A 57,278-nucleotide genomic window follows, 5' to 3' on the forward strand; every position below is an offset into this window, starting at 1 on the left:
TGAAGTGGATAGAGAATATCCCTTTTTATTTTGTTCTAAATTCGATTTTTGAATGGAATATCAGATGATGAGACAAACCATTTTTGAAAAGAGAAAAAGACAAACGCCAAAAATAACGTTTGTCTTCGTTCTGAAGCAACAATTAGTTGCTTAATCCCTTCCTAAATTTCTTCATCAACACTATTTACCAAAGAGCCCTTTTTTAGTGCTCAAAATAGCACTCAATTTTAAATGGATTTGGTGTTCAAAAAATATAATCAAATGCAACAAACTAATTTCATTTTTAATAGGCACAATTAATTTTAGAAGATAGTACGAAAAAATATTGACTATTTTCTTTAGAATGTGTAAAATTTAGATAGATTATTTAAAGTGAGGTTTTTTTATCTTGTCTATATTAAAGAAGAAAGTTAATATGTTTAGTGTACTATTGAATGTGGTATTAATAGCTATTATAGCTATTGGAGTGCTATTTTTCTTACCTAAGGAACATAAATCAGAAGTCAAATCGTCAATTAATATCGAAAGTATTGAAAAAGTGAATGAAGTTGTATTTTTGAATGCGGGAATTAATGAAATTATTTCTGAAACAAAAACAACTCAAGTTTTTGGGTTTGATGTGCCGTTCTCTAAAAAAGCAGCATTAGTAATTTTAAATTATAAAGCTAAATTTGGAATTAAAAGTAGTGTAAAGGTTGAACAAATAAGCGAAAAAGAATATAAGGTTATTGTTCCAAAATTGGAAGTAATTGGTGTTGAACTTTCAAAAGATAATCCTTATGATTTATATGATAGTCATGGAGAGTTATTAAGTGGAACTACAGAAGATATTGATACTGGGAAATTGGTCGCTAACCAACTTTCTAGTGATAAACAAGCAGAGTATTTAGATAAATTTAAGAGTGAAATTAAAGAATCTGCAATCAATTATTATAAAACAATATTTTCTTCAATGGATTCTGAAGTAAAAGTAACTATAGAATTTACAGAATAATTTTTGAAATACAAAACCCTGGCTATCTCTGGTCAGGGTTTTGTGTGGTTCTATAATTTTTAGGGTTGATGGAAATTTTCCACAACCCTATTTTAGTGTATACAAAAAGGCCAACATCCATTATATTAAAAGCGCTGAAACCTAAAACAAAAGAATGATGACCATATGAACAATATACTAGAAGCTACACTACAAATCAAAGATGCACACAATGAAGGTGTTACATTCCATTTCTTAGAGAATATTAAAGAAGTATTGCGTGATGAGAGTGGGAAAGTAACTGGTGTAAAGGTTATTACAATGGAACTTGGTGAATCAGATGAAAGTGGAAGAAGATCAACGCATGAAGTGGCAGGTAGTGAACATATTATTCCATGTGACCTTGTCGTTGCAGCAATTGAACAAAAGTAGACTTTAGTGTTCTAGATGAAAGGTAAAAATTTGACTTTCGGTCAACATCAGAATACAATAGAAATGAACTAATAACAGGGGATGCATATTTAGGTCCTCAATCTATCGCAACCGCAATTAAAGGCGGGTGAGAAGTTGCGACAGAAGTACATGAATCGTTAAAAGAAAACACATAAATAACTTGTGGTGCCTTTCGTTTTTTTACTGGGAAAATTAAGGAACTATAGTTATAAATTCTTAAAGATATTAATATATTAACGTGCGTATATTTATAGGAAGAAGGTTATGTCATCTATAGTTGTACTTCTGACGATAAGGTTGTTCGTGTACCAAAGGAAATTAAAGGTAAACCTGTTATCGCAATTGGAGAACGTGGTCTTGCGAACTTGAAACATTGTGAGGCAATCGTTTTACCAGATACAGTACGATATATTGGAAAAGGTGCGTTTACGATTGACAATAAGTTAAAGTATGTCCACTTTGGTAAGTCAATAGAAACAGTAGAAGATGATGTTTTCAACTCTGACAGTTCATTAGAATCAGTTGTATTCCCAGAAGGAACAAAGAGTATTGGAACATTAGTATTCTGGGGGACATTATCAATTAAATCTATTACAATTCCAGCAAGTGTAACAGAAATTACAGAATACTTCTATTTTGTGGATAACTGTAACCCAGATGTAGAAATCCATACACCTAAGGGATCAAAGGCAGAAGAAGTAGCTAAAGCAATGCAACTTAAAGTAGTAAATGACTAAAGGGGAATAGTATGAACAAAAAATTACTATCAGGCTTAGGGACTGACCCCAAAAAGTGAGAATTTAATAAAAACACCCTAGGGCTACCGTCTTCGGTATCCAACCGGAGACAGGTAGTCCAATTTTTGTTGGATTCTTTTTTCATTAGGTTCTTCATCAACACTATTTGACAAAGAGCCAAAAGAATCAGGTGATAAACCTGATTCTTTTTTTGTTTGTACATTCTCACCAAGATTACATGATACCGAAGAAACGAGCTGCGATACCTACTGCAAAGAGAGCAAGGATGATTGTGATTGGAGATACTTTTTTCTTAAGCAACCACATGCAAAGGAAAGTAAGGAGAAGTCCCATCAATCCTGGGATCAATGAGTTCAACTGACCTTGAAGGGTTTGTGGTTGAACGCTATCCAAGCTCATGCCACTAAGTGCTTGACCAAGAATACCCTTCAATTCTCCACCTGTAACAGCGCCTTCTGGGAAGTTGATGTAGGCACCTTCTGATAATTGTTTACCTGGAAGGTTAACAGTGAAGTTAATTGATACCCAACGTTGTACAAGGACAGCAAGGATGAACATACCAAGGATAGAAGCTCCTTTAGTGATGTCTTTCAAGATACCACCTGACATATCTTTAGTGATTTCAGATCCAGCCTTGTAACCAAACTCTTGTGTATACCAAAGGAAAGACATACGGATTGCATTCCATCCAAAGAAGAAGAGAAGTGGTCCGACGATATTACCAGTCGCAGCAAGTGATGCACCAAGGGCACCGAGGATAGGACGTACTGTAAACCAGAAGACTGGGTCACCGATACCAGCAAGAGGTCCCATCATACCAATCTTAACACCTTGGATAGCAGCGTCATCGATGTCAGTACCGTTTGCGCGTTCTTCTTCAAGTGCAAGAGTAACCCCCATGATTGGAGCAGCTACGTATGGGTGAGTGTTGAAAAACTCAAGGTGACGCTCAAGAGCAGCAGCTTGGTCTTCTTTTTTAGTGTAAAGTTTCTTGATAGCTGGGATCAAAGAGTAAGCCCAACCCAAGTTTTGCATACGTTCGTAGTTCCAAGAACCTTGAAGGAATTGTGAACGCCACCAAACTTTTTGGCGATCTGATTTTGATAATTGAATTTTTTCAGCCATGATTGTTCCCCTTTCTAGTAGTCTTCTAGGATATCACCGATTGGATCGTTAGAAGTTGCAGCTCCTCCGCCACCGTTTCCACCTTGTTTAGAAAGGTTGAGGTAGATGAAGGCAAGGGCAACACCGATGACACCAAGGGCAATCAAAGTCAATTGAGAGATTGCTGCAAGAGCAAAACCGATTGCGAAGAATGGCCATACTTCACGAGTAGCCATCATGTTGATAACCAAAGCGTAACCAACGGCAACGACCATAGCACCACCGACAGCCATACCACCTTTAAGCCATTCTGGCATAAGGTTCAATACGCTTTGAACGGCTTCAGTTGGCATTGCAAGCAAGAGTGCAGCTGGGATAGCAATACGTAGACCTTGAAGAGCAAGGGCAAAGTAGTGAGCGCGTTCAACAGCAGCAATGTTTCCTTCTTTAGCAGCGTTATCTGCAGTATGAACCAAGGCAACTGAGATGGTACGAACGATCATAGTCAAGAAAAGACCAGCTACGGCAAGAGGGATAGCAGTTGCAGTTGCGACTGCGATACCTTCAGTAGTAAAGTTACCACCCTTAATCATGATGATTGCAGCAGCAACAGAGGCAAGAGCCGCGTCAGGAGCAACGGCAGCACCGATGTTAGCCCAACCAAGGGCGATCATTTGAAGTGATCCACCAAGCATAACCCCTGCTTCGAGGTTACCAGTTACAAGACCGATAAGGGTACATGCTACGATTGGTTGATGGAATTGGAATTGGTCGAGGATACCTTCAAGACCTGCGAAGAAGGCAACAACTACAACCAAGATAGCAGAAATGAATGAAATATCTGACATGGTTTTATTCCTTTTCTATTTAGTTTTAATTATTGAACGTTAGCTTTGCTAATTAAGTCAAACAAATCTTTTTTAGTGTCGTTTGGTACTTTACGTACGTCAAATTCAACACCAAGGTCACGCATTTTTTCAAATGTAGCAACGTCGTCTTTGTCCATTGACAATACGTTGTTGACCATTGTTTTACCAGTTGAGTGAGCCATTGATCCAACGTTAAGAGTTTTGATTGGCACACCACCTTCGATAGCACGAAGGGCATCTTGTGGTGTTTCAAACAAGATAAGGGCATGTGTTTCACCAAAGCGAGGATCTTTAGCAACCTCAATCAATTTTTGGATTGGAACAACGTTAGCCTTCACTCCGTTTGGAGCTGCTTGTTTGATCAATTCTTTACGAAGGTCATCTTTAGCAACGTTATCTGAAGCAACGATGATACGGTCTGCTTTTGAATCTGGTGTCCAAGCAGTTGCGACTTGTCCGTGAAGAAGACGTGTGTCAAGACGAGCAAGATTGATTTTCAATTTACCGTCTCCGATAACAGTTCCTTCTGGGATGGCAGCTTGGGCTACAGGAGCAGCTGCAGCAGTTGCAACTTCCTCAGCTGGATTTAGCTCCTCTGGAAGAGCCTTGATGCCATCTTTGGCCTCTTTAATGATGTTTGCAGCGACTTTATCCACTCCAGCAGCAGCGTCCATAAGGCGCTCTGTGTAAGCTTGGATCAACATCGGTAAATTAAGTCCTGTGATGATGGCAAATTTACGCTCAGGATTTTCTCCCATTACGCGACTAGCTTGGTTAAATGGAGAACCACTCCAAAGGTCAGCCAAGACTAGAACCTCATCTTCTGCGTCAAATGCAGCCACAGCATTGTTGAACTTGGCGTATAAATCATCTGGACCTTCGTTTGGCATAAAGGTTACGACTTGAACCTTTTCTTGTTCACCAAAGATCATAGATCCTGACTGATGAATACCCGCGGCAAATTCACCGTGGCTCGCAATAATGATTCCGATACTCATTATTGTCATTCCTCCTTATAAAATGTTTGACTTGTAGTTTAAGAAAACTTTAAGACTCCTTAAGTATAAATCGTTTTCAGAAAAAATGCAACTAATTATAATAAAGAGTGAAAAAAATCTCAAAGCCTCATTTTTACAAATATTGATATATAAACTTTTTATAAAATCGTCTATAAAATGGTAAAAAAATTTAATATAAAAAAGTGGAGGGACTAGGAAGTTTTCGTCAGTAGTGCTCTTGGGCGTCTAAAAAATGCCTCAAGTCCAATTAATTGTTATGTCAAAATTTTATTACTAAAAAACGAGGTAGGATCTTCTGTCCCTACCTCATTTTGGCATTTATTATTTATCTTAGTGAGTAAAGTCTAGAACCATACGACCTTGGATGGTTCCAGCAGCCATTTCATCAAAGACAGCAATAGCATCTTCCACAGGGCGTTTTTGAACGACTGGAACAACGAGACCTTCAGTACCAAATTGGAAGGCTTCTTCCAAGTCTTTACGTGTTCCAACGAGGGATCCGATGACTTGAATACCGTCAAGAACTGTTTTGACGATGCTTAGATCCATCATTTCTGAAGGGAGTCCGACAGCTACTACACGACCGCCCGCACGAACAGAGTCAACTGCTTGGTTGAAGGCAACTTTTGATACAGCTGTTACGACAGCTGAGTGAGCACCACCGTTTGTTTTTTCTTTGATAAGACCTGGGACATCTTCGACTTCAAGACCATTAATCACGATATCAGCACCAACTTCTTTAGCTAGAGCAAGTTTATCGTTGTTAATATCTACTGCGATAACGTGAGCGTTGAATACTTTTTTAGCGTATTGAACAGCTAAGTTACCAAGTCCTCCAGCACCATAGAGTACAACCCATTGGCCTGGTTCAACTTTTGCTTCTTTGATAGCCTTGTAAGTAGTAACACCGGCACAAGTAATTGAAGAAGCTTGGGCTGGATCGAGCCCTTCTGGAACCTTGACAGCATAATCTGCAGTTACGATACATTGTTCAGCCATACCGCCGTCAACTGAGTAGCCAGCATTTTTTACGGAACGGCAAAGAGTTTCGCGTCCAGTTGTACAATATTCACACATACCACAGCCTTCAAAGAACCAAGCTACGCTGACACGGTCACCAACTTTTAGACTTTTAACATCAGGAGCAACTTCTTTGACGATACCGATCCCTTCGTGACCGAGAACGCGTCCTGGAACTTTACCAAAGTCACCATGGGCAACGTGGAGGTCAGTGTGGCAGACACCACAGTACTCAACTTCTACAAGAGCTTCCCCAGTTTCGAGCGGACGGAGCACTTTTTCTTCAATAGCAACACCAGTGCTTTCTGGATTTACAACAACAGCTTTCATAGCTATCCTCCTTGGTTAGTAGTTGAGGTGCAGAGGAAAATGGGCTTGCCTTGACTCATGATTCAAGTGAAGTCGAATTTGAACTGCCCTCTTTTTTGTTTATATGTGAATTGTATCACTATATTTAATATAGTACAAGGGATTTGATGCAAAAACATATGTAATCGCTTAACCAGTTGATGAGACTGTGAAAATTGAACAATGATATCTGGCGTCTTGTAATAAAATTTCATATAAAGAGGAAGTTATTTGGTCTTAAATCTAGGGAGCGAGCTTGCAAACAGACTTTCTAAGGTCCTTCTCTAGGACTTTTTGATATAATAGAGAGTAATTTGTTTTCTAGTATGAGAAGTTAGAATGAGAGGTATCTATGTCCCCTTCAGTTCAGTTATTAAAAGATCGCTATTTAAAGAATATCAAAGAAAATCCAGAGCTCTACATCGGTATTGAGTTGGAGTTTCCTATCGTTCATACGAAAGGTCAGCCTACAGATATTGAAGTCAGCAAGGAATTGATGCGTTTTTTAGTTGACGCTCTCAGTCTAGAAGTTGAGAAGGAAGACCAGGATGGCGATCCGATTCAACTTGTAGAACCGTTGAGTCAAGACCGTATTTTGTTTGAGGTTTCCTACACAACACTTGAGTTTGCCTTTGGCAGAGCTAGGAATATCAAAGAGGTCGAAGGCCGTTTTGAGACTTATATGACGGTAATCCAAAGAAAACTAGGAGAAAAGGACCATGCTATCCGGGGTTGGGGGATTCACCCGAATTGGGATATCAATGATAATAGGCCTGTCGCCTATCCTCGCTACCAGATGTTAATGGACTATCTGAAGATGGGAAGTCGCCAGGAGAGAGCTGATTTGCATGACTTTCCAGACTATGGTGCATTTATTTGTGGTAGTCAAGTTCAGTTAGATGTCTCAAAGTCAAACTACTTACGAGTTATTAATGCTTTCACACAGATAGAAGCAGCCAAAGCTTACCTGTTTGCCAATTCTCAGTTTTCAGGAGCAGAATGGGATACTTTGATTTCACGAGATATTTTTTGGGAAGATTCCATGCATGGAATTTATCCAGAGAATGTTGGAGTCAATGCAAAACTTTTTAAAGATGAGGATGATTTCTTTGATTATTTAGATCGCTCTGCGATTTTTACAGCAGAACGTGATTGGGAAACCTACTATTTTTCTCCGATTCGGGCTAGAGATTACTTAGATACTGATGAAATTACTGCCTATACTCTAAATGGAAAAGAAACTCTTCTTGTTCCTCAAGAGAAGGATTTCCAAACCCATCGTAGCTATCAATTTCAGGACTTAACAACACGAGGGACAGTTGAATTTCGTAGTGTTTGTACGCAGCCGCTGGACCGAACCTTTGCTTCAGCAGCCTTTCATCTAGGTTTGTTGGTGAATCTAGACAAGCTTGAAACTTACCTAGAAACAGCTTCTTTCTTTGAGAAATTTGGTCGTGACTACAAGTCTTTGAGAAGACAGTTTTCTAAGAAACAACTCACAGATGAGGAAAGAGATGGAATTGTCCAGTTCTCCAAAGACTTAGTCGCTATAGCAGAGCAAGGACTTGAGATGAGAGGTCAGAGAGAAATGACCTATTTAGAGCCTTTGAAAGAAGATTTGAAGCCATAAATTTGCCTATAGGCGAGAATTTTCTGAAAAATCATGTTATAATGAATAGGACTATAGATAAAGGATAGAGATTTATGACGTTAGTTTATCAATCAACGCGTGATGCGAAAAATACAGTAACAGCCAGTCAAGCAATTTTGCAAGGTTTGGCTACAGATGGTGGTTTGTTCACTCCAGTGAGTTATCCAAAGGTAGACTTGGATTTTGACACATTAAAAGATGCTTCTTACCAAGAAGTTGCGAAACTTGTCTTGTCAGCCTTCTTGGATGACTTTACAGCAGAAGAGTTAGACTACTGTATCACCAATGCCTATGACAGCAAGTTTGATACACCAGCTATTGCCCCTCTTGTCAAACTCGATGGCCAATACAACTTGGAACTTTTCCACGGTTCAACCATCGCCTTTAAAGACATGGCCTTGTCGATCTTGCCATACTTTATGACGACAGCTGCCAAGAAACACGGCTTGGAAAACAAGATTGTCATCTTGACAGCGACATCTGGAGATACTGGAAAAGCCGCTATGGCAGGTTTTGCGGATGTTCCAGGTACTGAAATTATTGTCTTTTATCCAAAAGACGGTGTCAGCAAAGTGCAAGAGTTGCAAATGACTACGCAAACTGGGGACAATACGCATGTTATCGCCATTGATGGAAACTTTGACGATGCGCAAACAAACGTGAAACATATGTTCAATGACGTGGCTCTTCGTGAAAAATTGGCTGCTAACAAGCTCCAGTTCTCATCGGCTAACTCTATGAATATCGGCCGTTTGGTGCCACAGATTGTCTATTATGTTTATGCCTATGCTCAACTTGTTAAATCTGGTGAGATTAAGGCTGGTGACAAGGTTAACTTCACTGTACCGACAGGGAACTTCGGAAATATCTTGGCTGCCTTTTACGCTAAACAAATCGGTTTGCCAGTCGGCAAGCTAATCTGTGCTTCAAATGACAACAATGTCTTGACAGACTTCTTTAAAACTCGTGTCTATGACAAGAAGCGTGAGTTTAAAGTAACCACTAGCCCATCTATGGATATCTTAGTGTCTTCAAACTTAGAACGCTTGATTTTCCATCTTTTGGGAAATGATGCAGTTAAGACAGCTGAACTTATGAATGCTTTGAATAACCAAGGTCAGTATGAGTTGACAGATTTTGATACAGAGATTCTTGATCTTTTTGCAGCTGAGTATGCTACTGAAGCAGAAACAGCAGCAGAAATCAAGCGAGTTTACGAGTCAGATTCTTATATCGAGGATCCTCATACAGCAGTTGCCTCAGCAGTTTATAAGAAATACCAAGGGGCTACTGGTGATGTAACTAAGACAGTGATTGCTTCAACAGCGAGTCCATATAAATTCCCAGTAGTTGCAGTAGAAGCTGTAACAGGGAAATCAGGACTTGGCGACTTTGAAGCTTTGGCTCAGTTGCACGAAATTTCAGGTGTTGCCTTGCCACCAGCAGTGGATGGTCTTGAAACGGCTCCAGTTCGTCACAAGACAACGGTTGCAGCAGCAGATATGCAGCTTGCAGTAGAAACTTATCTAGGACTTTAAAAGAGAGGAAGTAAACTCGGTTGGGAAACTAACTGAGTTTCTTTTCATCAGGAGGAAGGATTGTTTAAGAAAAATAAGGATATTCTCAACATTGCTCTGCCAGCCATGGGTGAAAATTTCTTGCAGATGCTCATGGGGATGGTAGATAGCTACTTGGTGGCACACTTGGGTTTAATCGCCATTTCGGGTGTGTCTGTAGCTGGAAATATTATCACCATTTATCAGGCTATTTTTATTGCTCTGGGAGCTGCTATTTCCAGTGTTATTTCAAAAAGTGTGGGGCAGAAGGACCAGTCTAAACTAGCCTACCATGTGACAGAAGCACTTAAGATCACCCTACTATTGAGCTTAGTTTTAGGGGGCTTGTCCATCTTTGCAGGTCAAGAGATGATTGGTCTTTTGGGGACAGAAGCGCCTGTAGCTAAGAGCGGTGGACTTTACCTATCATTGGTGGGTGGTTCAATTGTTCTCTTGGGCTTGATGACTAGTCTAGGAGCCTTGATTCGCGCCACCCATAATCCTCGTCTTCCGCTTTATGTTAGTTTGTTATCAAATGCTTTAAACATCCTTTTTTCAAGTGTCGCCATTTTTGTCTTTGACATGGGGATAGCTGGTGTAGCTTGGGGGACTATTTTGTCTCGTTTGGTCGGGGTTGTGATTTTGTGGTCGCAATTAAAACTTCCATATACGAAACCAAGGTTGGGTTTGGACAAAGACTTGCTGACCCTGGCTTTACCTGCAGCGGGAGAGCGTCTCATGATGAGGGCTGGTGATGTAGTTATTATTGCCTTGGTTGTTTCCTTCGGAACTGAGGTCGTCGCTGGTAATGCTATCGGTGAAGTTTTGACTCAGTTTAACTATATGCCTGCCTTTGGCGTTGCGACAGCAACAGTCATGCAGGTGGCTCGAGCAGTTGGAGAGAATGATTGGGAGAGGGTGGATGACTTAAGTAAGCAAACTTTTTGGCTCTCTCTCCTTCTCATGTTGCCCTTAACTCTTAGTATCTATGCTCTCGGAACACCATTGAGCTATCTCTACACCAGCGATCCTGTGGCAATCAAAGCCAGTGTTTTAGTGACTCTTTTTTCACTTTTAGGGACTCCTATGACAACGGGAACAGTTATTTATACAGCTGTCTGGCAAGGCTTGGGAAATGCCCGACTTCCCTTTTATGCGACAAGTATTGGAATGTGGTGTATCCGTATCGGAACAGGCTACCTGATGGGAATTGTTTTAGGCTGGGGCTTGCCTGGTATCTGGGCAGGAACGCTTTTGGACAATGGTTTTCGCTGGATTTTCCTACGTTATCGTTATAAGCAATATATATCTTTGAAAGGATGAAATATGAAGAAAATTGGATTTATTTGGGATTTAGATGGAACTTTATTGGATTCTTATGAGGCTATTTTAGCAGGAATCGAAGAGACCTTTGCTCAGTTTGACATTCCTTATGATAAGACTGAGGTTCGTGCCTTTATTCTACAAACTTCTGTTCAAGATCTGTTGGAAAAGGTGGGAGAAGAAAGAGGCTTGGATGCAGATATGCTCAATCAGGTTCGTGCTCAGAGTTTGGCTGAGAATAATGCTCAAGTGGTTCTGATGCCAGGGGCGCGTGAAATCTTAGCTTGGGCAGATCAGCAAGGGATTGAGCAGTTTGTTTATACCCATAAAGGGGACAATGCTTTTACAATTTTGGAGAATTTGGGTTTGGCCCACTATTTCATAGAAATTTTAACTAATCAAAGTGGCTTTGCTCGGAAGCCTAGTCCAGAAGCTGCGATTTATCTTTTAGATAAGTATGGATTAAATCCTCAGCAGACTTATTATATCGGCGATCGGACTTTGGATATAGAATTTGCCCAAAATAGTGGGATTCAGAGTATTAATTTTCTTACCTCTCCTGCAACTTGTAATCAACAGATAGAGCATTTAGAGGATATTAGCTCACTTTCCTTCTAGAATTTTCTTCAAGAAGAATGTGTCAGCCTGATGACAAGAAACTAACAAACTATTTCAGGTAATGTGATTTGTTACAAGGAATGTACAGTTCTGTTAAATAGCCCCAAAAGGGCTTTTTTTCTATTTTCTTTGTGTTATGATAGACAGGTACTACATTTGAAAAGGAGTTTGATAGTATGAAGAAAAGAATTATTTTAGCATCAACAGTAGCCTTGTCCTTTGCCCCTGTATTGGCAACTCAAGCAGAAGAACTAGTATGGACAGCACGTAGTGTTGAGCAAATTCAAAACGATGTTACTAAGAATGAGAATAAAACAAGCTATACGATTCAGTATGGTGATACCTTAAGTACCATTGCTGAAGCTTTGGGAGTGGATGTGACCGTTCTTGCTAACTTGAACAAGATCAGCAATATTGATCTGATTTTCCCTGAGACAGTCCTTACAACAACTGTTAATGATGAGGAAGAAGTGACAGAAGTTGAAATTCAAACCCCTGATACAGTTCAAGGTGGCGAAGGAACAACTGCTACAGCAGATTTGACAACCAACCAAGTCACTATAGATGACCAAACTGTACAGGTTGAAGATTTAACTCAACCAGTTGAAGAAACAGAGGCTCAAGTTGAGGCAGTAGCACCACAAGCGACTGAAGAAGCAGTAGCAAAAACTACAACAGAAGCATCAGCACCAGTAGCAGAACCTGTTACAGAAACTATGGCAGAAGTTTTAGCACCAGTAGAAGAAGCAGTAGCAGAAACACCTGTAGTGGAAGAAACTACTACAACAGAAGCCCCTGTTACAGAAACTGTAGCAGAGACTCAATCAACACCATCAACTTACCAAGCTGAAGCAAGCCAAGGTTCATCAGCGACTTATGCAGCCCCAGCAGCTCCTGACTATGCAGGACTTGCTGCAGCAAAATCAGAGAATGCAGGACTTCAACCACAAACAGCTGCCTTTAAAGAAGAAATTGCTAACTTGTTTGGTATCACATCATTTAGCGGCTACCGTCCTGGAGATAGTGGAGACCACGGAAAAGGCCTTGCAATTGATTTTATGGTTCCAGTAAGCTCAGCCCTTGGAGACCAAATTGCAGATTATGCGATCCAAAATATGGCTAGCCGTGGCATTAGCTACATCATCTGGAAACAACGTTTCTACGCACCATACCCAAGTAAATATGGGCCGGCTTACACTTGGAATCCAATGCCAGACCGTGGTAGTATCACAGAAAACCACTATGACCACGTTCACGTATCTATGAATTAAGAATAATAAGAAGTTGGGAACTTGAGTTTCCGCTTCTTTTTTTGTTTTCAAACTTTTAGATAGCGTAAATAAACTCCAGGCATAAAATAGAAAAACATAGCTTTGAGGGATTGTGACTAGGAGACTAATTTAACGGAGTAAGCAAAAGGCTTGCAAAGTCAATTTATTTGTATTATACTTGATAAGTCAATAGTTGATTAATCAAATATTAACAAAAGGAGAAAAAATACTAAAAATGCATGAATTATTGTACCAGCTTCATTTAACAGATCAGACCATTACTCAACTTTTTGAGAAACAATTGGGAGTTAGTTTGACCCGCTATCAAATCCTGCAGTTTTTACTGCAGCAGTCACCCTGCAACCAGATTGCCGTTCAGGAGAAGTTGCAAATCGACCAAGCGGCCTTGACCCGTCATTTTAAGATACTAGAGTCAGAGGGCTATGTCAGTCGCAAACGCAATCCGCTTAATCAACGAGAAGTCTTAGTTGAATTAACCCAAGAAGCCAAGAATCAACTCTTAGTCAGTCCGCCTAAACATCACTTGAAAGTGAAGGAGCAGATGGCGAACATCTTATCCTCTACTGAGCAGCAAGACCTGACAGCTTTGTTGGCAAAACTAGTATCAGAATTAGAAAAAATAGAATTTTAAGGAGAAAACGATGTCAATTATTACTACTATTTTAGCAACCTTTGTTGCCCTCGAGCATTTTTATATCTTTTATTTGGAGAGTATCGCAACCCAATCAGACGCAACCAGCCGAGTCTTTAATATGGACAAGGAAGAATTGACTCGCCCCTCTGTCACCTCACTGTTTAAAAACCAAGGGATTTATAATGCCTTGATTGGCGTGTTTCTTCTATATGGAATCTATTTCTCACATAGCTTAGAAATCGTAACAATCTTTGTTTTATTTGTCATAGGCGCAGCGACTTACGGTGCCTTAACAGCAGATAAAAAAATCATTCTAAAGCAAGGTGGTCCAGCAATCTTAGCACTCTTGAGTATCCTTTTCTTGAAATAAAATGCGGAGGTGGAAAAAATATTGGATTTAAGAACCCTTTATTATAAATCCTTATGCTTGATAAATTAAATAAAAAAGCGGACAAGATAGAATTCTGAGTATCAGAAACAAGTATGGTTCGCTTTTTTATTTACGATTAGATTTTTATACGAATTTTTGTTTTTAAGTTGGTTTACTTCAGTGTGATTAAGGAAGTGCTATTTGTAAATCTTTAAAAACTTATGGAAATGCGTGGTCATGTTATTCAAGACTACTTCTTTACTATTAAAGTTTATTGGGATAATACTTGACAAAAGCGATTGTTCATACTATAATCTTTTTTAAACAAACATTGAACAAAAAGAGGTTATCAATATGATTTCAGAAAAACAATTTAAACTACTGTCTTTTTTGCAAGAGCATCCACAGGAGGAGTTTACACAAAGACAGTTAGCGGAACAATTGGAAGTTTCTTTAGGAACAATTAATTCCCTACTTAAAGAAATGAAAGAAGCTAATTGGATTGATCAAGAAGGTCACCTATCTGAGTTAGGAAAAGAAGCTTTAGAGCCTTATCGAGTACAAAACGCAGTGATTATGGCTGCAGGGATGAGTAGTCGATTTGCACCTTTGTCTTACGAAGTACCAAAAGGATTGTTAAAAGTCAAAGGGGAACGCCTGATTGAAAGGGAAATTGAACAACTACAGGAAGCCGGTATAGAAGATATTACAGTTATTGTAGGTTATTTACAAGAAAAAATGTTTTACCTTGCTGAAAAATATGGTGTAAAAATCGTTGTCAATAATGATTACTATAAATACAATAACTGTTCTTCATTAATGTTGGTTAGAGATCAACTATCAAATACTTATATTTGTTCATCGGACAATTATTTTGCCGAAAATCCATTTGAGAAGTATATTTATAGGGGCTACTATTCAACAATATTTGTGGAAGGCGAGACAGACGAATATTGTGCTACCGAAGACTCCAACAACATGATTGTTGACATACAGATTGGTGGTAAAGACACTTGGGCTATGGTGGGACATGTGTATTTTGACCGTGCCTTTAGTGAAAAATTCGTAAAAATTTTAGAAACTGAGTTTAAACACGAGCCCTATAAAGAACAGCTCTGGGAAGATTACTATACCCGTAATGTTCATGAATTGCATCTAGAAGCTCGTCATTATTCAGCGGATATTGTTAAAGAATTTGATTCCTTAGATGAGTTGCGTCAATTTGATGACCGCTACTTGATGAATTCTAATTCTGAGATTATTGATAACATCTGCAAGACCTTGAATTGTGATGCTTCGGATATTGTTCATATTAAACCACTCAAAGATGGTTTGACCAATACATCCTTTAGCTTTGATTGTCTTGATAAAAAATATGTTTATCGTCATCCTGGAAGAGGAACTGAAAAATATATCAACAGATCAAGTGAAGCGGCTTCTATGGAAATTGCAGCAAAACTGCAAATAGACAGAACATTTGTTGCAATGGATAAAAACGAAGGGTGGAAGATTTCAGAATTTATCCCTAACGCTAGACCGCTTGATTATGATAATTGGGATCATGTAGAAAAAGCTATGGGGCTCTTGAGAAAACTACATCAGTCTGGAGAGAAGACAACTCATAATTTTGATTTATTTGTAGGAATTGATGATTTTAGAGAAAAATTGAAGGCTAGCAATCGTTTTGAGTTTGATGGACTTGATGAACTCGATAAAAACATTTCAACTATTAGAGAATTTTTAAAACAGGATGACACTGAGAGAGTTTTATGTCATGGAGATTCCTATAGTCCTAATTTTCTCCTAAACGAACAAGAGGAGATGAGTCTGATTGATTGGGAGTATTCTGGTATGGGGGACCCTGCAGGGGATTTAGGTACCTTCATTGGTTGTTCGAATTATACTGTTGAACAAGCTGAGAAAGTACTTGAGATTTACTTGCAAGAAGTTCCAGATACAAAAACAAGACGTCATTATTTAGCCTATGTGGCAGTGACATCTTATTATTGGTTCTTGTGGGCCTTATTCCAAGAGAGTGTTGGAAAACCTGTGGGAGAATTTCTTTATACTTGGTATCGATTTACCAGACAATACGGACAACTTTCATTAGAGTTATATCTAGGAGAAAAATAAGATGAAATCTGTATCTGAAATTGAACAATTGGTAGCAGATGAAACGAAACGAAGACTGGAAGAAATGGAATCTCCAGACTATGATTTTGCGCAACCATTCTTAAAAAAAGATTTTGCTTTGATTGGTGTTATCATTGGAATTAATCTAATCTTGATTATCTTAGCTATGACAGGAGGAATTAAATAATGTCGAAAACGACCGACTTTATTCAACAAGAAACCATAACTGGGATTGTTCCAATGACTAGTAAGGATCGGCAATATTCCTTCTGGGATCTATTCTTATCAACAAGTGGTTTTGCGATTGCAACTTGGTGTTACACACAAGGAGCGTATGTTGCTCAATATTTGACCTTCAGCCAGATGTTAATCAATATTTTTAGCTTTAATATTATTTGGGTCTTTATCGAGTGTCTTCCCACCTTGTTTGCAGTGAGATACGGAATTGATTTATGGATTTGGCTTCGAGCGGTTTTAGGGAAGCGCGGAGTGGCATTTTTGTCAACAACTATCAGTTTAGCAAATTTTGGTTGGTATGCAGTTACTGCAAATCTTTTTGCCAGTTCTATGATTCATCTAGCTAATAATTTTGGCCTTGGACTGGAGAAGGGGATTTGGGCACCAATTCTTGGGACACTTTGTGTCTTATTAGGGACCTTGATTGCCCTTGGTGGACCGGAGGTTATAAAAGGTATTAATCGGTTTATGGTAATTGCTTTACTAGTTGTTGGATTGATTATCGTTGGAATTTGTTTTGTAGCAGTTCCGATTACTGACATTATGAACGTTCAACCAGCAGTACAAGGAGATTTGAGCCCGCTAGAGCGATTTATGATTTCAGGAGAGGGGAATGTAGCGACTGCCTTTTCTTGGTCGACGCAAGCATTAATTTTACCACGTTTAGCAAAATCAGAACGTAGTGGGTATTGGGCTACTTCTTTATCTTATGGCGTGGTAGCACCATTCTTTGCTGCGACGGGGGGGGTTATGGCTCTAGCTATGTTTGTAAGAACAGGAGTTTACGAGAGTGATCCAACTGCGATGCTTTCAACCCTGAGTACTCCTACCTTTGCTCTTCTTAGTTTATTGCTAGTAGCTTTTGCAAATATTGGAACTCAAGGGACAGGATCCTATGTGAACTGTATGATTGTTAAAAGCGGTATGCCTAAGGTGAGCTATAAACTAATGGTTTGGATTGCCATGATTTATGTGAGTGCGTTAACAATTTGGGGTGGCGTAGAAGAATATTTTGGTTCTTTTATCTCGCTTGCAGCTTATATTCAAGGACCTATTATTGGAATGATTGTTGTTGATTATTTCTTGATAAGAAAACGGAAATTAGATTTACGATCAGCTTATTTCTTAGATGGACATCAGGCTTATGAGTTTACTAAGGGATTTAATTTAGTTGGTTTGTCTTGTGTATTCGTATCTCTGTTAGTTGCGGTACTCTTTGTTTACAATCCCCTAACTAAACAAATTCAAAGTTCGATCTTCTTAATCACAACAGGTAGTGGCTTTACGGCGATTTTTGGTGGCTTCCTATATTGGTTGGCAAGCCTAACTCCATTAAAACACTACATGATTAAAGACAGAGATCAAGTAACCATTTAAATAAAAACAAACCAGCACTTTCTATTGAAGGTGCTGGTTTTAATCATTCACATTAAACTTTTCTCCGCTTGATTTCGAGTAATCTTTGATAAAAGAAGAATTGACTACTATAGATATAAGGGAAAGTAGGGATGCTCGCAATTCCGAAGCTGATCCAGATAAGGAGATACCAAGGAAGTAGCTGTAAATCAAGTACGAAGCGTTGGAACTTATAACCTTTCATAAGGAAGCGACTGGTTTTGAGTACGCGACTTGGCTTGGCAATTCCAATTGCAAGGGTATCACATAGGAGAAGCTCTACTTGGGAATAAGCGTAGTATTGCGGCAGATAGGCAATGGTTCCCAAAATCATCAGAAAGACGCTACCAAAGAAGTAGAGTGCAAAAGTGAGCAGAAAATGTTCGATATCTGAATTGGTGACGTCTACGGCTGGAAATTCGGGATGAAGTTCTACAAATTTACGGGCCATGGCACTGCTATAGAAGAGCAAGTAGACACCAAAAAGATTAGGGATGCTCCACAAAAAGAGATAGAAACGCTTGAGCAAGAGAGTCAAAAAGGTCTGGGTGAAGAAGCGATTGTCAAGTAAGGACAGACTATCTTTAAAGGAAAGCTCTATCTCGGAAATTCTGTAAAGATTAATGGTTGTAAAAAGAGCACCAGCTAGGATAATAGAACTTGTAAATCCGACTGCTAGAGGAAAGAGTGAAGACTGGATCAAGCTCATCAAAAAAGTAAAGAAGGATTGCTCAAGAATCCCCTCATCAAGTAGGGATAATGGACTTATAAAGCTGGATAGAATCAGGAAAATGCTTGGTAATAAAAAGACAAGCAATAGACGTGGATGTTCAGCTTGAAACTGTTTAGCTTGTTGACGAACTTCTTTTAAATCAATTTTTGGGTATTTCATTCTTTCATTATACCATAGTTCGTGACAGTTCCTGTTTTTTTTGATAGAATCATACAGTATGCCCTTGGGCACAAAGTAAGAACTGGGACTGTCTTTCCCAGCTTCGGAGGTAAAAAATGTCAGATTCACCAATCAAATATCGTTTGATTAAAAAAGAAAAACACACGGGAGCTCGTCTGGGTGAGATTATCACGCCACATGGAACTTTCCCAACTCCTATGTTTATGCCAGTTGGAACTCAAGCAACGGTTAAAACCCAATCGCCAGAAGAATTGAAAGAGATGGGGTCAGGGATTATCCTCTCTAATACCTATCACTTGTGGCTACGTCCTGGAGATGAGTTGATTGCTCGAGCAGGTGGGCTTCATAAGTTCATGAACTGGGACCAACCTATCTTGACGGATAGTGGCGGTTTCCAAGTATACTCTCTAGCTGATAGCCGTAACATTACAGAGGAAGGGGTAACCTTCAAAAACCACCTCAATGGTTCTAAAATGTTCCTATCACCTGAAAAGGCTATTTCTATCCAGAATAATCTAGGCTCAGACATCATGATGTCCTTTGATGAATGTCCTCAGTTCTACCAACCCTATGATTATGTGAAAAAGTCAATCGAACGTACTAGCCGTTGGGCTGAGCGTGGATTAAAAGCTCATCGTCGTCCACATGACCAAGGATTATTTGGGATTGTGCAAGGCGCAGGATTTGAAGATCTTCGTCGTCAATCAGCTCGCGACCTTGTTAGCATGGACTTCCCTGGATACTCTATCGGAGGGTTGGCAGTAGGTGAAACTCATGAAGAGATGAATGCAGTTTTGGACTTCACCACTCAACTTCTTCCTGAAAACAAACCTCGCTACTTGATGGGAGTGGGAGCGCCAGATAGCTTGATTGATGGGGTTATTCGTGGGGTCGATATGTTTGACTGTGTCTTGCCGACTCGTATCGCTCGTAACGGAACTTGTATGACTAGCCAAGGACGTTTGGTTGTCAAGAATGCCCAGTTTGCGGAGGACTTTACCCCACTTGATCCTGAGTGCGATTGCTACACATGTAAGAACTACACCCGTGCCTACCTTCGTCACTTGCTCAAGGCCGATGAGACCTTTGGTATTCGTTTGACAAGTTACCATAACCTTTACTTCTTGCTCAACCTTATGAAGCAGGTTCGTCAGGCTATTATGGATGATAATCTCTTGGAATTCCGTGAGCATTTTGTTGAAAAATATGGCTACAATAAATCAGGTCGTAATTTCTAAGATTAGTAGACCAAAGCTAAAATCCTAAGTTTTCTCTTAGGATTTTTCTTCTTTTTTTGATAAAATAAAGGTAGTATGGAATGAACATTAGATGGTTTTTTAACTACTCTAATGAACGGAGAATAAACTCGTATGCGTATAAAATGGTTTTCCTTGATTAGGATTACAGGCTTACTCTTGGTACTCTTGTACCATTTTTTTCAGACGGTTTTCCCAGGAGGTTTCTTCGGGGTTGACGTCTTTTTCACCTTTTCAGGTTTCCTAATTACGTCACTTTTATTAGAAGAATTTGGACAAAAAGGTAAGATTGATATCTTAGGATTTTTTAGAAGACGTTTTTATCGGATTTTTCCACCGGTCGTTTTAATGATCCTTGTCGTTATGCCCTTTACTTTCTTGGTTCGGCAGGATTATATAGCCGGGATTGGTGGTCAGATTGCTGGTGTCCTTGGTTTTATGACCAACTTCTATGAAATGTTAACAGGGGGAAGTTATGAATCTCAGTTCATTCCTCATTTATTTGTTCATAATTGGAGCTTGGCTGTTGAGGTTCATTACTATATCTTGTGGGGCTTGGCGGTTTGGTTCTTGTCCAAGCGGGTAAAATCATCTGGACAATTAAGAGGTCTAGTCTTTCTTCTATCATCAGCTGTCTTTATCATCGGTTTTCTTTCAATGTTTATCGGTAGCTTTATCGTTTCTTCCTACTCGACGCTCTACTTTTCTAGCTTTACTCACGTCTATCCTTTCTTTCTAGGCAGTATTTTGGCATCTTTGGTAGGTGTTCGTCAAACGACTACTCTTGTTAAGCGTTTAAATAATACCTGGGATTTGAAAAAGACCTTGCTAGTATTCGGGGCAGGTCTCGGAGTTTTGCTCTTATTGACCTTCTTCGTGAAATTCAATTATCTCTTTGCCTACTTGCTTGGCTTCTTGTTGGCAAGTTTAGCTGCACTTGCTATGATTCTTGCTACTCGAGTCTTGCATGAGAAAACACCAAATATTGAGGAGCCAAGGGTGATTAGCTTCCTAGCTGATACCAGTTACGCAGTATATCTCTTCCACTGGCCGTTTTATATTATTTTCTCCCAATTAATGGGAAATATACTAGCAGTGATTCTCACCACTATCTTTTCTTATCTCTTTGCAAGCCTTTCCTTCTATGTGATTGAACCTTTCATTGCAGGGAAGAACAGTAGCTTATTGCAAAAGGTAAAAGAAATTCCGCATATTCAACCAATCTTTGCGGGTAGCGTCGGATTTCTTGGCTTGCTGACACTGATTGTGATGCTTATTGCCCCCCAAGTAGGCGCTTTTGAAACGGATTTGATGGTAAATGGCCTCAATCAAGCCCAAACCAATATTACCCGTACGAAAACCATGGCGGATCAAGCAGAAGCAAGTCGCTACAATATTGCCGAAGGTGTATCCATCATTGGAGATTCTGTAACCTTGCGTGCAACACCTGGACTTAAAGAGGTTCTACCAGACGCTCAGACAGATGGTCAAGTAAGTAGAAATACCAAGCAAGCCAATGCTATTATGCTCAATCACAGTCAGAATAAAGTCCTCCCTAAAATAGTCGTTATTGCTACTGGAGTGAATAACCCTGAGGATTATAAGGCTGATATCGATTCTTTGATAACGAATCTACCCAAGGGACATCAACTTGTACTTATGACACCTTATGAGGGTGATACAACTCAAGCAACTCAGCCTTATGTAGAACAGTATGCTAGCTATGTGCGTGAAGTGGCTCAAAAGTATCCTTACATTGAGGTTGCAGACTGGAATCAAGTATCTAAAGATCATCCAGACATCTGGAAAGGAACGGATCAGGTTCACTTTGGAAGTGATAATGCCAAACTAGAAGAGGGAGCTAAGCTCTACGCAGAAACGATAGCATCAGCTATCAAGGCCTTGGCAGATAAACCTGTGAAGTCAAAATAATATTTAAAAAGTAGAGATGACCGTTCTCTACTTTTTGTTTTTAGAAAGTATTTCTTAGAAGCTCAATCATTCTCTAAGTTTATCTCTCTAACCTATGCCAATATCCTCTTGCTCTAGGTTGTTAGCTCTCTGGGCAGTTTGGACCAACTATGGCAATCTATATGCTTTCGTTTTTATGGCGAATCCAGTCTTGATTGGGAAAAACTTGCCAAATTGTCAGAATTATGAGAAAATAGGTGCAGTTTACAAATGGAGGGAATGCAATGAGAGAAGATATCAAAATCAATGATCGTGCTTTAGCATTAGGGGATCAAATCATTGACAAGCTAGAAAAAGTTTACGATACAGATGTGGAACTAGATGTCTATAATCTTGGCTTGATTTACGAGATTCATTTGGACGAGGCTGGTCTTTGTACAATTGTCATGACCTTCACCGATACTGCCTGTGACTGTGCAGAAAGTTTACCCATCGAAATCGTGGCAGGCTTGAAACAGATTGAAGGGATTGAAGATGTCAGGGTTGAAGTTACCTGGTCGCCTGCTTGGAAGATTACGCGAATCAGTCGCTATGGTCGCATAGCGCTTGGTCTACCACCACGCTAAAATATAAGAGCTCTCTGCTAATAAACAGAGAGCTGTTTTGTTATCAGATTCCTCTAACTGCGAAATAGTGTCCACTTGGATTTGCAAAGTTAAAGTTAGGGAAAGGTTGAGTACTGATCGGACTGGTGGTATCAGTTACTGCAGCTATGCGCTCGTGAAGACTGCAAAGGTCCGCTGATTCAAAGAGTAGGCTAGGTTTCATATCAACTACCTCTGGCGATACCTGACGAATAAAGTCTTTGGCGTAGACAGTAAAAGTCAGTGTACTGTCCGTGTGAGGTTTCATTTCAAAAGTTTCAAACCCCATAATTTCTGATTGATTAAAAACTTCAAAACCGATAGCAGACCAAAAGTCTCTCTCAGCTGCTATATCATCTACGTAGAGCATAATTCCTGTATTTTTTGAAAACATTGTCTCTCCTTCATAATCATAGTTAGAGCAATTATCTTATCACATTTCACGAGATAAGACAAAGGATTAGAAAAAGCAGTCATTTAGCGACTGCTTATTTTCTAGTTATTTTTTACCAGATTGTTCCATATTCCAGAAATCTGTCACGGCACCACGTGATGCAGAAGATACGGTGTGGGCATACTTACCAAGGACACCACGGCTATAGAGTGGTGGCAAGGTTGTTTCTGCCTTACGTTTTTCAAGTTCTTCTTCGGATACGGCCATAGAAATTTCTTTAGTATCTTGGTCGACAGTGACGATATCGCCTGTACGGAGGTAGGCAATTGGTCCTCCATCCTGGGCTTCAGGGGCGATATGTCCGACAACCAGACCATAAGTTCCACCAGAGAAGCGTCCGTCTGTCAAGAGGGCAACCTTGTCTCCTTGACCTTTACCAACAATCATTGATGAAAGTGATAGCATCTCAGGCATGCCAGGACCACCCTTAGGTCCAACGAAACGAACAACGACAACGTCGCCATCAACGATTTCATCTGACAAGACAGCTTGGATAGCATCTTCTTCTGAGTCAAATACCTTGGCTGGCCCAACGTGACGACGAACTTTAACACCTGATACCTTGGCAACTGCACCGTCAGGAGCAAGATTACCGTTCAAGATGATCAATGGACCGTCCGCACGTTTAGGATTTTCAAGTGGCATAATGACTTTTTGCCCTGGTGTGAGGTCTGCAAAATCAGCCAAGTTTTCAGCGACAGTTTTACCAGTACATGTGATACGGTCTCCATGAAGGAATCCATTCGCCAACAAGTACTTCATAACTGCAGGCACACCACCAACTTCGTAAAGGTCTTGGAAGACATACTGACCAGAAGGTTTCAAATCGGCCAAGTGAGGCACACGTTCTTGGATGGTATTAAAGTCTTCAAGTGACAAGTCAACATTAGCTGCGTGGGCAATGGCGAGCAAGTGAAGAGTAGCGTTTGTAGAGCCACCGAGAGCCATTGTCACTGTAATGGCATCTTCAAAGGCCTCACGAGTCAAGATATCTGAAGGTTTGATACCAAGTTCAAGCATTTTGACAACTGCACGACCGGCTGCTTCGATGTCTTCTTTCTTATCAGCAGATTCAGCTGGGTGAGAAGAAGAACCTGGCAAGCTCATCCCCAAAACTTCGATAGCAGTAGCCATAGTGTTTGCAGTATACATACCACCACAACCACCAGGGCCAGGGCAGGCGTTACACTCGAGACGTTTGACGTCTTCAGCCGTCATATCACCGTGGTTCCATTTTCCGATACCTTCAAATACAGAAACCAAGTCGATGTCTTTACCATCTAGTTTTCCAGGGGCAATCGTACCACCGTAGGCGAAAATAGCAGGGATATCCATATTGGCAATGGCAATCATAGAACCAGGCATGTTCTTGTCACAACCACCGATAGCCACAAAGGCATCCACGTTGTGACCGCCCATAGCAGCTTCGATAGAGTCCGCAATGATATCACGTGACGTTAGAGAGAAGCGCATACCAGGCGTCCCCATGGCAATCCCATCTGCTACCGTAATGGTTCCAAATTGAACCGGCCAAGCACCAGCAGATTTGACACCTTCTTTAGCCAATTTCCCAAAGTCATGCAAGTGGATATTACATGGTGTATTTTCTGCCCAAGTCGAAATGACTCCCACAATCGGTGTTTCAAAGTCCTTATCTGTCATACCAGTCGCACGAAGCATGGCACGGTTTGGTGATTTAACCATGCTATCATAGATGCTACTGCGATGACGTTTATCTAATTCTGTCATTAAGTTCCCTCCCATTTCAGTTTTTACCATTATAGCACATTTTAAAAGCAATGAACAGAAGAAAATTCTTGAATTTTCAGAAAATTCAATACATTGAAATCTTCTTAAAAAATATTGCATTTTTTTATTGACATTTAAAATTAAAGTGATATCATTTAGATATCAAATGCAGGAGGTCATTCTGATGACTGAAAAACTAATCAATTCAAAACCAAATGGTGTAGTAGCCTTGATACTTATCGAGTTGGCACTCGTACTTGGTTTCTTTATATTTATCATGGGTGCTGGTTCGGAAAACGTTTTTGGAATTATTATCGGACTTTTATTAATCTTAATTTCAGTTCTAGCTCATGCTGGTTTAAAAGTTGTCAAACCTCAGGAAGCTCTGGTTTTGACCCTCTTTGGTAACTATACTGGGACTATCAAAGAACCTGGTTTTTACTTTGTCAATCCCTTCAGTATAGCGGTCAATCCTGCAATCCACACCAGACTCGGACAAAGTGGCGATGTTAGCACAAAATCTCCTTTTTCAGGAATGAAATCATCCAATGGCAATGATGTAAATATTGAAATTGGCAAGAAACAGATTTCTCTCAAAGTTATGACTTTGAGTAATTCTCGTCAAAAGATTAACGATTGTTTAGGGAACCCTGTTGAAATCGGAATCGCGGTAACTTGGAGAGTTGTTGATACAGCCAAAGCAGTCTTCAACGTAGATAACTACAAAGAATATCTTTCATTGCAATGTGATAGCGCCCTTCGTAATATTGTCCGCATTTATCCTTACGATGTATCTCCTAATGTGGATACTACAGGTGATGGGCAAGCCGATGAAGGAAGCCTCCGTGGTTCTAGTGAGATTGTAGCTAAACGTATTCGTGAGGAAATTCAAAGTCGCGTAGAGGACGCTGGTTTGGAAATCCTTGAAGCACGTATTACATACCTAGCTTATGCACCAGAAATTGCAGCTGTCATGCTTCAACGTCAACAAGCATCTGCTATTATCGATGCACGTAAAATGATTGTAGACGGCGCTGTAGGAATGGTTGAAATGGCACTGGAACGTCTCAATGAAGGAGAGCTGGTTGAACTAGATGAAGAGCGTAAAGCTGCCATGGTTTCAAATCTCCTAGTCGTTCTCTGTGGCAATCATGATGCACAACCAATTGTCAATACAGGAAGCCTTTATTAGAAATGACAGAAGCTAAAAAAAAGCAAATCCCCCTTCGACTCTCGAATAAGTTATATGCTGCACTCGCATCATGGGCAGAAGATGACTTCCGATCAGTTAATGGGCAAATCGAATATCTTCTCACCGAATGCGTCAAACAACGGAAAAAAGACGGAAAATACGTCTCAGAAACCATTGATGAACCCTTCGAGATTGATATTTAGTCTATTTTCCTATCCATAAGATTGGATAGGAAAATTTTTTTATCTTTTTTTGTCAAGTAACTTTACTTTACAAAAAAGTTTTGATATACTATTAAAGTTGATGAAAATCAAACCTAACTGAATTTATATCTTAAAAGGAGAAAACAAAATGGCAGTACCTGCACGTCGCACTTCAAAAGCGAAGAAAAACAAACGTCGTACACACTACAAAGTAACAGCTCCATCTGTAAACTTTGACGAAACTACTGGAGATTACTCACGTTCTCACCGTGTATCACTTAAAGGATACTACAAAGGACGTAAGATCGCTAAAGCTGCATCAGCTGAATAATAGAAGGGAGATACCATGCGCGTAAATATTACACTTGAACACAAAGAATCTGGTGAACGCTTGTACCTTACTTCTAAAAACAAACGTAACACTCCAGACCGTCTTCAATTGAAGAAATACTCACCAAAACTTCGCAAACACGTTGTGTTTACAGAAGTTAAATAAGGTTTCATTACATTTCAGTACATACTGAAAAACATTGATTTCATGCGATTTTTAAAACATTGAATTTCATTACAAATCATTTGAAATCAGTTCTATGGCAACCTTTTTGGCAACCTTTTTTGAAATAAAAAAGAAAGTCAACAATCGAAGAATGTAAAGTCCTAAGAATTTTCTAGGACTTTTTTCATTCCTAAAAATTGTTGGAATAGCGCAGTCTTTTCAATAAATTTTAGGAATCCAAAAAAATCTTCCTACAATAAGTAAGAAGATTTTTTATTTTTTACTTTCTTAAGTTCTTTTTGGTATACCCTAATCCTAAACTTGCTAATAAGCTAAAACCTAATAAGCCTAGCATCGTCTCCTTTGTTCCTGTATTTGGAAGTTGTTTCTTAGATTCTGCTTTTGCATTTGTATCTTTTGCAGGAGCTTGATATGTTTTATCGTCTTTAGTTCCTACTGTCGCAACTACAGCCTTATTTTGAGCCTTAGCATCCACAACATCAACTACTTTACCGTTAGCGTCAGTAACTTCTTTAGGTTGACCACCTGCTTTACGGATTTCTTCTGCTCTGTCTTTCAAAGCTTGCAATCGTTGTTGTTCAGCAAGGTATGCGTCATGGTCGGCTTTGAGTTGCTTGAAGTTCTCATACCCACGAGCCTTAACTTCTGCGATACCCTCAAGGCGAGCCAACTCTCCCTTAGCAGTCTCCAACTCAGCACGAAGTACCCCAAGTTTAGCATTAGCGTCAGTAAGCTCTTTTTCTAAAGCCTTAAGGACTTCGTCACGGTGTGTAAGGGCAAGTTCAAGAACTGTGTGAGTGTCACTAGCTTCTTTAGACGCTTCACGTTTACGAGCAAGTTCTTGACCAGCTGACTTACGAGCTAAGACTGCTACATCATGAGCCTTAGTAAGGACTTCCAATTCACCTTTGGCAGTTTCAAGAGCCTTGTCAGCATCTGATTGTTCAGCTTTAGCAGTCTCAAGAGCTGTTTTAGCTTCAGCAAGAGCCTTAGCTTTGTCAGTAGCATTTGATTTAGCTAGAGCAAGCGATTCCTTAGCTGTTTGCAAAGCTTGAGTGTCCTGCGCTAGTTTGTCTTTAGCGTTAGCAAGAGCCTTTTCAAGAGCTGAAACATCAATTTTGTTACCTACTACGTTAGATAGATGAGTGCGAGCAGTAGCAAGAGCTGTTTCAGCGTTGGTGTAGGCAGTTTGAGCTGATTGGACAGCTGTTTTAGCTTCTTCAGAGGCTTTGAGGGCTTCGTCATAAGTTGATTGAGCCAGTGAGAGTTTTTCTTGAAGTTTGGCAACTTTTTCGGCAGTTGTTGGGGCAGATACTACCGTTTTATCGAATGTTGAGCCGTCTGAGATTACGTTGTCTGAAGTACCTAGGTAGTGAATTTTTGTAACATCACCTTCGATATAATGAGTGCTTACACCTACATATTGGATAGATGACATAAATGGTTCTGGCTGATAACGAACCAACTGTTTTGCGTGCCCCCAACGAGCATGAGAGTCCCAGTAAAGCATAGCGTATACGTCGTTGTAGATAGCTTGCTTAATTTCTGCAACCGTAGTAAGTTTGTGAATATCATTACCAATAAGTTCTGAAAGAAGAACTTTGTTTTCTTCACCTACACGGTCAAGATTTTCTACATCGTGGTAGTCAATCTCTTTTGAGGTACGAGCAACTTCGTGAGCAATTTTAACTGCACCTTTAGTAACTTTAACAGGCTCTGTACCAAACTGATTACGAATCTGGTTAATCAAGTCAGCTGCAAAAAGAGATAAATCTTCTTCTACAGTTGAGTCAAGGTTATTGATGTCAACTTTGGTGTTTTGGTCTTTCTTAGTTGAGTTAAACGGTAGGTCGTAACGGTAAATCTCACCATCTTTAGTAAGAGTCACTGTACCTGTCTTCTGCAACTCTCTGATACCCTGCTCTTTTAGTTTTTGAGAAAGTGCCTCAGGTTTGCCAGTAGTTAGGTACTCTTTAAGGAGAGCCATATACTCTGGATTCAAAGTGATAGTGTTAACTGCAACATCTGCGTCAGCAATCTCTTCTTTAGCACGGTCGAGGTCATCTTTAGCAGTAGTGACTGCCTTATCTTTGTTAGATTGGTCAGCTTTAGCATTAGCAAGGGCTGTAGTAGCTTGAGCGAGTGTAGATTCAGCTTCAGATACCCCAGTTTGTGCGTCTTTGATAGCTTGGTCTTTGTTAGATTGGGCTTTTTTACCATTGTCAAGGTTAGTCTGAGCAGTTTCTACGGCTTTAGTGTCTTCAGCGACTTGGTTAGTAAGTGTAGCTACCTCTTTTTCAAGTTGGGAGGTGTCAGTAGTAGATGAAAGAGAATCTACTTTCTTCTGAGCGTCAGCTACCTTATTAGCCGTAGCAGTTGCAGTTTTCTCAGCATTAGATACTACCTTAGTTTGGTCAGCTACCTTTTCAGCAGTCGCAGATACAGACTTATCCGCATCAGCTACATTCTTTTCAGCTGTTGCAAGCTCACTGGCTTTCTTTTCTGCGTCAGCCTTAGCCTCAGCTACCTTTTCAGGTGTAACAGAACTAGCTTCTTCTACTTTTTTAGTAGTGTCCGCGATAGTCTTTTCAGCAGTTGCAATGTTTGCTTCAGTAGATGCAACAACTTCTTTTTGCTTAGCTACATCCTGATTAGCCCTATCTGATTCAGCTTTAGCCTTGTCAACATCAGCTTGACTCGGAACTTTAGGAACTACCCCGTCCTTGGCAACTACCCTAGTTGCAGGCTCATTAACTGCTACCTCAGTCTCATTAGCAGATACCCCAGTAGATACCCCTAGAGCCGAGATTGCAAGCGTTGAAATAACTGCGCCAGTACGCAATTTCTTGATGGTTCCGTGACCTTGTGTGTTTGATTCCATCATATAAACTCCTTTTGATAGTTTTATAGTCCTATTTTATCACATGTTGTAGTATTTTGAAACTATACAACTGTTTTTTTCGCTTTTTAAGTAGTTTTTAAAGGACACAAATTTCAGTATGATAGGATTTAAAGAGGTACTGAGATGACAAAAACGAACCTACAATCCTATATCAGCAAGCGAATCCGCCTACTGAGATTACAAAAAAATATCACCCAACAGCAACTAGAGGAGCTGGCGGACTTACCGTTAAAATATACTTATAAATTAGAAAACCTTGAACCAAATATCAAAATCAAGACCCTTGAAAAAATCATGGATGCTCTGGATACAAATATAGAAAGTTTTTTTGACATTTCTCTGACAGAAAGTAATCCGCTGATAAATCAATTATTGTTTAAGCTGGAAAAATTAGCACCTAGTAAGCAAGAGAGGGTCACAAAACTTTTGATTGATTTCCTAGATGAGATAGAAAAATAAGCCGAGTCACATATAGCATGACTTGGCTTTTTTATATTCTATTTCAAGTAGTTATCAAATCCATTTCGCTCTCGTACGTCCTTGATAAAGCTCTCTATATTATCCCAATCCTCGTACTCATCAGCAATCCTAAATGTGTCAAGACGATTAGCTACTTGAGAAAATATTTCGATGTTTTCTTCAGATTCAAATATCTTTTCAACAAGAGGAAGATATTCAATAGCTTTCGAGATAGTATCTAATTTGCTAGTAATTTCAAATAGATTATCTTGTTCAGAGATACTCTTATAAAAGTGATCAATCCATACAATTAGAGCGTAGTCATTAATTTTAGTTTTCTTATTTGGGAACTCTACACTTTTTAAGCTTGATATTATGGAGTTTTTTAATGATTCCGCTCGTTTATCATCTGATAATACAGCTTTTGCCTTATTTTTTAAATCAAGTTTTTCTAATTTATTAGTGATTATATTAGATACTTCTGTAATATAATCTTCATTTTCCTTCTCTATTTCATCCACAATAGTCTCTGCAAATCTTTCTAATGCAGTAGATTTTTTGTTTATATTATCTTTGTCAAAGGAAGGAAAAATAGCTAAATAATTATTTTTAGAAACTACCTTACCAGACAACAAATTTTCTGCTGTCTGGTCGCTCATGTGAAACTTTTCTGCTAGATAAGCAATTTTAGCTTCATAATCTCCACTAATCCCTTGTTCTTCTTTAAACCCTTTAAATTCTTCCATTTTGTGCATCAAATTAACTGTAACTGCAACAAGCATGCGTTCTTCTTTTTTTTCTTCCATAGCAAACATCCTTTACACAAAAAAGTTTATGTATCATTTTAGCATTAATACATTTTAAACGTCAAGATATTAACGGGTTTTTATAAAAGTTTAGGGTAAAACGTTTTCAATAACAATCTTACAAAAATTTATTTTTTTTTGAACCAAATAATCTCGGTAGATAATAAATTATATTCCACTGAAAGTGCTATGTAGCAAGCTTTAAACAATAGTGAGAACAGAAAAAAATCTTAAAAAAAACCAAGAAAAATTATTACTTACATTTTAAGTGAGTTTAGGTAAAGTCTTGTCAGTTTTTATGGAATAATTAAGATGTGAGGTAGCTATCACACAATACATATCTTCAATATATTCAAAAGACCGTAAATATATTGATGCTCTTAATAAAACGGCTAGAAAGGATAACTCATGGAAGCTACACAAACAACAATACAAGGTCGCTTAATTGGGGCATCGGAAGTTAAAGACTATACATCTGGTATCAGCACTGGTCAAACAAATTTGACTATCGGTGTACGAACTTCAGACGGTCGATTCAATCAAACAAATATCAAGGCTGATATGGTTAATGTATCTGATTTTACAACTTTATTTGATGAAAAAGTAGAAATTGTTCTTGAAGGTGTTTCTATCAATGCTTATAACAGTGGAAATCGTGCTGCGCTCTCAGTAAAAGCTAAGTCTGCTTTTATTGAGCTTGTTTAAATTATTGGGGAGGTTTTCCTCCCTCTCATTTATTGGAGGTTTAATTTATGTTCATTTTAAATAGTTTACATGAAACGATTGATTTAAATTTATCATCATACCTTGATAGAAGTAAAACACCTATCATTTTCGATAATCACCCTATAAATCTTCCTAGGGGTAATTTCTACAGCGGTCGTATCAGATTCTGGGTAACCGAGGATTTTTCCGTAGATATAGCAGACTTTGTAGTTAATCAGGTTTATAAACATATCAAGGAAATACTTGAATTTTCTTATGATATTCATGGTTCTTACGTAGATTTTAATTATCGAATGAGGGAGCCTGAAAGCAAGGAGGAAAACTAATGATTTTTCTGTACTCTATTTTACTACTATTTATCCTATTGTTAGGGATTATGACTCTTGTCATTTGGGGAATATATCAATTTGATAAAATATTCCTAAACCAACTTTTCTTTAACTACTTAAACAATAAATATTCTCCTCCTAGAGAGTGGTATAAGATAGGTAGTGTCCAACAGAATATTTATTCTCTGCTACCTACGCTAGAACATTTAAAGGTTAAAGAGCAAGTTAAACTTTCTGATAGTGGTGAATATCTAATAATTCAACTCGGTTCCAATATTTCATCAGAACAACAGCGTGAGATTGAGAATATAGTAAAAGGAATTATTGCAAACCACGAAGTTTCTTATACTATTGATTACAGTCAAGTTGAGTTAGTAAACGGAGGGTGGTTTATTTTCTTAAAATTAGAAACTATTGAGGACGCTACCTTTAATCAGAATGCTAGAGCAACAGAACCTAAAACTCAGGAGGAATTTGACCTTGATGAAATCATTGAGCTCTAAAAATCCATTTCTAAAAGCTGGGGGCGGAACGCCAGATATAGATTTCATACATCTTCTGTTGCTGGGGAGTAGTGGTGTTGGAAAATCTACGGCTGTATTCGCTATCATCAATTATCTATACAATCAAAATCCTGCAAGTAAATTTATTATCTCTGAGATGAAACAGTCTGATTATTTATTTGCGGAACATTTACCCAATGTGTATTTAGGTGACAGAGCTATTTTAGCTATAGATGTAGCTTTTAATGAGATTGAGTTAAGAAAAAAGAATAGAGGAAGAGAAAAAACTCCCTACTATCTTGTAGTAGAAGAATTAACTTCATTATTTGAATTAGCAGGAAAGTCTAAGAAAGAATATCAGGAGAAAATTAGAGTTATTCTTTATACTGGGAGGGCCTTTAATATCAAATTATTAGCCGTTTCACAAGATCTGCTTGCTTCTGCACTAGGGGAGGGATCTGCTCGGAATCAATTTTCTTTAGTCATTGCATTGGGGTCACTGAGGTCATCAGTAACGAAGGGACTTTTTGAACTAGAGGAAGGACAAGAGCTACAAAAAAATTTACCCAAAAGATTTGGCTATCTTCAGCGTTTTGATGATGGTTCTAATGTTATTAAAATTAAGGTTAAACAAGTACCTGATATAAATTTACTGAAGGGACGAGTTCTTGATATATTAGGAAAGTCTGCTAATGTTGTTGAGGCTGTTGACCCTGATTCACTTTAGAGAATCAGATGGTCTTACAGCCTCGCCAGCTTTAGCTGGCTGTTATACAGGGGACATGTAAAGACCCCCGTTCCATTTGACCTTGTTCTAAAGCTTTGTAAATTCCACTTTAGGGTAAAATGCTCAATCCCATTAAAACGCTGTTATATCAACGTTATTCTATAACTTTTTATTTAGGGTGATTACTTCCTGAAACTGTGAGAGAATAAAAGCGTAGAAATTTCGCTACATTACAATAAATAGTTAACCAAATCAATATTTACCGCTCGGCTAACTTTCACTCTTTAGGCGGATAGAAAGAAAATAAAATGATTTGTAAAAATGAAATTGAAAAATATCTTAAAAAAGATAGCGACCATAACCCAGTCATTATGACCAGTGTCGATGAAGCTACATTTGTCATCCAACCGACAGAAGATACTGTAGGAGAATATCCTGATAATTGGCATCAAATTGCTTTATCGCTGTCTGAAACAGTAGCAGAAAATCTATCCCTCCCACTTCTATTTGGAGATTATGTTCCACTGAAAACCTCACCAGCAGGCTATACTGATGGCTTTACCTTTCAGAATCTTCCCTATTATTTTGCGATTGCTTGGCATCAGACTAATTTCACGATGGGAATTATCCTGAAATTTTCTGCATCGGCTTTGTCTCACTATAAAGCTTCCTATCAAGACTATTATAGTGAAGCAATTGACGTTCACAATATAGCACAACTGCTGTACGCTGACTATTATGATTTGCGCCTTTCTCGTATTGACCTTGCTGTTGATTACTTTAATTATCCAATGGCTGTCAATGACCTTTACCAAGGGTTAAAAATCAAAAAATATATTATCACCAATCATAAAGGACGTAAAAATATTTCTAACATTAGCGCTCAAGAAGTGAATGGTCAAGCGCAAACGATATATATTGGTAGCAAGAAAAAGAATGTAAATGCTCTGTTGCGGATCTATAACAAGTATCAGGAACAATTAGACAATCAAGGTCGCTATATGCACTTAACTAAGTATTGCAATTCTTGGGTACGCATGGAGGCTTCCTATAAAGGTACTTATAGCAATCAAATTCTAACCTTGTTGCTTGCTATTGATAGCTCTCAAGATTTGAGCAAGCTCATTGTCAACAAAATGATTGATAAATATTGTTTCCATGATGCAGATACTGGTCAACTGTTGCCATTCACTAGTGATTTACTTAAAGGTTTTGGTATCTTCCCAGAGCTTGAATCCTTAAACTCTCGAAATAATGATTTATTAGCAACCATTTCTTATTTGTTAAAAGGTAGCGGATTTTATCCACTTCTAAAGAAAATTGAGGAAATTTGGGGTACGCAAGCCCGTAATCACTTCATCATCAGGTTAGTTCAAGAATACGAATTCAACTACATCCCAAATCCAGATGTTGGGATATGGTTAAACAAATTCGGTGGTGAACTGTCAAAACTAAATTTTAAAGATTTTCTGGAAGATGCCTTTCAAATCTTTTACCAAAAAAACAACATCACTCCTAAAGATTCCGCCAAGAAGCCTAAAAGTGATGTTGCGGATTAGCAAGAGATAAGCAGTAGCTTACCCCTACTGCTATTATCTCATATTTCAATTATATTTACCAAAGAAAGAGAGAATAGTATGTCTAGCAATAATTTTGATTTAAAGCAAATCGAACTCATGCTTCACACTATCATTGAAATGCTAAAGAATTTGAACAGCGAAAAAAGAAGTTCATGCATCTACACACAAAAAGAGATTTTAGATCTGCTCAGTATTTCCCCTAACACATTAAAGTCATGGGAGAATAGAGGTCTAAAACGTTTAGAACCACCTATTGAGGGTACTAGAACCGTTTACTATCATATTGATACTGTTTTAGAGTTTTTAAGCCACAACTAGAAGTGAAATGTGCTAGAATAGAAGTATCAAAAAAGAAAGAAAGTGAGATACTATCTATTTTAGCTTTTTTCAATTCTTCGATTGATTGAGGAGAGCAACTATGAATATAGAAAAAATCATCCATAAAGGCAAAACCGTCCTCAAGAAAGTAAAGGACAATGGCGAGATTAGTTATTCAGTAAAGAGCGTCTATCTAGGCTTAGATATAAAGACTGGAAAACCTGTAAAAACAACTGTAACAGCTAAAACCCTACGATCCTTAGATCGTAAAATTATTCAAGCTAAAATTGATTGGGAAGAAAATGGTTCAACAAGGAAAGAAACTTTTAGCATTGCTACCTTGTCAGATCTAGCTGAAATGTGGTTCTCCAACTACGAAACTTGGGTCAGCTCAGATAACACTCTAAACCGAGTGAGGAACTATCTAGACACCTATATCCTCCCCAAATTCGGACACTATCAACCAGATAAAATCACTTCTTCCGATATACAAAAATGGATTAACGAGCTTGCCCAAAAATCTAAAGAATCTGTCGATGCCGGTAATAAACGAGCTAAAAAAGGAAGCGCAAAAGATTTCGGAGCAATCGCCCACAAATTAAGAGAGATTTTTAATTTTGGAATAACGCATTTTGAACTCAAATATAATCCTGTTCAATCTATCAAGATTCCACCAAAACCAAAAAGCAATCAAAAACGCATTATGGTTCTTCATGATGAAGATTTAACTATCTGGCTAAATTTCGTCGATACTTTACCTAATACTAGGGCTAATCGGCGATTTAAAGTTATCTGCGACAGTCTACTTGCTTCAGGAATGAGAATCAATGAGCTATTAGCTTTGACTATATATGACCTTGATTTTGAAAGTTCTGAAATATTAGTCACTAAAACTCTTGTATGGAAAAATGCAAACCCTAAGTTAGGATTAAAAGGAAAGGTTGTTTGTAAAAATACTCCTAAATCTGATTCAGGCAATAGAAAAATAGCTGTTCCGTACCAAATTATTGAGCAACTTCAAAACTTCCATGATGAAATGAATCTTTATTTCAAGAAGAACGGTCTTTCAAAAAGCAAGTTGATTTTCCCAACAATTTACGGAAACTATATGTGCGATAGGAATGAACGTGCTACACTCAAAAGACGATTACAGGAAGTTGATCTACCTGACTATGGTTTTCACTTATTCCGTCATACACACGCTTCTATGATGTTAAATGCTGGTATGAATTGGAAAGAGTTACAGGTTCGCATGGGACATAAGTCTATCAAAACTACTATGGACATATATGCCGAACTTGCCCCTAAAAATCAAACACAAGCGGTAGATATTTATCTAAATAAAATTGCGGAGCTAACCTCATAAAATTCATGGCAACCTTTTTGGCAACCTCTGACAGTTTTATCCAAATCAATAGCTTATAAACATTGATTTAATAGGGTTTATCACAACTAAAATAGATTTTAAGTATTCCTTACAGAAGTGAAGTAAGCATTCAATACAAATCAATACATAAGAAAAACGCTGATTTTAAGCGTTTTTTTCTTTTGTTAATTTCACTATATTTCAGTTCAATCTCTACCTTTTTTAGATAAATATATCATTTAGATATTGAAATTAAGCCCTGCTATCATTTCGATGGCAGGGCTTTTTAATGTTTGGTACACTACCTTCTTATCTATATTTTGATGGAGCTGAAGTTGACATCTATAAAGTTTAATGTTAAAATATATTCAAAAATATATTTGAGTGAGGTATTTTATGATTCAAAATGTTGTTACTTCAATAATCCTGTATTCTGGGACAGCCGTAGACTTACTTATTATCCTAATGTTATTTTTTGCCAAAAGAAAAAGCAGAAAAGACATCATTAACATCTATTTAGGACAATTTCTAGGCTCTGTTAGTCTAATATTGCTAAGTTTACTTTTTGCATTTGTCTTAAATTATATTCCTAGTAAAGAGATTTTAGGTTTGCTCGGTTTGATTCCAATTTTCCTAGGATTCAAAGTTTTGCTTTTAGGAGATTCTGATGGAGAAGCTATTGCAAAAGATGGTTTGCGCAAAGATAATAAAAACCTGATTTTTCTAGTCGCTATGATTACTTTTGCAAGTTGTGGTGCTGATAATATTGGTGTTTTTGTCCCATATTTTATTACCTTAAATTTAGCGAATTTGATAGTGGCTTTACTTACTTTTCTAGTCATGATTTATCTCTTGGTTTTTTCTGCCCAAAAATTGGCACAAGTCCCTTCTGTTGGAGAAACTTTGGAAAAATATAGCAGATGGTTTATTGCCGTTGTTTATTTAGGATTGGGGATGTATATCCTGATTGAAAACAACAGCTTTGACATGCTAAGGACTGTGTTCGGCTAGGAGAAAAAATTATGAAAAAAGATAGTATATGCCAAGTGAATATTATAAATCAACAAAATGTTACAACCGCAACGAACTACCTTGAAAAGGAAAAAGTCCAAAAATCACTTCGTATTTTATCAAAGTTTACCGATAATAAACAGATAAATATCATCTTTTATCTCCTTGCTGTTGAAGAACTCTGTGTCTGTGATATAGCCTGTTTACTAGATCTCAGTATGGCATCTGCCTCCCACCATCTTCGTAAACTAGCCAATCAAAACATCTTGGACACTAGAAGAGAGGGGAAAATTATATATTATTTTATAAAAGATGAGGAAATCAGAGATTTTTTTAATCAACTAGGATAACAACTATTTTTACGTCTAGAGCGTTTTTGTGTTGTTTAAGAAGAATAGATAGAGGTTTTAGATAACTACACATATTAGTTTTTTTAAAAATGAGATTTAATCGATGATAACTAGAAAGGATTATTACTAAATATCTTGTTTATTGCCAATTAAAAGACGGTAGAATCGTCATCCTACGGTGTTGTTGCTTTTTAAATGCAAGAAGTGACAGAAGGAAAATATAGAAAACACCTTTTACATTTAATAGGCAGGCGGAAGGTTTCAAGAGGAAAAACTTGGAACTTTGAGTGTACCAATTGGGTAAATTACTAGTACATTAGATATTTTATAGATTTCGAAAGTAAATTGGAAGGATTTTCAAATTATCTCCTCAGCAAAAAAGCTGGAAACATTTGTCAGAGCTATTGACAAATGCAAAAGAATCAGATAGAATAGTAAAGTATGTTTAGTAACTGATCACTTTATAGCCGGCTAAACGAATACAAAATCTATGAGGAGGTATTCATCGTGAAACGTACTTATCAACCAAGTAAACTACGTCGTGCGCGTAAACACGGATTCCGTAACCGTATGTCAACTAAAAACGGTCGTCGCGTATTGGCAGCTCGTCGTCGTAAAGGACGCAAAGTTTTGGCTGCATAATCCAAACAAATTTAACAATGAAGTCAGTAGGAACTCGAGTCTACTGGCTTTTGTTTTGCTCTAAAAATATTTTGTATAAGCTTTGTATTTTTTCTGAAATAGTGTATAATATTTCATATACTATATAAATAGAGAATATTTATGAAGAAATCAAAAGCTCTCTTATTAGGGGCTGGAATTTTGAGTGCTAGCTTCTTGATGGTGGCTTGTAGCTCGACACAGTCAAATGCATCTGATAAAACCTATTCTTATGTATTTGCTAGCAATCCAGATACACTAGACTACATTACTTCGACACGTGGCTCGACGTCTAGCATTACGACAAACTTGATTGATGGTTTGTTGGAAAATGATAAGTATGGCAATCTGGTTCCTTCCATGGCTGAATCATGGACAGTATCAAAAGATGGTTTGACCTATACCTATAAAATCCGTCAAGGTGTTAAGTGGTATACCTCTGAAGGAGAAGAATATGCTGAAGTAACAGCTCATGACTTTGTGACAGGCCTCAAGTATGCTGCGGATAAAAAGGCAGAAAACTTGTACTTGGTGCAAGACTCTATCAAAGGTTTGGCGGACTATATTGAGGGGCAATCATCAGACTTTGAGACTGTTGGTATCAAGGCAGTCGATGACTATACTCTCCAATATACCTTAAACAAGCCGGAGTCTTATTGGAATTCTAAGACTACAGGTGGAATTTTAAGTCCAGTCAATGAAGCCTTCTTGAAATCTAAGGGGGATGAATTTGGAAGTGTAACTCCGTCTAGTATCCTGTCAAATGGACCTTACTTGTTCAAATCATTCACATCAAAATCTTTAATTGAGTTTGAAAAGAATCCTAATTATTGGGATAAGGACAATGTGAAGATTGATAAAGTAAAACTTTCCTTCTATGATGGTTCAGACCAAGATAGTTTGGCTAGAGGTTTCTTGGAAGGAAACTATACAGACGGTCGTATCTTCCCAACAAGCTCTGTGTTTGATCAGTTGAAAAAAGGGAACGAGGACAAGATTACTTATACTCCTCAAAATGCTATAACCTTCTACTATCTTTTCAATGTTAATCGTCAAAGTTACAAGCAAACTATGAAACAGACGGATAAAGAAAAGACGGATTCTCGTCTAGCCATGCAAAATAAAGACTTCCGTCAAGCTATTAACTTTGCCTTTGACCGTCATGCCTATGCTGCACAGACAAATGGAGAAGATGGTGCTGATCGAATCCTTCGAAACACAGTCACACCAAGTAACTTTGTTCAAATCGGTGGCAAAAACTTTGGAGATGCTGTCAATGAAAAGATGGTCAACTATGGTACAGAGTGGTCTAACATCAATCTGAACGACGCTCAAGCTGCTTTCTTGGATCCTGAAAAAGCCAAGGCTGAGTTTGCCAAGGCTAAAGAAAGTTTGCAGGCAGAAGGTGTGACCTTCCCTATCCACTTGGATATGTTGGTTGATCAGACTGCTAAGTTGGATGTACAGCAAGCAAGCTCCTTCAAACAGACCGTTGAAGCAACGCTTGGATTAGATAATCTTGTTATTGATATCATTCAATTGTCTCCAGATGAGAAAGACAATGCTACCTTCTTTGCGGATACCGCCGATCAAAAGGACTATGACATCGACATCTCAGGTTGGAGTGGGGATTTCTCAGATCCGAAAACCTATCTTGATCTCTTGGATCCAGACTCTGGTTCTCAGTTGAAAAATCTTGGCTTGACTCCAGGAAAAGACAATGAAGTCAAGGAAAAACTCGGTTTAGCTACCTACAAGGAGTTGTTGGATGCAGCAGATAAAGAGAATGAAAATACGCAAACACGTTATGAAAAATTTGCCGAAGTTCAAGCTTGGTTGACAGATAGTGCTCTCTTCCTACCAGTTCAAAGTGGAGGGGCTAATCCTATCTTCCGTAAGACAGTTCCGTTTACAGGGGCCTTCTCATTTGTTGGGCACAAAGGAGATGCGGACAACTACAAATATGTTGAATTGCAAAAGGAACCTGTGACAGCTAAACAGTACCAAGAACTTTATGAAAAATGGCAAAAAGAAAAAGCTGAGTCTAATAAAAAAGCCCAAGAAGATTTGGTTAACCACGTTCGATAGAAGAAGGTTATCAATAAAATTTTAATACTCTTCGAAAATCTCTTCAAACTGCGTCAACGTCGCCTTTCCGTAGGTATGGTTACTGACTTCGTCAGTTCTATCCACAACCTCAAAGCAGTGCTTTGAGCAGCCTGCGGCTAGTTTCCTAGTTTGCTCTTTGATTTTCATTGAGTATAAGTCTAATTTTAGGGACTAGATTCAGAAAAAAGGCATTACCAGGAGCTTATTGGTTCTGGTAATGCCTTTTCTTTATTCTTTCAAATGATATGAATAGCTAGCAATAACGACATCTTCGTGCCATCTGAGAGCATATTTTAATTTAAGGCTCATTTGATTGTGGAGGATATTTTGCCAAGGTTTGTTAGGGATAAACTGGGGTACAAGAACTGTAACCGTGTAGTTCTTTTTCTTGGCTTCTTGAGATATTTTTCGAACATATCGAACTGTAGGTGTGATAATATCGCGATAGCTGGTATTAATGTTTTTAAGAGTAATATTTGGGAAGTAGTCGGCAAATTCTTGGAGGATTTCTTGGTCTTTTTCTTCGGTTTCCTTGGTGGAAATATGCATGGCCAAAACTTCATCTCCGATGCTTTGAGCGTAATTAATCGCTCCAACACTGACTCGAGTAACATTTCCCACTAATACAAGAACGACATTGCCATCGTAGCTTTGCTTTTGAATCCCTTCATAGAGTCGAAGTTGTTTGGCCACTTTTTGGTAATGACTGTGGATGGACAGAAATAGGAAGGTTAGGACCAGGATAATTGGGAAGAATGGCCAGATATCTCCAAGCCTGAAGAGGAGTAGAATAAGGACGATAGCGTAACAAATGATAGCGCCGAGGATGTTAGCAAAGGCAGACTTTAAGAAATGAGAGCCTTTTTCTTTTTTCCAGTGGCGAATCATCCCTGTTTGAGAAAGTGCAAAAGGAACGAAAACTCCGATAGTATAGAGAGGAATCAAGCGTTCTGTATTTCCGTTAAAAATGAGCAGAAGAATCATAGCGCCAAAGGCTAGTGTTAAGATACCATTTGAGTAACCTAGGCGGTCTCCCTTCTCCATAAAGAGATGGGGCATGTACTTGTTCTTGGCCATATTGTAAGCCAACATCGGAAAGGCAGAAAAACCAGTATTTGCAGCAACGGCTAGGATTAGGGCTGTTGAGAATTGGAAGAGATAATAAACAATCTGACCGAGAGTAGAATCCCCTAAAATCCCTTTAGCCATCTGTGAAAGGATTGTTTCTCCGTGTTGAGGTGTAATCCCCATCCAGTAGTTTAGGAAGGTAATTCCTGCAAATAGAAATCCAAGAATCAGAGACATGATAGTAAGCGTCTGGGCTGCGTTTTTCTCTTTAGGAGTCTTGAAAAATGGAACAGCATTTGAGATAGCTTCAACTCCAGTTAGTGAAGCTGAACCGCTGGTAAAGGCTCTTAAAATCAGGACGATTGAGAGACTTGGGACAGTTTGACCAATTGCAGAAGTTGCATGATAGCTGAGAGAACCTGTCAACAGTTGGAATAAGCCAAATAATAAGAGGAAGACCGTGCTAAAGATAAAGAGATAGACAGGGATCATCAGAGAACTAGCAGATTCCCTCAAGCCTCGCAGATTCAAAAGCATGAGTAAACAGACCAAAAAAATGGAGATGTGGAGGTTGTAGGGATGGAGAGCAGGAAGTGCTGCTGTGATCGCATCAGCTCCTGCGGCCACGGATACGGCTACTGTTAGCATATAGTCAACAAGCAAGCTTCCACCGGCAATCAAACCGAGCTCAGGAGATAGATTTTCTCGTGTTACCATATAGGCACCCCCACCTTGAGGGTAGGCGTGAATGATTTGTCGGTAAGAAATGGTTAGACTAGCAAGTAGCAAGAGGACAAAAATGCCGATAGGAAGACTCCACCAAATAGCGAGGGGAGAAAGACTAGCCAAGACAAGAACGACCTGTTCAGGTCCATAAGCGATAGAAGATAGGGCATCACTTGAAAGCATTGCAAGTGCCTGTGTTTTTCCAAGTAGTCCTCCCTCGCCTTCAGTTAAGGACTTAAGGGGACGACCAATAAAGGTATATTTTAATTTCGTAAACATTTTCTTTCCTTTTCTGAAAATTTCAACAAGAGTTATTATACTGCTATGAAAATAAGTCGTCAAGAAAAAGTGAGTGATTTTAAAATATTTTTTCCTATAAGGATGAGAGCAGTTTTTTGGTATAATAGAAGGTAGAAAAAACGAGGGAATATACATGATTTTTGATACACATACCCACTTGAATGTGGAAGAATTTTCAGGAAGAGAAGCAGAAGAAATAGCCTTAGCAGCTGAAATGGGTGTGACTCGGATGAATATTGTTGGTTTTGACAAACCGACCATTGAGCGTGCTCTAGAATTAGTGGACAAGTATGACCAACTCTATGCGACAATTGGATGGCATCCAACAGAAGCAGGGACTTATACAGAAGACGTTGAGAAATACCTGTTGGACAAGCTCAAACATCCTAAAGTGGTTGCCTTGGGTGAGATTGGTTTGGACTATCACTGGATGACAGCCCCTAAAGAAGTGCAGGAGCAAGTTTTCCGTCGTCAGATTCAGCTATCTAAGGAACTGGACTTGCCTTTTGTGGTCCATACCCGTGATGCGCTAGAAGATACCTATGAAATTATCAAAAGTGAGGGAGTCGGTCCCCGTGGTGGCATCATGCACTCCTTCTCAGGTTCTCTGGAATGGGCTGAAAAGTTTGTGGATCTGGGTATGACTATTTCCTTTTCTGGAGTGGTGACCTTTAAAAAAGCGACAGACATTCAAGAGGCGGCCAAAGACTTGCCTTTGGATAAGATTTTGGTAGAGACAGATGCGCCTTACTTGGCACCCGTTCCCAAGCGTGGTCGCGAAAATAAGACAGCTTACACGCGCTATGTAGTGGACTTTATTGCAGATTTGCGTGGCGTGTCGATAGAAGAATTAGCTGCTGCGACAAGTGCAAATGCGGAACGAATTTTTGGACTGGAACGTAAATCATGAAAAAGAAAATTTCCCAAGTCATCGTAGTCGAAGGGCGTGATGATACGGCCAATCTCAAACGTTATTTTGATGTGGAGACCTATGAGACTCGTGGCTCTGCTATCAATGAGCAAGATCTTGAACGAATCCAACGTCTACACCAACGTCATGGAGTGATTGTCTTTACTGATCCTGACTTTAATGGGGAACGCATTCGTCGGATGATTATGACAGCTGTTCCATCAGTACAACACGCTTTTCTCAAACGTGATGAGGCAGTTCCTAAGTCCAAGACCAAAGGACGTTCCCTAGGAATCGAACATGCCAGCTATGAAGATCTAAAAACAGCGCTGGAACAAGTCACAGAGCAATTTGAAGCGGAAAGTGACTTTGATATTAGCCGTAGTGACTTGATTCGATTGGGATTTTTGGCTGGAGCAGATAGTCGAAAACGCAGAGAATATCTAGGAGAGAATCTTCGTATTGGTTATTCCAATGGGAAACAACTTCTCAAGCGTTTGGAATTATTTGGCATCAGTTTAGCTGAAGTTGAAGATGCCATGAAATCGTATGAGAATTGAGAAACCGTCCCAAAATGTAGGGGGAATATGATACAATAGAAGTAAGCATATACGGTTTAATCAGGCTTGATAGCAAGCATTAGAAAAGTGCTCCACGGGATTAATCTTGCTTGGAGATAATGAGGAGAAGTTATGGGAATCTTTGATTTTTTAAAAAAGATGGAAACTGCAGAGGAAACTGAAATAACTGAAGCACAGAAAGAAAGAGAAAAATCTAAAAACAATGCATGTATTGGAGTTTTAGATTTGTTCCCGATGAAGGAAACGAATCAATTATTGATTGTTGGGAGTCTAGAAGGTAGTATCAAGGTTGGAGATCAGTTGCAATTTTGCAATCCCGACCAAGGAATGGAAAGTCTTGGTAGTGTAGAGGTTAAAAAACTCAGCAGTCAAAACAAAGATGCAGATAGTCTAACTGATGAAGTTCTCGCGCATCTAGTGGTTGATAGGATTCCTTCTTTGGATAAACTGAAAAAAGGAAGTGTGTTCTTTAGTTCAGGTGTCGAGGAAGAACAAAAATTATCTAGCTATTCAGATGCTCTTTACCGTGCATTTGTAGCCATCCAAGAGGGCCAATTAACAAATGAAGACTATTTGGCTGCTAGCCTTGATGACAGTGTAGAGATTTTACGTCTCTTTTTATGGAAATGCCGTCAAAATCAGGAAACTGAAAGTGAAGAAAGCTATCAAGCTAACACCCGCAAGTTGGAGCGTCTAGCAGAAATTGTCAAGGATAAGTTGTTAGCAGCAGATTCAGTTTATGCAGTTTATTCGGAAAAAACAGGCGAACCTTATCTTTTCTCAACAACCTATGACAGGGGAGAAGAGGGGTATCTCTGTACGGATCCCATGATCATGCTTTTGACACCATCTTGGTATCGCCAATTCAAGGAAACCATTGATAGTCGACCAAACTCTGTCGTAAAACTGATTGAAAATAGGGAAGATAAAAAAGGGATTGAGAATTTCCTTGGAACAGCCTTTTACTTAAATGGTGCCTTGGGAGCAATCTTTAATTCCAAGGAAGTTAGCATCAGTGCCTCGGCCTTGGTTCAAAAACCAGATTATTCTAATTTGCCAGAAATACAAGTTCCTGTAATGAATCCTGACCTAGTAAGATGGATGTTGTTGATGGGACAATTGGATAGCCCGACTACAGAAGATGAAGAAGTAATTTATAAGCTCTATTATAAGTTCTTTTCAGAAGCTATGCCGAAAGCTAAATTCCTAATTCCTCTAGATGCGGCTTCGGAATTTAAGGGCGATAGTCAGGAAGGAAATTCCTTCGTTTTAGAAAAAGATTCTAGTTTCAACATTCCAGTCAAAGAAGGAAAAGATGGCAGAAATTCTGTGCCGGTATTTACCGATTGGAAACGTCTGCGAATGGTCTTTGACGAAAAATGGAATGGCATGATTGAAGAAGCGGGAGGCATGATTGAAGTTTTTGACTATGCCATTAATCCAACGGAATACTATGAAGCGGGTGCCTATGTTAGTCTAACAGCTTTTAAAGAGATGCAAGAGCTCAGTGAGGAACTAGAAGGCAGAGCTAAAGATTAGAGAGTTTCTTTACATTAGGAAACTATATAGTTTTATCTACATCCTACTTGAACCACTAACCTTTTTCAAAGATTGTGAAAGGAAATGATATGGCAAATAGAACTTATATTTACTTAAAAAACGAAGATGAAGCTCGTATTCTAACAGAGGGAATTTACATAATACCCTATTTTTGGCAATTGTTTTGGGATGAAGAAGATTTAAAATCTCCTATTGCTCTCTGGGAAACAGCAGAAAAACTGGAAGAAGATGAAGAGCAAGCAGAAAGATTTTACCAAGAGCAGAATGTAGATATCTTGCTTTCTATTGAAAAATTCCAGCAGAATGCCCTCAAAAACCGATCTTTTTTAGAAAAGAATGCCCCGCAATCCGTGCAACTATATGATGCCTTTATTCGTTATATTCTTGCAAACGTAAAAGATGGTGATGTGCTCGGATTTGATCTTTTAGATGTTGTTTTTATGGACCAAGTGTCTGTAGTCGCTGATAAACTGTTAAAAAATATCCGGGCTATTCGGGAAAATCAACCCAAAGATTTAGATTTTTCTTTGACAGAAGAGAACTTAATTGGTCTTGCTATGGGCTTTCCTGACTATTATGCTTCAGAATTATTGCCAGAAGACAATATTCTAGATTCGGTTGCCTATCAGAATGAACTGAAGAAAACGAACCCCCAAGAAGATAAGAAAATGCTTGATATGACTGGATCTGATTCAAAAGGGAACAAGCCTCGTGTTCTTTTAGTGTTTTGGATTTTGTTGGCACTAGGAATTATGTGGGTTTTATATATTATTTTTAGCTAATAAATAGAAAAGAGAATAAATGAGAATTGCAGATTATAGCGTGACCAAGGCAGTGCTGGAGCGTCACGGTTTTACCTTTAAAAAGTCCTTCGGGCAAAATTTCCTGACCGATACCAATATTCTTCAAAAAATTGTGGATACGGCTGAGATTGATGGCCAGGTTAATGTTATCGAAATCGGGCCAGGTATTGGTGCCTTGACAGAGTTTCTGGCTGAGCGTGCAGCTCAAGTCATGGCTTTTGAGATTGACCACCGCTTGGTACCAATTTTAGCTGATACCTTGCGGGATTTTGACAATGTGACCGTAGTTAACGAAGACATTCTAAAAGTTGACCTAGCGCAACATATCCAGAATTTCAAAAATCCTGACTTACCCATCAAGGTAGTGGCAAACTTGCCTTATTACATCACGACCCCTATTCTCATGCACTTGATTGAGAGTGGCATTCCTTTTAGTGAGTTTGTGGTTATGATGCAAAGAGAAGTGGCAGATCGTATCTCTGCTCAACCAAATACCAAGGCATATGGTAGCTTGTCGATTGCCGTGCAGTATTACATGACGGCCAAAGTTGCCTTTATCGTGCCTCGTACTGTCTTTGTGCCAGCACCAAATGTGGACTCAGCTATCCTGAAAATGGTACGTCGTCCAGAACCTGCTGTAGCAGTAACAGACGAGAACTTCTTCTTTAAGGTTTCCAAGGCTAGTTTCACCCATCGTCGTAAGACCTTGTGGAATAACTTGACAGGTTACTTTGGCAAGACTGAAGAAGTCAAGGATAAATTGACTAAGGCTTTGGACCAGGCCGGACTATCCCCAAGTGTACGCGGTGAAGCTCTTGGCTTAGAAGAATTTGCCAGTCTAGCAGATGCGCTTAAAGGACAAGGACTCTAAGATGCAGGGACAAATTATTAAAGCCTTGGCGGGCTTCTACTATGTGGAAAGTGAGGGTCAGGTCTATCAGACACGCGCGCGTGGGAATTTCCGTAAAAAAGGTCATACGCCCTATGTTGGAGACTGGGTAGATTTTTCTGCGGAGGAAAATTCCGAAGGCTATATTCTCAAGATTCATGAACGAAAAAATAGTCTGGTTCGCCCACCCATTGTCAATATTGACCAAGCTGTGGTTATCATGTCCGTCAAAGAACCTGACTTTAATAGCAACTTGCTGGATCGCTTCTTGGTCCTTTTGGAGCACAAGGACATTCATCCTATCGTCTATATTTCCAAAATGGACTTACTGGAAGATGGGGGAGAACTGGATTTTTACCAGCAAACCTATCGTGCTATTGGTTACGATTTTGTGACGAGTAAAGAGGAACTCTTGCCCTTGTTGACAGATAAAGTTACGGTCTTCATGGGGCAGACAGGTGTTGGGAAGTCAACCCTCCTCAATAAAATCGCACCAGATCTCAATCTCGAAACAGGAGAAATCTCTGATAGTCTGGGTCGCGGTCGTCACACCACTCGAGCGGTTAGTTTTTACAATCTCAATGGTGGTAAGATTGCAGACACACCAGGTTTTTCATCGCTGGATTACGAAGTAACAACAGCAGAAGACCTTAATCTAGCCTTTCCAGAGATTGCCTCTGTCAGCCGAGACTGCAAGTTCCGTACATGTACTCATACCCATGAGCCATCTTGCTCAGTGAAACCAGCAGTAGAAGAGGGCATCATTGCTACCTTCCGTTTTGACAACTATTTGCAATTCCTCAGTGAAATTGAAAATCGTAGAGAAACCTACAAAAAAGTCAGCAAAAAAATTCCAAAATAAGGAGAAACCTATGTCTCAATACAAGATTGCTCCGTCAATTCTGGCAGCAGATTATGCCAACTTTGAACGTGAAATTAAACGCCTAGAAGCAACTGGTGCAGAATACGCCCATATCGATATCATGGATGGTCACTTTGTGCCACAAATCAGTTTTGGTGCAGGTGTGGTCGAGGCTCTTCGTCCCCACAGCAAGATGGTCTTTGACTGCCACTTGATGGTATCAAATCCCGAACATCATTTAGAGGATTTTGCGCGTGCAGGAGCGGATATCATCAGCATCCATGTTGAGGCAACACCTCATATCCATGGCGCTCTTCAAAAGATTCGTTCTCTCGGTGTCAAACCTTCGGTAGTCATCAATCCTGGTACACCTGTTGAGTCTATCAAGCATGTGCTTCACTTAGTTGATCAAGTCTTGGTCATGACAGTGAATCCTGGCTTCGGTGGGCAAGCATTTCTGCCAGAAACCATGGATAAGATACGTGAGTTGGTGGCACTTCGTGAGGAGAAGGGCTTAAACTTTGAAATCGAAGTTGATGGTGGGATTGATGATAAAACTATTGCTCAAGCCAAAGAAGCTGGTGCAACAGTTTTTGTAGCAGGATCCTATGTCTTTAAGGGAGATGTCAATGAACGAGTGCAAGCTCTCAGAAAAGAACTGGACTAGAGTTGCAGTTTTTGCTGGTGGAGACCGTGGTCACTATCGAACAGATTTTGATTGCTATGTCGGTGTGGATCGAGGCTCGCTTTGGGTACTAGAGAAAAAACTTCCTCTTGCTCTTGCAGTTGGGGATTTTGATTCTGTGACTGTAGAAGAACGTCAGTTGATTCAAAAACGTGCCCAGCACTTTGTTCAAGCCCAGCCAGAAAAAGATGATACCGATCTGGAACTAGCACTTTTAACGATTTTTGAAAAAAATCCTCAAGCTCAGGTGACCATTTTTGGTGCCCTAGGTGGTCGTATTGATCATATGTTGGCTAATGTCTTTCTGCCTAGCAATCCTAAATTGACGCCCTACATGCGTCAGATAGAGATTGAGGATGGACAAAATTTGATTCGTTACTGTCCAGAAGGAACCAGTCAACTTGAACCACGTTCAGACTATGATTACCTTGCTTTTATGCCTGTGAGGGATAGTCGTTTGACAATACTCGGTGCCAAGTATGAACTGACAGAGGAGAATTTTTTCTTTAAGAAAGTTTACGCTTCTAACGAATATATAGATAGGGAAGTGTCAGTGACTTGCCCAGATGGCTATGTGGTTGTGCTGCATAGTATGGACAGGAGGTAGGATGGAAAGTTTACTTGTTGTTTTATTAGTTGCTAATTTAGCCGGCCTCTTTCTTATTTGGCAAAGGCAGGACAAGCAGGAGAAATATCTGACCAAGAGCTTGGAAGATCAGGCTGACAATCTTTCGGATCAGTTGGATTATCGCTTTGAACAAGCTAGACAAGCTAGTCAGCTAGATCAAAAGGACTTAGAAGTGGCTGTCAGTGACCGTTTGCAGGAGGTGCGGATTGAATTGCACCAAGGTCTGACTCAGGTTCGGCAGGAGATGAATGAGAACCTCCTCCAAACCAGAGATAAGACTGACCAACGCCTCCAAGCCTTGCAGGAATCAAATGAGCAACGCTTGGAACAGATGCGCCAAACGGTCGAGGAAAAGCTAGAAAAGACCTTGCAGACACGCTTGCAGGCCTCCTTCGAAACGGTTTCTAAACAACTGGAATCTGTCAATCGAGGTCTGGGTGAAATGCAAACTGTTGCGCGAGATGTCGGTGCGCTAAATAAAGTTCTTTCTGGAACCAAGACCCGAGGAATTCTGGGTGAATTACAACTGGGGCAGATTATTGAAGATATCATGACACCTGCCCAGTATGAACGAGAATTTGCAACGGTTGAAAATTCTAGTGAACGTGTGGAATACGCCATCAAGTTACCTGGGCAAGGTGACCAGGAATATGTCTATCTACCGATTGATTCTAAGTTTCCCCTGGCGGATTATTACCGTCTGGAAGAAGCCTATGAAGCAGGTGATAAGGATGAAATCGAACGCTGCCGTAAGTCTCTCTTAGCAAGCGTCAAGCGTTTTGCCAAGGATATCAAGAGTAAGTACCTGGCGCCACCTCGGACAACTAATTTTGGAGTCTTGTTTGTTCCGACAGAAGGTCTCTATTCAGAAATTGTTCGCAATCCAATTTTCTTTGATGATTTGAGACGGGAGGAGCAAATTATCGTTGCAGGTCCAAGTACCTTATCAGCCCTACTCAATTCTCTATCGGTTGGCTTCAAAACTCTCAATATCCAAAAGAGTGCTGACCATATCAGTAAAACCCTTGCTAGTGTCAAAACCGAGTTTGGCAAGTTTGGTGGGATTCTGGTTAAGGCACAAAAGCATCTCCAACATGCCTCTGGCAATATTGATGATTTATTAAACCGTCGTACTACAGCTATCGAGCGAACGCTTCGTCACATTGAGTTATCAGAAGGTGAGCCTGCGCTTGATTTGCTCCAATTCCAAGAAGATGAGGAAGAATATGAAGATTAGTCACATGAAGAAAGATGAGCTTTTTGAAGGCTTTTACCTGATCAAGTCAGCTGACCTGAGACAGACACGGGCTGGGAAAAACTACCTAGCCTTCACCTTCCAAGATGATAGTGGAGAAATCGAAGGGAAGCTCTGGGATGCTCAACCCCACAATGTTGAAACCTTTACAGCAGGGAAAGTAGTCCATATGCAAGGTCGTCGTGAAGTGTACAACAATACGCCTCAGGTTAATCAAATCACCCTTCGCTTACCACAACCTGGCGAACCAAATGACCCAGCGGACTTCAAGGTTAAATCTCCAGTAGATGCCAAAGAGATTCGTGAGTATATGGCGCAGATGATTTTCAAAATTGAAAATCCAATTTGGCAGCGAATTGTTCGGAATCTCTACACCAAGTATGACAAGGAATTCTACTCCTATCCAGCTGCTAAGACCAACCATCATGCTTTTGAAACAGGTCTTGCTTATCATACTGCCACTATGGTTCGTTTGGCAGAAGCAATTGCAGATATTTATCCTCAGCTCAATAAGAGTTTGCTCTATGCGGGAATTATGTTGCACGACCTTGCCAAGGTTATCGAGTTGACAGGTCCTGACCAGACAGAGTACACAGTAAGAGGAAATCTTATCGGTCATATCGCTCTGATTGATAGCGAAATTACCAAAGCGGTAATGGAACTTGGCGTTGATGATACCAGAGAAGAAGTTGTACTTCTTCGCCATGTCATTCTCAGTCACCATGGTCTCCTTGAGTATGGTAGTCCAGTTCGTCCTCGAGTGATGGAAGCAGAAATTATTCATATGATTGATAATTTGGATGCCAGCATGATGATGATGACAACAGCTCTGGCCCTTGTTGATGAGGGAGAAATGACTAATAAAGTCTTTGCTATGGACAATCGTTCCTTCTACAAGCCGAAATTAGACTAGAAACTAAAAAAATGAACTTTATTTAGGCAATAAAGTTCGTTTTTTTGCTTTAGTGTGATATAATGAGAAAAAGACTAAATAAAAAAGAATGGTAAAAATATAATGAAATTAAGAAGAAGTGATCGGATGGTTGTCATTTCCAATTACTTGATTAACAATCCATACAAATTAACCAGTCTCAACACTTTTGCGGAAAAGTATGAATCTGCCAAATCGTCTATTTCTGAAGATATCGTCATCATTAAGCGTGCTTTCGAAGAAATTGAAATCGGTCATATTCAAACGGTGACAGGTGCTGGTGGTGGTGTTATTTTTACACCATCGATCTCTACCCTTGAGTCTAAAGCGATTATCGAAGAGCTTCGTGATAAACTTTCAGAGAGTGACCGTATTCTTCCAGGTGGCTACATTTATTTATCTGACCTATTGAGCACTCCAGCTATTTTGAAAAACATCGGTCGCATTATTGCCAAGAGCTTTATGGATCAGAAGATTGATGCCGTTATGACTGTTGCGACCAAAGGGGTTCCGCTCGCAAATGCAGTGGCAAATGTCCTCAACGTACCATTTGTCATTGTCCGTCGCGACTTGAAAATCACTGAAGGTTCAACTGTTAGTGTCAACTATGTTTCAGGTTCTAGTGACCGTATCGAAAAGATGTTCCTTTCAAAACGTAGCCTCAAAGCAGGAAGTCGTGTCTTAATCGTCGATGACTTCTTGAAGGGTGGAGGAACCATTAACGGGATGATTAGCCTCTTGTCTGAGTTTGATTCAGAGTTGGCTGGTGTAGCTGTCTTTGCTGATAATGCACAGGAAGACCGTGAACAACAGTTCGACTACAAGTCACTCTTGAGAGTCACAAATATTGATGTGAAGAACCAACAAATTGCTGTTGAAGTTGGAAATATCTTCGATACAGAAAAATAAGAATTGACTTGAAATACAAAGGTTGGAACTTTCGTCCCAGCCTTTCTTTGATAATGAATATGAAGGAGTCCTATGAAAACACCATTTATTAAACGTGATGCCTTAGAAAAGATTGTTGAGGAGTTTCCAACCCCGTTCCATCTTTACGATGAAAAAGGGATTCGTGAGAAAGCACGCGCAGTAAACAAAGCCTTTTCTTGGAATAAGGGCTTTAAAGAATACTTCGCAGTTAAAGCAACCCCAACACCAGCTATCTTGAAGATTTTGCAAGAAGAAGGATGTGGAGTGGATTGTTCTAGTTATGTCGAACTCTTAATGAGTCATAAACTAGGATTTGCAGGTTCCGATATGATGTTCTCATCTAATAATACTCCAGATAGAGAATATGCCTATGCTCGTGAATTAGGTGCGACGATTAATTTAGATGCCTTTGAAGATATCGAGCATTTGGAACGTGCAGCAGGCATCCCAGAAATCATCTCTTGCCGTTACAATCCTGGTGGCGTATTTGAACTGGGTACGGACATTATGGATAATCCTGGTGAAGCTAAGTTCGGGATGACTAAGGAACAGCTTTTTGAAGCCTTTGCCATCTTGAAGGAAAAGGGAGCTAAAACCTTTGGGATTCATTCCTTCCTAGCTTCCAATACAGTGACCCATCTCTACTATCCAGAATTAGCACGTCAGCTTTTTGAATTGGCAGTAGAAATCAAGGAAAAGTTAGGTATTTCACTGGACTTTATCAACCTTTCTGGAGGTATCGGAGTTAACTATCGCCCAGATCAAGAGCCTAATGACATCGCTTTGATTGGTGAGGGAGTTCGTCAGGTTTATGAAGAGGTTTTGACACCAGCAGGTCTTAGTCAAGTTAAGATCTTTACAGAACTAGGACGCTTTATGTTGGCACCTCATGGAATTTTAGTCACAAAAGTAACTCATAAAAAGAAAACCTACCGTACTTATCTAGGAGTAGATGCGTCAGCTGTTAACCTGATGAGACCAGCTATGTACGGTGCTTACCACCACATTACTAATATGATGCATCCTGATGGTCAGACTGAAGTAGTTGATGTTGTTGGCTCTCTTTGTGAAAACAACGATAAGTTTGCAGTTAATCGTGAACTACCTCAAACAGAAATTGGTGATTTGTTAGTCATTCATGATACAGGTGCCCATGGCTTCTCTATGGGCTACCAGTACAATGCTAAACTTCGTTCGGCAGAGATTCTCTATACAGAGGACGGTGGTGCTCGACTAATCCGTAGAGCAGAGCGACCAGAGGACTATTTTGCGACTCTCTATGGGTTTGACTTTGACAAGGATTAATAAATATTTTGAAAATCATGAAAGTTGAAAGTGAAAAACAGATTGTTTTCTAAAAAATAGGCAAAATCTGTGGTTTTTCTTTTCAGTCATGGTATAATAAAGACTATAAAACGTTTTCAAGGAAGGTAACGATATGTCTGAGGAAATAATTGACTATGGACAAGTGACAGGAATGGTGCATTCGACAGAGAGTTTTGGGGCGGTAGATGGCCCTGGAATTCGTTTTATTGTCTTTTTGCAAGGCTGTCAGATGCGTTGCCAATACTGCCATAACCCTGATACTTGGGCTATGGAAACCAATAAATCTCGTGTACGAACAGTAGATGATGTTCTAGAAGAAGCGCTTCGTTATCGTGGTTTCTGGGGAGACAAGGGAGGTATCACAGTCAGCGGAGGAGAAGCCCTCTTGCAGATTGATTTCTTGATTGCTCTCTTTACTAAGGCAAAAGAAAAAGGTATCCACTGTACCTTGGATACTTGTGCCCTTCCATTCCGTAACAAACCACGCTATCTAGAAAAGTTCAACAAGTTAATGGCCGTGACAGACTTGGTTCTCCTTGATATCAAGGAAATCAACGAAGCACAACACAAGATTGTAACCAGTCAAACCAATAAAAACATCTTGGCTTGTGCCCAGTACTTGTCAGAAATCGGTAAACCTGTTTGGATTCGTCACGTTCTTGTACCTGGATTGACAGACCGCGATGAAGATTTGATTGAACTTGGTAAGTTTGTAAAAACTCTCAAAAATGTTGATAAGTTTGAAATCTTGCCTTATCACACTATGGGTGAGTTCAAATGGCGTGAACTTGGGATTCCATATTCCCTTGAAGGAGTTAAACCTCCAACAGCAGATCGTGTCAAAAACGCTAAGGAATTGATGGATACAGAAAGCTATCAAGATTACATGAAACGTGTACATGGATAAAATGAAAGAAGAGGTCGGGATTTTTTCTCGGCCTCTTTTTGACTATAGAAAAGGCTCAGCATTTAAGCTAAGCCTTTTATTTTTTATTTAGAATGTTGTTTTCCAGCATTGCGTTTTTTGTTTTTCTTCTTGTTAGAAGTTGTGATAGCTGTTGCTGGTTCAGGGGTTACATCTTTACGAGTGCTTGAAGTTTTGCTTGCTTTTGGTGGGTTCTTAGCAAATTCTTCACGTACTTTTTTACGAAGTTTTGGACGAACGATGTAGTTGATGATAAATTGTTGAAGAATCATCATGAAACCACCGACAACCCAGTAAAGTGTAACGCTGGCTGGTGAGAAGACAGAGAACACGACAATCATGAGAGGGCTCATATAGAGCATCTTCTTGATTTGTTCTCTTTGAGTTTCATCCTCAACTCCATGAAGAGAAAGGAGTGATTGAAGATAGTAAAGGATACCAGCAAAGGCAACCAAAATCATACTAGGTGAGCCTAGAGGAATTCCTAGGTAGCTTGCTTGGGCAACTCCTTCAGTATGTTGGGCAGCAAAGTAGATAGCAGAGAAGAAAGGCATTTGAATGAGGATAGGGAAACATCCCACGCCGCCAAACATGCTGATGCCGTGCTCTTTTTGAGCAGCAAAGAGAGCTTGTTGAGCTTCTAATTTTTCTTCTTGAGTTGTTGCTTCTTTCAGGCGAGTCTGATGTGGCTCAAGGACATGCTTGAGAGCGTTCATCTTTTCAGAGTGGAGGGTTGCCTTCCATGATTGGTAGATACCAAGTGGGAGGATAATCAAGCGGACGATAATGGTTACGATGATGATTCCAACACCGAAACCGAGGCCTTGATCATTGGCGAAGTATTTGATAGCTTCTCCCATCGGAGCACCCAAGAAATCCCAAACAGGTCCAGTTGGGAGTCCTGTTGATTTATCAACCTGGACACAACCCGTTAAGACTAATAGCATAGTCACTCCCATGACTGAGAGAGCGATTCGTTTAATTGATTTCACTGTTTTTATTCCTTCTTTAAAAATTATACCTTTCTATTCTACTGTTTTTTTAGAAAATATACAATAGTTCTGGAGACCTAATTTGCGATTTTGAAGTCTGAATAAGATGGAAAGTTACTCAATTGAACATCAAGATAGGTTACTTTAGAGAATGGGGTAGGGCCTTTTCGGATCTCTTGGATAAACTTGGCCATGATGGCTGAAGATTCTGCTTGGGCAAGGATTTCAACGGTTCCGTCATCGTTATTCCAGACACGACCCGTAATGCCACCTAGTTCTAGAGCTAGGGTATAGACACCCCAGCGGAAGCCCACTCCTTGGACGCGACCTTGGGCGATCATTTTAACCTTTTGCATACCAAAACTCCTTGATTGTGTTATAATATTTCTATGACTATTATAACCTCTAAAGCCAATTCTGTGGTAAAAAATGCCAAAAAATTACATCGAAAAAAATATCGGAAAACCTCATATCTGATTGAGGGATGGCATCTGTTTGAAGAAGCTATTCAAGCTGGTGCAAAGATTGAGAAAATTTTTGCTCTCGCAGAGTATGGTGAAAAATTAGTAGACTATCCTCAGACTGTCCTTGTGACAGAAGAAATCTTGCTCGATTTAGCAGATTCTCAAACGCCTCAGGGCATTGTTGCCATTGTTCAAAAGGAGGATGAGCAGTTACCAGATTTGAGTCGGGGGAAATATCTTTTCTTAGAAGATGTGCAGGATCCTGGAAATGTTGGGACCATGATTCGGACGGCAGATGCAGCAGGTTTTTCTGGAGTCATCGTTTCCAGCAAGTCAGCAGATATCTATAGCCTCAAAACGCTTCGCTCCATGCAAGGCAGTCATTTCCATTTGCCGATTTATCGCATGTCTGTCGAAGGGTTTGTGGAACAAGCTAAAAAGAGCGGTTTACCAATTCTGGCAACCACCTTATCACAAAACTCTAAAGATTATCGTGAACTGACTCGGTTAGAAGATTTTGTCTTAGTCATGGGGAATGAAGGTCAAGGCATTAGTCCATTCATGACAGACCAGGCAGATCAATTGGTCCACATCAGCATGAAAGGGCAGGCAGAAAGCCTCAATGTCGCCATTGCTGCAGGTATACTCATGTTTTATTTGAGTTAAATGATTTGATTTTTGTTATAATCAGTAAAAAGATTTCATAAGGAGAAAAAGATATGAATCAAACAATTATTCAAGAACGTTCAGGTTTGAATCAATTTTATGCAAAAGTTTATGCTTTTGTAGGAATTGGGATCGCCTTATCTGCACTTGTTTCAGCCTTGATGTTAACAACCTTCCAAGACCTTCTTGTTCAGTTGATGCTTAATGCCCGCATATGGCTAATCGTGACAGGAGTAGTTGAAGTTGCTCTTGTAATTGCAGCCAGTAATATGGCTTATAAAAATAGCCCAGCAGCTCTTCCGATGTTTCTCATCTATTCAGTAGTGAACGGTTTTTCAC

Annotated in this window: 60 protein-coding genes (1 of these 60 running past the window's edge); 47 read left to right on the forward strand and 13 right to left on the reverse strand. The window is 39.3% G+C overall.

Annotated elements, in window-relative coordinates:
* Window positions 1-415: 415 nt before the first annotated feature.
* The 3 genes from QEZ38_RS04815 to QEZ38_RS04825 all read left to right on the forward strand — a co-directional run bounded on the left by QEZ38_RS04815 (window position 416) and on the right by QEZ38_RS04825 (window position 2,163).
* Window positions 416-994: a DUF4230 domain-containing protein gene (locus QEZ38_RS04815; RefSeq protein WP_000493216.1), complete on the forward strand. Its 579-nt coding sequence runs from the start codon at window positions 416-418 to the stop codon at window positions 992-994.
* A gap of 165 nt (window positions 995-1,159) precedes the next feature.
* The gene (locus tag QEZ38_RS04820; RefSeq protein WP_004238875.1) at window positions 1,160-1,405 is read left to right on the forward strand and encodes a hypothetical protein; all 246 of its coding nucleotides are present in this window, start codon (window positions 1,160-1,162) and stop codon (window positions 1,403-1,405) included.
* A 362-nt stretch (window positions 1,406-1,767) separates the two neighbouring features.
* Window positions 1,768-2,163, forward strand: coding sequence for a leucine-rich repeat domain-containing protein (locus tag QEZ38_RS04825; RefSeq protein WP_281335245.1), 396 nt, complete (start codon window positions 1,768-1,770; stop codon window positions 2,161-2,163).
* A 234-nt stretch (window positions 2,164-2,397) separates the two neighbouring features.
* On the opposite strand, the gene QEZ38_RS04830 is transcribed toward QEZ38_RS04825, so the two are convergent.
* The 4 genes from QEZ38_RS04830 to adhP all read right to left on the reverse strand — a co-directional run bounded on the left by QEZ38_RS04830 (window position 2,398) and on the right by adhP (window position 6,526).
* Complete coding sequence (locus QEZ38_RS04830; protein WP_075228146.1) at window positions 2,398-3,309, reverse strand: PTS system mannose/fructose/sorbose family transporter subunit IID; 912 nt, start codon at window positions 3,307-3,309, stop codon at window positions 2,398-2,400.
* A 14-nt stretch (window positions 3,310-3,323) separates the two neighbouring features.
* On the reverse strand, window positions 3,324-4,136 hold the full coding sequence (locus QEZ38_RS04835) for a PTS mannose/fructose/sorbose transporter subunit IIC (RefSeq protein WP_281335193.1): 813 nt from the start codon (window positions 4,134-4,136) through the stop codon (window positions 3,324-3,326).
* Window positions 4,137-4,165: 29 nt separating this feature from the next.
* Window positions 4,166-5,155, reverse strand: coding sequence for a PTS sugar transporter subunit IIB (locus tag QEZ38_RS04840; RefSeq protein ID WP_281335194.1), 990 nt, complete (start codon window positions 5,153-5,155; stop codon window positions 4,166-4,168).
* Between the two features lie 351 nt (window positions 5,156-5,506).
* A complete protein-coding gene (gene adhP, locus QEZ38_RS04845; RefSeq protein ID WP_281335195.1) occupies window positions 5,507-6,526 on the reverse strand; it encodes an alcohol dehydrogenase AdhP in 1,020 nt (339 codons plus the stop codon).
* A 370-nt stretch (window positions 6,527-6,896) separates the two neighbouring features.
* Here adhP and QEZ38_RS04850 point away from each other — a divergent pair, with 370 nt between their 5' ends.
* From QEZ38_RS04850 to QEZ38_RS04895, 10 genes are all read left to right on the forward strand, one after another.
* The gene (locus tag QEZ38_RS04850) at window positions 6,897-8,174 is read left to right on the forward strand and encodes a glutamate-cysteine ligase family protein (protein WP_281335196.1); all 1,278 of its coding nucleotides are present in this window, start codon (window positions 6,897-6,899) and stop codon (window positions 8,172-8,174) included.
* 74 nt (window positions 8,175-8,248) lie between these two features.
* A complete protein-coding gene (gene thrC, locus QEZ38_RS04855) occupies window positions 8,249-9,733 on the forward strand; it encodes a threonine synthase (protein WP_281335197.1) in 1,485 nt (494 codons plus the stop codon).
* Window positions 9,734-9,793: 60 nt separating this feature from the next.
* Window positions 9,794-11,074 (forward strand): MATE family efflux transporter, encoded by a 1,281-nt coding sequence (locus QEZ38_RS04860; RefSeq protein WP_281335198.1) that lies wholly within the window; start codon window positions 9,794-9,796, stop codon window positions 11,072-11,074.
* A 3-nt stretch (window positions 11,075-11,077) separates the two neighbouring features.
* Complete coding sequence (locus QEZ38_RS04865) at window positions 11,078-11,692, forward strand: HAD-IA family hydrolase (protein WP_281335199.1); 615 nt, start codon at window positions 11,078-11,080, stop codon at window positions 11,690-11,692.
* A 176-nt stretch (window positions 11,693-11,868) separates the two neighbouring features.
* Window positions 11,869-12,963, forward strand: a complete 1,095-nt coding sequence (locus tag QEZ38_RS04870) for a LysM peptidoglycan-binding domain-containing protein (protein WP_281335200.1) — start codon at window positions 11,869-11,871, stop codon at window positions 12,961-12,963.
* Between the two features lie 235 nt (window positions 12,964-13,198).
* Complete coding sequence (locus QEZ38_RS04875) at window positions 13,199-13,615, forward strand: MarR family winged helix-turn-helix transcriptional regulator (RefSeq protein ID WP_425445017.1); 417 nt, start codon at window positions 13,199-13,201, stop codon at window positions 13,613-13,615.
* Window positions 13,616-13,625: 10 nt separating this feature from the next.
* Window positions 13,626-13,988, forward strand: coding sequence for a DUF1304 domain-containing protein (locus QEZ38_RS04880; RefSeq protein WP_281335201.1), 363 nt, complete (start codon window positions 13,626-13,628; stop codon window positions 13,986-13,988).
* A 354-nt stretch (window positions 13,989-14,342) separates the two neighbouring features.
* A complete protein-coding gene (locus QEZ38_RS04885) occupies window positions 14,343-16,121 on the forward strand; it encodes a phosphotransferase (protein WP_153225646.1) in 1,779 nt (592 codons plus the stop codon).
* Window position 16,122: 1 nt separating this feature from the next.
* Window positions 16,123-16,308 (forward strand): hypothetical protein, encoded by a 186-nt coding sequence (locus QEZ38_RS04890; RefSeq protein ID WP_153225647.1) that lies wholly within the window; start codon window positions 16,123-16,125, stop codon window positions 16,306-16,308.
* Window positions 16,308-17,735: a cytosine permease gene (locus QEZ38_RS04895; protein ID WP_153225648.1), complete on the forward strand. Its 1,428-nt coding sequence runs from the start codon at window positions 16,308-16,310 to the stop codon at window positions 17,733-17,735. The genes QEZ38_RS04890 and QEZ38_RS04895 overlap by 1 nt, the downstream gene beginning before the upstream one ends.
* Before the next feature lie 52 nt (window positions 17,736-17,787).
* Here QEZ38_RS04895 and QEZ38_RS04900 read toward each other — a convergent pair whose 3' ends face one another.
* A complete protein-coding gene (locus QEZ38_RS04900; RefSeq protein ID WP_075228139.1) occupies window positions 17,788-18,645 on the reverse strand; it encodes a DUF975 family protein in 858 nt (285 codons plus the stop codon).
* Window positions 18,646-18,761: 116 nt separating this feature from the next.
* On the opposite strand from QEZ38_RS04900, the gene tgt reads away from it, so the two are divergent.
* The 3 genes from tgt (at window position 18,762) to QEZ38_RS04915 (ending at window position 22,459) form a co-directional block, all read left to right on the forward strand.
* Entirely contained in the window at window positions 18,762-19,904 is a 1,143-nt protein-coding gene (gene tgt, locus QEZ38_RS04905) for a tRNA guanosine(34) transglycosylase Tgt (protein ID WP_248035875.1), read from the forward strand.
* A 132-nt stretch (window positions 19,905-20,036) separates the two neighbouring features.
* Entirely contained in the window at window positions 20,037-21,854 is a 1,818-nt protein-coding gene (locus QEZ38_RS04910) for an acyltransferase family protein (RefSeq protein ID WP_281335202.1), read from the forward strand.
* A gap of 263 nt (window positions 21,855-22,117) precedes the next feature.
* Window positions 22,118-22,459: a metal-sulfur cluster assembly factor gene (locus tag QEZ38_RS04915; RefSeq protein WP_153225650.1), complete on the forward strand. Its 342-nt coding sequence runs from the start codon at window positions 22,118-22,120 to the stop codon at window positions 22,457-22,459.
* Between the two features lie 43 nt (window positions 22,460-22,502).
* On the opposite strand, the gene QEZ38_RS04920 is transcribed toward QEZ38_RS04915, so the two are convergent.
* The gene (locus tag QEZ38_RS04920; RefSeq protein WP_153225651.1) at window positions 22,503-22,871 is read right to left on the reverse strand and encodes a VOC family protein; all 369 of its coding nucleotides are present in this window, start codon (window positions 22,869-22,871) and stop codon (window positions 22,503-22,505) included.
* A 105-nt stretch (window positions 22,872-22,976) separates the two neighbouring features.
* Window positions 22,977-24,680 carry a dihydroxy-acid dehydratase gene (gene ilvD / locus QEZ38_RS04925; protein WP_248035870.1) on the reverse strand — a complete coding sequence of 568 codons (1,704 nt, stop codon included), beginning with the start codon at window positions 24,678-24,680 and terminating at the stop codon, window positions 22,977-22,979.
* Window positions 24,681-24,864: 184 nt separating this feature from the next.
* On the opposite strand from ilvD, the gene QEZ38_RS04930 reads away from it, so the two are divergent.
* From QEZ38_RS04930 to rpmG, 4 genes are all read left to right on the forward strand, one after another.
* On the forward strand, window positions 24,865-25,872 hold the full coding sequence (locus QEZ38_RS04930) for an SPFH domain-containing protein (RefSeq protein ID WP_281335203.1): 1,008 nt from the start codon (window positions 24,865-24,867) through the stop codon (window positions 25,870-25,872).
* A gap of 2 nt (window positions 25,873-25,874) precedes the next feature.
* On the forward strand, window positions 25,875-26,075 hold the full coding sequence (locus QEZ38_RS04935; protein ID WP_248035866.1) for a type II toxin-antitoxin system antitoxin: 201 nt from the start codon (window positions 25,875-25,877) through the stop codon (window positions 26,073-26,075).
* Window positions 26,076-26,223: 148 nt separating this feature from the next.
* The gene (gene rpmF, locus QEZ38_RS04940; RefSeq protein ID WP_000290417.1) at window positions 26,224-26,406 is read left to right on the forward strand and encodes a 50S ribosomal protein L32; all 183 of its coding nucleotides are present in this window, start codon (window positions 26,224-26,226) and stop codon (window positions 26,404-26,406) included.
* A 15-nt stretch (window positions 26,407-26,421) separates the two neighbouring features.
* The gene (rpmG, locus tag QEZ38_RS04945) at window positions 26,422-26,571 is read left to right on the forward strand and encodes a 50S ribosomal protein L33 (protein ID WP_001265622.1); all 150 of its coding nucleotides are present in this window, start codon (window positions 26,422-26,424) and stop codon (window positions 26,569-26,571) included.
* Between the two features lie 280 nt (window positions 26,572-26,851).
* Here rpmG and QEZ38_RS04950 read toward each other — a convergent pair whose 3' ends face one another.
* Window positions 26,852-29,476 carry an SEC10/PgrA surface exclusion domain-containing protein gene (locus QEZ38_RS04950; protein WP_281335204.1) on the reverse strand — a complete coding sequence of 875 codons (2,625 nt, stop codon included), beginning with the start codon at window positions 29,474-29,476 and terminating at the stop codon, window positions 26,852-26,854.
* Between the two features lie 141 nt (window positions 29,477-29,617).
* Between QEZ38_RS04950 and QEZ38_RS04955 the strand changes: the two genes are divergently transcribed.
* On the forward strand, window positions 29,618-29,953 hold the full coding sequence (locus QEZ38_RS04955) for a helix-turn-helix domain-containing protein (protein WP_049530007.1): 336 nt from the start codon (window positions 29,618-29,620) through the stop codon (window positions 29,951-29,953).
* Between the two features lie 38 nt (window positions 29,954-29,991).
* On the opposite strand, the gene QEZ38_RS04960 is transcribed toward QEZ38_RS04955, so the two are convergent.
* Window positions 29,992-30,759 (reverse strand): hypothetical protein, encoded by a 768-nt coding sequence (locus tag QEZ38_RS04960; protein WP_281335205.1) that lies wholly within the window; start codon window positions 30,757-30,759, stop codon window positions 29,992-29,994.
* A 408-nt stretch (window positions 30,760-31,167) separates the two neighbouring features.
* On the opposite strand from QEZ38_RS04960, the gene QEZ38_RS04965 reads away from it, so the two are divergent.
* From QEZ38_RS04965 to QEZ38_RS04995, 7 genes are all read left to right on the forward strand, one after another.
* Window positions 31,168-31,464, forward strand: a complete 297-nt coding sequence (locus QEZ38_RS04965; RefSeq protein WP_270988647.1) for a hypothetical protein — start codon at window positions 31,168-31,170, stop codon at window positions 31,462-31,464.
* 47 nt (window positions 31,465-31,511) lie between these two features.
* Window positions 31,512-31,811, forward strand: coding sequence for a hypothetical protein (locus QEZ38_RS04970; RefSeq protein ID WP_281335206.1), 300 nt, complete (start codon window positions 31,512-31,514; stop codon window positions 31,809-31,811).
* Window positions 31,811-32,317, forward strand: coding sequence for a hypothetical protein (locus QEZ38_RS04975; RefSeq protein WP_281335207.1), 507 nt, complete (start codon window positions 31,811-31,813; stop codon window positions 32,315-32,317). Before QEZ38_RS04970 ends, QEZ38_RS04975 begins: the two co-directional genes overlap by 1 nt.
* The gene (locus QEZ38_RS04980; RefSeq protein WP_281335208.1) at window positions 32,298-33,044 is read left to right on the forward strand and encodes an ATP-binding protein; all 747 of its coding nucleotides are present in this window, start codon (window positions 32,298-32,300) and stop codon (window positions 33,042-33,044) included. Before QEZ38_RS04975 ends, QEZ38_RS04980 begins: the two co-directional genes overlap by 20 nt.
* 308 nt (window positions 33,045-33,352) lie before the next feature.
* The gene (locus tag QEZ38_RS04985; protein ID WP_281335209.1) at window positions 33,353-34,603 is read left to right on the forward strand and encodes a replication initiation factor domain-containing protein; all 1,251 of its coding nucleotides are present in this window, start codon (window positions 33,353-33,355) and stop codon (window positions 34,601-34,603) included.
* A gap of 78 nt (window positions 34,604-34,681) precedes the next feature.
* Window positions 34,682-34,942 (forward strand): MerR family transcriptional regulator, encoded by a 261-nt coding sequence (locus QEZ38_RS04990; protein ID WP_084943978.1) that lies wholly within the window; start codon window positions 34,682-34,684, stop codon window positions 34,940-34,942.
* Window positions 34,943-35,042: 100 nt separating this feature from the next.
* Window positions 35,043-36,308 carry a tyrosine-type recombinase/integrase gene (locus QEZ38_RS04995; protein WP_101776914.1) on the forward strand — a complete coding sequence of 422 codons (1,266 nt, stop codon included), beginning with the start codon at window positions 35,043-35,045 and terminating at the stop codon, window positions 36,306-36,308.
* A 239-nt stretch (window positions 36,309-36,547) separates the two neighbouring features.
* On the opposite strand, the gene QEZ38_RS05000 is transcribed toward QEZ38_RS04995, so the two are convergent.
* Window positions 36,548-36,676 (reverse strand): FanG protein, encoded by a 129-nt coding sequence (locus QEZ38_RS05000; protein WP_281335247.1) that lies wholly within the window; start codon window positions 36,674-36,676, stop codon window positions 36,548-36,550.
* Window positions 36,677-36,704: 28 nt separating this feature from the next.
* On the opposite strand from QEZ38_RS05000, the gene QEZ38_RS05005 reads away from it, so the two are divergent.
* The 4 genes from QEZ38_RS05005 to QEZ38_RS05020 all read left to right on the forward strand — a co-directional run bounded on the left by QEZ38_RS05005 (window position 36,705) and on the right by QEZ38_RS05020 (window position 40,417).
* Window positions 36,705-37,319, forward strand: coding sequence for a CadD family cadmium resistance transporter (locus QEZ38_RS05005; RefSeq protein WP_281335210.1), 615 nt, complete (start codon window positions 36,705-36,707; stop codon window positions 37,317-37,319).
* An 11-nt stretch (window positions 37,320-37,330) separates the two neighbouring features.
* Entirely contained in the window at window positions 37,331-37,669 is a 339-nt protein-coding gene (cadX, locus tag QEZ38_RS05010) for a Cd(II)/Zn(II)-sensing metalloregulatory transcriptional regulator CadX (RefSeq protein WP_153225139.1), read from the forward strand.
* A gap of 507 nt (window positions 37,670-38,176) precedes the next feature.
* Window positions 38,177-38,311, forward strand: coding sequence for a 50S ribosomal protein L34 (gene rpmH / locus QEZ38_RS05015; RefSeq protein ID WP_000831905.1), 135 nt, complete (start codon window positions 38,177-38,179; stop codon window positions 38,309-38,311).
* Window positions 38,312-38,452: 141 nt separating this feature from the next.
* Window positions 38,453-40,417, forward strand: coding sequence for a peptide ABC transporter substrate-binding protein (locus QEZ38_RS05020; RefSeq protein WP_281335211.1), 1,965 nt, complete (start codon window positions 38,453-38,455; stop codon window positions 40,415-40,417).
* A 249-nt stretch (window positions 40,418-40,666) separates the two neighbouring features.
* On the opposite strand, the gene QEZ38_RS05025 is transcribed toward QEZ38_RS05020, so the two are convergent.
* Window positions 40,667-42,511, reverse strand: a complete 1,845-nt coding sequence (locus QEZ38_RS05025) for an APC family permease (protein ID WP_281335212.1) — start codon at window positions 42,509-42,511, stop codon at window positions 40,667-40,669.
* Window positions 42,512-42,665: 154 nt separating this feature from the next.
* Here QEZ38_RS05025 and QEZ38_RS05030 point away from each other — a divergent pair, with 154 nt between their 5' ends.
* From QEZ38_RS05030 to pflA, 13 genes are all read left to right on the forward strand, one after another.
* Window positions 42,666-43,442, forward strand: a complete 777-nt coding sequence (locus QEZ38_RS05030; protein WP_281335213.1) for a TatD family hydrolase — start codon at window positions 42,666-42,668, stop codon at window positions 43,440-43,442.
* Window positions 43,439-44,002 carry a ribonuclease M5 gene (gene rnmV, locus QEZ38_RS05035; protein WP_281335214.1) on the forward strand — a complete coding sequence of 188 codons (564 nt, stop codon included), beginning with the start codon at window positions 43,439-43,441 and terminating at the stop codon, window positions 44,000-44,002. Before QEZ38_RS05030 ends, rnmV begins: the two co-directional genes overlap by 4 nt.
* Window positions 44,003-44,134: 132 nt before the next feature.
* A complete protein-coding gene (locus QEZ38_RS05040) occupies window positions 44,135-45,562 on the forward strand; it encodes an SseB family protein (protein ID WP_281335215.1) in 1,428 nt (475 codons plus the stop codon).
* Window positions 45,563-45,651: 89 nt separating this feature from the next.
* Entirely contained in the window at window positions 45,652-46,365 is a 714-nt protein-coding gene (locus QEZ38_RS05045) for a dimethyladenosine transferase (protein ID WP_281335216.1), read from the forward strand.
* Window positions 46,366-46,384: 19 nt separating this feature from the next.
* Complete coding sequence (gene rsmA, locus QEZ38_RS05050; RefSeq protein ID WP_281335217.1) at window positions 46,385-47,257, forward strand: 16S rRNA (adenine(1518)-N(6)/adenine(1519)-N(6))-dimethyltransferase RsmA; 873 nt, start codon at window positions 46,385-46,387, stop codon at window positions 47,255-47,257.
* A gap of 1 nt (window position 47,258) precedes the next feature.
* On the forward strand, window positions 47,259-48,137 hold the full coding sequence (rsgA, locus tag QEZ38_RS05055) for a ribosome small subunit-dependent GTPase A (RefSeq protein ID WP_281335218.1): 879 nt from the start codon (window positions 47,259-47,261) through the stop codon (window positions 48,135-48,137).
* A 10-nt stretch (window positions 48,138-48,147) separates the two neighbouring features.
* Window positions 48,148-48,804: a ribulose-phosphate 3-epimerase gene (gene rpe / locus QEZ38_RS05060; RefSeq protein ID WP_049509630.1), complete on the forward strand. Its 657-nt coding sequence runs from the start codon at window positions 48,148-48,150 to the stop codon at window positions 48,802-48,804.
* Entirely contained in the window at window positions 48,767-49,429 is a 663-nt protein-coding gene (locus tag QEZ38_RS05065) for a thiamine diphosphokinase (RefSeq protein ID WP_281335219.1), read from the forward strand. The genes rpe and QEZ38_RS05065 overlap by 38 nt, the downstream gene beginning before the upstream one ends.
* A gap of 1 nt (window position 49,430) precedes the next feature.
* Window positions 49,431-50,687, forward strand: coding sequence for a DNA recombination protein RmuC (locus QEZ38_RS05070; RefSeq protein WP_281335220.1), 1,257 nt, complete (start codon window positions 49,431-49,433; stop codon window positions 50,685-50,687).
* The gene (locus QEZ38_RS05075; protein WP_248035183.1) at window positions 50,677-51,618 is read left to right on the forward strand and encodes a 3'-5' exoribonuclease YhaM family protein; all 942 of its coding nucleotides are present in this window, start codon (window positions 50,677-50,679) and stop codon (window positions 51,616-51,618) included. Before QEZ38_RS05070 ends, QEZ38_RS05075 begins: the two co-directional genes overlap by 11 nt.
* 102 nt (window positions 51,619-51,720) lie before the next feature.
* Window positions 51,721-52,545, forward strand: a complete 825-nt coding sequence (gene purR / locus QEZ38_RS05080; RefSeq protein ID WP_045762704.1) for a pur operon repressor — start codon at window positions 51,721-51,723, stop codon at window positions 52,543-52,545.
* Between the two features lie 72 nt (window positions 52,546-52,617).
* Window positions 52,618-53,871: a diaminopimelate decarboxylase gene (locus tag QEZ38_RS05085; protein WP_153225131.1), complete on the forward strand. Its 1,254-nt coding sequence runs from the start codon at window positions 52,618-52,620 to the stop codon at window positions 53,869-53,871.
* A gap of 133 nt (window positions 53,872-54,004) precedes the next feature.
* A complete protein-coding gene (gene pflA / locus QEZ38_RS05090) occupies window positions 54,005-54,799 on the forward strand; it encodes a pyruvate formate-lyase-activating protein (RefSeq protein ID WP_001287990.1) in 795 nt (264 codons plus the stop codon).
* An 83-nt stretch (window positions 54,800-54,882) separates the two neighbouring features.
* Here the strand turns inward: pflA and yidC are convergent, their stop codons facing one another.
* Together yidC and QEZ38_RS05100 are read right to left on the reverse strand one after the other, a co-directional pair.
* Window positions 54,883-55,809, reverse strand: coding sequence for a membrane protein insertase YidC (gene yidC, locus QEZ38_RS05095; RefSeq protein ID WP_248035181.1), 927 nt, complete (start codon window positions 55,807-55,809; stop codon window positions 54,883-54,885).
* 77 nt (window positions 55,810-55,886) lie between these two features.
* Entirely contained in the window at window positions 55,887-56,165 is a 279-nt protein-coding gene (locus QEZ38_RS05100) for an acylphosphatase (protein ID WP_248035179.1), read from the reverse strand.
* 33 nt (window positions 56,166-56,198) lie between these two features.
* On the opposite strand from QEZ38_RS05100, the gene QEZ38_RS05105 reads away from it, so the two are divergent.
* On the forward strand, window positions 56,199-56,939 hold the full coding sequence (locus tag QEZ38_RS05105) for a TrmH family RNA methyltransferase (protein WP_281335221.1): 741 nt from the start codon (window positions 56,199-56,201) through the stop codon (window positions 56,937-56,939).
* A 53-nt stretch (window positions 56,940-56,992) separates the two neighbouring features.
* Window positions 56,993-57,278, forward strand: the beginning of a protein-coding gene (locus QEZ38_RS05110) for a Bax inhibitor-1/YccA family protein (RefSeq protein ID WP_281335222.1). It continues 398 nt past the right edge of the window; the window shows 286 of its 684 coding nt (coding positions 1-286); its start codon is at window positions 56,993-56,995; the stop codon falls past the right edge of the window.

This window comes from Streptococcus taonis (assembly GCF_029948085.1).
GTDB lineage: Bacteria > Bacillota > Bacilli > Lactobacillales > Streptococcaceae > Streptococcus > Streptococcus taonis.

Bases quoted from the DNA above. Each gene is read 5' to 3' on its own strand.
- QEZ38_RS04815 (WP_000493216.1), top strand. From the start codon at position 416: ATGTTTAGTGTACTATTGAATGTGGTATTAATAGCTATTATAGCTATT.
- QEZ38_RS04820 (WP_004238875.1), top strand. From the start codon at position 1,160: ATGAACAATATACTAGAAGCTACACTACAAATCAAAGATGCACACAAT.
- QEZ38_RS04830 (WP_075228146.1), bottom strand. From the start codon at position 3,309: ATGGCTGAAAAAATTCAATTATCAAAATCAGATCGCCAAAAAGTTTGG.
- QEZ38_RS04835 (WP_281335193.1), bottom strand. From the start codon at position 4,136: ATGTCAGATATTTCATTCATTTCTGCTATCTTGGTTGTAGTTGTTGCC.
- QEZ38_RS04840 (WP_281335194.1), bottom strand. From the start codon at position 5,155: ATGAGTATCGGAATCATTATTGCGAGCCACGGTGAATTTGCCGCGGGT.
- adhP (WP_281335195.1), bottom strand. From the start codon at position 6,526: ATGAAAGCTGTTGTTGTAAATCCAGAAAGCACTGGTGTTGCTATTGAA.
- QEZ38_RS04850 (WP_281335196.1), top strand. From the start codon at position 6,897: ATGTCCCCTTCAGTTCAGTTATTAAAAGATCGCTATTTAAAGAATATC.
- thrC (WP_281335197.1), top strand. From the start codon at position 8,249: ATGACGTTAGTTTATCAATCAACGCGTGATGCGAAAAATACAGTAACA.
- QEZ38_RS04865 (WP_281335199.1), top strand. From the start codon at position 11,078: ATGAAGAAAATTGGATTTATTTGGGATTTAGATGGAACTTTATTGGAT.
- QEZ38_RS04870 (WP_281335200.1), top strand. From the start codon at position 11,869: ATGAAGAAAAGAATTATTTTAGCATCAACAGTAGCCTTGTCCTTTGCC.
- QEZ38_RS04875 (WP_425445017.1), top strand. From the start codon at position 13,199: ATGCATGAATTATTGTACCAGCTTCATTTAACAGATCAGACCATTACT.
- QEZ38_RS04880 (WP_281335201.1), top strand. From the start codon at position 13,626: ATGTCAATTATTACTACTATTTTAGCAACCTTTGTTGCCCTCGAGCAT.
- QEZ38_RS04885 (WP_153225646.1), top strand. From the start codon at position 14,343: ATGATTTCAGAAAAACAATTTAAACTACTGTCTTTTTTGCAAGAGCAT.
- QEZ38_RS04890 (WP_153225647.1), top strand. From the start codon at position 16,123: ATGAAATCTGTATCTGAAATTGAACAATTGGTAGCAGATGAAACGAAA.
- QEZ38_RS04895 (WP_153225648.1), top strand. From the start codon at position 16,308: ATGTCGAAAACGACCGACTTTATTCAACAAGAAACCATAACTGGGATT.
- QEZ38_RS04900 (WP_075228139.1), bottom strand. From the start codon at position 18,645: ATGAAATACCCAAAAATTGATTTAAAAGAAGTTCGTCAACAAGCTAAA.
- tgt (WP_248035875.1), top strand. From the start codon at position 18,762: ATGTCAGATTCACCAATCAAATATCGTTTGATTAAAAAAGAAAAACAC.
- QEZ38_RS04910 (WP_281335202.1), top strand. From the start codon at position 20,037: ATGCGTATAAAATGGTTTTCCTTGATTAGGATTACAGGCTTACTCTTG.
- QEZ38_RS04915 (WP_153225650.1), top strand. From the start codon at position 22,118: ATGAGAGAAGATATCAAAATCAATGATCGTGCTTTAGCATTAGGGGAT.
- QEZ38_RS04920 (WP_153225651.1), bottom strand. From the start codon at position 22,871: ATGTTTTCAAAAAATACAGGAATTATGCTCTACGTAGATGATATAGCA.
- ilvD (WP_248035870.1), bottom strand. From the start codon at position 24,680: ATGACAGAATTAGATAAACGTCATCGCAGTAGCATCTATGATAGCATG.
- QEZ38_RS04930 (WP_281335203.1), top strand. From the start codon at position 24,865: ATGACTGAAAAACTAATCAATTCAAAACCAAATGGTGTAGTAGCCTTG.
- QEZ38_RS04935 (WP_248035866.1), top strand. From the start codon at position 25,875: ATGACAGAAGCTAAAAAAAAGCAAATCCCCCTTCGACTCTCGAATAAG.
- rpmF (WP_000290417.1), top strand. From the start codon at position 26,224: ATGGCAGTACCTGCACGTCGCACTTCAAAAGCGAAGAAAAACAAACGT.
- rpmG (WP_001265622.1), top strand. From the start codon at position 26,422: ATGCGCGTAAATATTACACTTGAACACAAAGAATCTGGTGAACGCTTG.
- QEZ38_RS04950 (WP_281335204.1), bottom strand. From the start codon at position 29,476: ATGATGGAATCAAACACACAAGGTCACGGAACCATCAAGAAATTGCGT.
- QEZ38_RS04955 (WP_049530007.1), top strand. From the start codon at position 29,618: ATGACAAAAACGAACCTACAATCCTATATCAGCAAGCGAATCCGCCTA.
- QEZ38_RS04960 (WP_281335205.1), bottom strand. From the start codon at position 30,759: ATGGAAGAAAAAAAAGAAGAACGCATGCTTGTTGCAGTTACAGTTAAT.
- QEZ38_RS04965 (WP_270988647.1), top strand. From the start codon at position 31,168: ATGGAAGCTACACAAACAACAATACAAGGTCGCTTAATTGGGGCATCG.
- QEZ38_RS04970 (WP_281335206.1), top strand. From the start codon at position 31,512: ATGTTCATTTTAAATAGTTTACATGAAACGATTGATTTAAATTTATCA.
- QEZ38_RS04975 (WP_281335207.1), top strand. From the start codon at position 31,811: ATGATTTTTCTGTACTCTATTTTACTACTATTTATCCTATTGTTAGGG.
- QEZ38_RS04980 (WP_281335208.1), top strand. From the start codon at position 32,298: ATGAAATCATTGAGCTCTAAAAATCCATTTCTAAAAGCTGGGGGCGGA.
- QEZ38_RS04985 (WP_281335209.1), top strand. From the start codon at position 33,353: ATGATTTGTAAAAATGAAATTGAAAAATATCTTAAAAAAGATAGCGAC.
- QEZ38_RS04990 (WP_084943978.1), top strand. From the start codon at position 34,682: ATGTCTAGCAATAATTTTGATTTAAAGCAAATCGAACTCATGCTTCAC.
- QEZ38_RS04995 (WP_101776914.1), top strand. From the start codon at position 35,043: ATGAATATAGAAAAAATCATCCATAAAGGCAAAACCGTCCTCAAGAAA.
- QEZ38_RS05005 (WP_281335210.1), top strand. From the start codon at position 36,705: ATGATTCAAAATGTTGTTACTTCAATAATCCTGTATTCTGGGACAGCC.
- cadX (WP_153225139.1), top strand. From the start codon at position 37,331: ATGAAAAAAGATAGTATATGCCAAGTGAATATTATAAATCAACAAAAT.
- QEZ38_RS05020 (WP_281335211.1), top strand. From the start codon at position 38,453: ATGAAGAAATCAAAAGCTCTCTTATTAGGGGCTGGAATTTTGAGTGCT.
- QEZ38_RS05025 (WP_281335212.1), bottom strand. From the start codon at position 42,511: ATGTTTACGAAATTAAAATATACCTTTATTGGTCGTCCCCTTAAGTCC.
- QEZ38_RS05030 (WP_281335213.1), top strand. From the start codon at position 42,666: ATGATTTTTGATACACATACCCACTTGAATGTGGAAGAATTTTCAGGA.
- rnmV (WP_281335214.1), top strand. From the start codon at position 43,439: ATGAAAAAGAAAATTTCCCAAGTCATCGTAGTCGAAGGGCGTGATGAT.
- QEZ38_RS05040 (WP_281335215.1), top strand. From the start codon at position 44,135: ATGGGAATCTTTGATTTTTTAAAAAAGATGGAAACTGCAGAGGAAACT.
- QEZ38_RS05045 (WP_281335216.1), top strand. From the start codon at position 45,652: ATGGCAAATAGAACTTATATTTACTTAAAAAACGAAGATGAAGCTCGT.
- rsmA (WP_281335217.1), top strand. From the start codon at position 46,385: ATGAGAATTGCAGATTATAGCGTGACCAAGGCAGTGCTGGAGCGTCAC.
- rsgA (WP_281335218.1), top strand. From the start codon at position 47,259: ATGCAGGGACAAATTATTAAAGCCTTGGCGGGCTTCTACTATGTGGAA.
- rpe (WP_049509630.1), top strand. From the start codon at position 48,148: ATGTCTCAATACAAGATTGCTCCGTCAATTCTGGCAGCAGATTATGCC.
- QEZ38_RS05065 (WP_281335219.1), top strand. From the start codon at position 48,767: ATGAACGAGTGCAAGCTCTCAGAAAAGAACTGGACTAGAGTTGCAGTT.
- QEZ38_RS05070 (WP_281335220.1), top strand. From the start codon at position 49,431: ATGGAAAGTTTACTTGTTGTTTTATTAGTTGCTAATTTAGCCGGCCTC.
- QEZ38_RS05075 (WP_248035183.1), top strand. From the start codon at position 50,677: ATGAAGATTAGTCACATGAAGAAAGATGAGCTTTTTGAAGGCTTTTAC.
- purR (WP_045762704.1), top strand. From the start codon at position 51,721: ATGAAATTAAGAAGAAGTGATCGGATGGTTGTCATTTCCAATTACTTG.
- QEZ38_RS05085 (WP_153225131.1), top strand. From the start codon at position 52,618: ATGAAAACACCATTTATTAAACGTGATGCCTTAGAAAAGATTGTTGAG.
- pflA (WP_001287990.1), top strand. From the start codon at position 54,005: ATGTCTGAGGAAATAATTGACTATGGACAAGTGACAGGAATGGTGCAT.
- QEZ38_RS05100 (WP_248035179.1), bottom strand. From the start codon at position 56,165: ATGCAAAAGGTTAAAATGATCGCCCAAGGTCGCGTCCAAGGAGTGGGC.
- QEZ38_RS05105 (WP_281335221.1), top strand. From the start codon at position 56,199: ATGACTATTATAACCTCTAAAGCCAATTCTGTGGTAAAAAATGCCAAA.